Origin of the sequence: Variovorax sp. LjRoot84 (assembly GCF_964254305.1) — a bacterium.
Taxonomy (GTDB): domain Bacteria; phylum Pseudomonadota; class Gammaproteobacteria; order Burkholderiales; family Burkholderiaceae_C; genus Variovorax.
In genome coordinates, this window is the sequence record NZ_CAXUTE020000001.1 from 3,515,239 (window position 1) to 3,572,346 (window position 57,108).

The 57,108-nt window shown below is 64.1% G+C and carries 49 protein-coding genes and 2 pseudogenes (2 of these 51 cut by a window edge); 18 read left to right on the forward strand and 33 right to left on the reverse strand.

Annotated elements, in window-relative coordinates:
- Positions 1–1,342, forward strand: partial view of an AMP-binding protein gene (locus ACSQ9I_RS17545; protein ID WP_436292829.1) — the 3' portion only. 299 nt of this gene lie to the left of the window's left edge; the window shows 1,342 of its 1,641 coding nt (coding positions 300–1,641); the start codon falls outside the window, past its left edge; its stop codon occupies positions 1,340–1,342.
- A gap of 16 nt (positions 1,343–1,358) precedes the next feature.
- On the opposite strand, the gene ACSQ9I_RS17550 is transcribed toward ACSQ9I_RS17545, so the two are convergent.
- Positions 1,359–2,069 carry a gamma-glutamylcyclotransferase gene (locus ACSQ9I_RS17550; protein WP_436313912.1) on the reverse strand — a complete coding sequence of 237 codons (711 nt, stop codon included), beginning with the start codon at positions 2,067–2,069 and terminating at the stop codon, positions 1,359–1,361.
- 235 nt (positions 2,070–2,304) lie between these two features.
- Between ACSQ9I_RS17550 and ACSQ9I_RS17555 the strand changes: the two genes are divergently transcribed.
- Positions 2,305–3,933, forward strand: a complete 1,629-nt coding sequence (locus tag ACSQ9I_RS17555) for a carboxylesterase/lipase family protein (RefSeq protein ID WP_436313913.1) — start codon at positions 2,305–2,307, stop codon at positions 3,931–3,933.
- A gap of 956 nt (positions 3,934–4,889) precedes the next feature.
- Positions 4,890–5,078: a hypothetical protein gene (locus tag ACSQ9I_RS17560; RefSeq protein WP_436313914.1), complete on the forward strand. Its 189-nt coding sequence runs from the start codon at positions 4,890–4,892 to the stop codon at positions 5,076–5,078.
- A gap of 33 nt (positions 5,079–5,111) precedes the next feature.
- Here the strand turns inward: ACSQ9I_RS17560 and ACSQ9I_RS17565 are convergent, their stop codons facing one another.
- The 13 genes from ACSQ9I_RS17565 to ACSQ9I_RS17625 form a co-directional block, all read right to left on the reverse strand.
- On the reverse strand, positions 5,112–5,600 hold the full coding sequence (locus ACSQ9I_RS17565) for a single-stranded DNA-binding protein (protein ID WP_436309196.1): 489 nt from the start codon (positions 5,598–5,600) through the stop codon (positions 5,112–5,114).
- 27 nt (positions 5,601–5,627) lie between these two features.
- Complete coding sequence (gene virB11, locus ACSQ9I_RS17570; RefSeq protein ID WP_436313915.1) at positions 5,628–6,698, reverse strand: P-type DNA transfer ATPase VirB11; 1,071 nt, start codon at positions 6,696–6,698, stop codon at positions 5,628–5,630.
- Positions 6,699–6,709: 11 nt separating this feature from the next.
- Positions 6,710–7,945, reverse strand: a complete 1,236-nt coding sequence (locus tag ACSQ9I_RS17575; protein ID WP_436313916.1) for a TrbI/VirB10 family protein — start codon at positions 7,943–7,945, stop codon at positions 6,710–6,712.
- 2 nt (positions 7,946–7,947) lie between these two features.
- Positions 7,948–8,766, reverse strand: a complete 819-nt coding sequence (locus ACSQ9I_RS17580) for a TrbG/VirB9 family P-type conjugative transfer protein (RefSeq protein WP_436313917.1) — start codon at positions 8,764–8,766, stop codon at positions 7,948–7,950.
- The gene (locus ACSQ9I_RS17585) at positions 8,763–9,566 is read right to left on the reverse strand and encodes a virB8 family protein (RefSeq protein ID WP_436313918.1); all 804 of its coding nucleotides are present in this window, start codon (positions 9,564–9,566) and stop codon (positions 8,763–8,765) included. Before ACSQ9I_RS17585 ends, ACSQ9I_RS17580 begins: the two co-directional genes overlap by 4 nt.
- The gene (locus ACSQ9I_RS17590) at positions 9,563–9,700 is read right to left on the reverse strand and encodes a hypothetical protein (RefSeq protein WP_436313919.1); all 138 of its coding nucleotides are present in this window, start codon (positions 9,698–9,700) and stop codon (positions 9,563–9,565) included. The genes ACSQ9I_RS17585 and ACSQ9I_RS17590 overlap by 4 nt, the downstream gene beginning before the upstream one ends.
- A 10-nt stretch (positions 9,701–9,710) precedes the next feature.
- A complete protein-coding gene (locus tag ACSQ9I_RS17595; protein ID WP_436313920.1) occupies positions 9,711–10,664 on the reverse strand; it encodes a type IV secretion system protein in 954 nt (317 codons plus the stop codon).
- Positions 10,665–10,677: 13 nt separating this feature from the next.
- The gene (locus ACSQ9I_RS17600; protein WP_436309203.1) at positions 10,678–10,941 is read right to left on the reverse strand and encodes a hypothetical protein; all 264 of its coding nucleotides are present in this window, start codon (positions 10,939–10,941) and stop codon (positions 10,678–10,680) included.
- 4 nt (positions 10,942–10,945) lie between these two features.
- Complete coding sequence (gene virB5, locus ACSQ9I_RS17605) at positions 10,946–11,668, reverse strand: P-type DNA transfer protein VirB5 (RefSeq protein ID WP_436313921.1); 723 nt, start codon at positions 11,666–11,668, stop codon at positions 10,946–10,948.
- On the reverse strand, positions 11,668–14,187 hold the full coding sequence (locus tag ACSQ9I_RS17610) for a conjugal transfer protein TrbE (RefSeq protein WP_436313922.1): 2,520 nt from the start codon (positions 14,185–14,187) through the stop codon (positions 11,668–11,670). The genes virB5 and ACSQ9I_RS17610 overlap by 1 nt, the downstream gene beginning before the upstream one ends.
- A complete protein-coding gene (locus tag ACSQ9I_RS17615; RefSeq protein ID WP_436309204.1) occupies positions 14,187–14,522 on the reverse strand; it encodes a hypothetical protein in 336 nt (111 codons plus the stop codon). The genes ACSQ9I_RS17610 and ACSQ9I_RS17615 overlap by 1 nt, the downstream gene beginning before the upstream one ends.
- A 5-nt stretch (positions 14,523–14,527) precedes the next feature.
- A complete protein-coding gene (locus ACSQ9I_RS17620; protein WP_436313923.1) occupies positions 14,528–14,782 on the reverse strand; it encodes a hypothetical protein in 255 nt (84 codons plus the stop codon).
- 170 nt (positions 14,783–14,952) lie between these two features.
- Positions 14,953–15,582 carry a lytic transglycosylase domain-containing protein gene (locus ACSQ9I_RS17625; protein WP_436313924.1) on the reverse strand — a complete coding sequence of 210 codons (630 nt, stop codon included), beginning with the start codon at positions 15,580–15,582 and terminating at the stop codon, positions 14,953–14,955.
- A gap of 240 nt (positions 15,583–15,822) precedes the next feature.
- Between ACSQ9I_RS17625 and ACSQ9I_RS17630 the strand changes: the two genes are divergently transcribed.
- Positions 15,823–16,680, forward strand: coding sequence for a helix-turn-helix domain-containing protein (locus ACSQ9I_RS17630; RefSeq protein ID WP_436313925.1), 858 nt, complete (start codon positions 15,823–15,825; stop codon positions 16,678–16,680).
- An 83-nt stretch (positions 16,681–16,763) separates the two neighbouring features.
- Here ACSQ9I_RS17630 and mobF read toward each other — a convergent pair whose 3' ends face one another.
- The 4 genes from mobF to ACSQ9I_RS17650 all read right to left on the reverse strand — a co-directional run bounded on the left by mobF (position 16,764) and on the right by ACSQ9I_RS17650 (position 22,807).
- On the reverse strand, positions 16,764–19,754 hold the full coding sequence (gene mobF / locus ACSQ9I_RS17635) for a MobF family relaxase (RefSeq protein WP_436313926.1): 2,991 nt from the start codon (positions 19,752–19,754) through the stop codon (positions 16,764–16,766).
- 17 nt (positions 19,755–19,771) lie between these two features.
- On the reverse strand, positions 19,772–21,403 hold the full coding sequence (locus ACSQ9I_RS17640) for a type IV secretion system DNA-binding domain-containing protein (RefSeq protein ID WP_436313927.1): 1,632 nt from the start codon (positions 21,401–21,403) through the stop codon (positions 19,772–19,774).
- On the reverse strand, positions 21,403–21,756 hold the full coding sequence (locus ACSQ9I_RS17645) for a hypothetical protein (protein ID WP_436313928.1): 354 nt from the start codon (positions 21,754–21,756) through the stop codon (positions 21,403–21,405). The genes ACSQ9I_RS17640 and ACSQ9I_RS17645 overlap by 1 nt, the downstream gene beginning before the upstream one ends.
- Positions 21,757–22,258: 502 nt before the next feature.
- On the reverse strand, positions 22,259–22,807 hold the full coding sequence (locus ACSQ9I_RS17650) for a helix-turn-helix domain-containing protein (protein ID WP_436315769.1): 549 nt from the start codon (positions 22,805–22,807) through the stop codon (positions 22,259–22,261).
- Positions 22,808–23,138: 331 nt separating this feature from the next.
- On the opposite strand from ACSQ9I_RS17650, the gene ACSQ9I_RS17655 reads away from it, so the two are divergent.
- Both ACSQ9I_RS17655 and ACSQ9I_RS17660 read left to right on the forward strand, forming a co-directional pair.
- Positions 23,139–23,414: a helix-turn-helix domain-containing protein gene (locus ACSQ9I_RS17655; protein ID WP_436292809.1), complete on the forward strand. Its 276-nt coding sequence runs from the start codon at positions 23,139–23,141 to the stop codon at positions 23,412–23,414.
- 73 nt (positions 23,415–23,487) lie between these two features.
- Positions 23,488–23,640, forward strand: a complete 153-nt coding sequence (locus ACSQ9I_RS17660; protein ID WP_436313929.1) for a hypothetical protein — start codon at positions 23,488–23,490, stop codon at positions 23,638–23,640.
- A 166-nt stretch (positions 23,641–23,806) separates the two neighbouring features.
- On the opposite strand, the gene ACSQ9I_RS17665 is transcribed toward ACSQ9I_RS17660, so the two are convergent.
- Positions 23,807–24,595, reverse strand: coding sequence for a HipA domain-containing protein (locus tag ACSQ9I_RS17665; RefSeq protein WP_436313930.1), 789 nt, complete (start codon positions 24,593–24,595; stop codon positions 23,807–23,809).
- Positions 24,596–25,736: 1,141 nt separating this feature from the next.
- On the opposite strand from ACSQ9I_RS17665, the gene pabB reads away from it, so the two are divergent.
- Both pabB and ACSQ9I_RS17675 read left to right on the forward strand, forming a co-directional pair.
- On the forward strand, positions 25,737–27,869 hold the full coding sequence (gene pabB, locus ACSQ9I_RS17670; protein WP_436313931.1) for an aminodeoxychorismate synthase component I: 2,133 nt from the start codon (positions 25,737–25,739) through the stop codon (positions 27,867–27,869).
- The gene (locus ACSQ9I_RS17675; RefSeq protein WP_244503934.1) at positions 27,862–28,731 is read left to right on the forward strand and encodes a DMT family transporter; all 870 of its coding nucleotides are present in this window, start codon (positions 27,862–27,864) and stop codon (positions 28,729–28,731) included. The genes pabB and ACSQ9I_RS17675 overlap by 8 nt, the downstream gene beginning before the upstream one ends.
- Before the next feature lie 424 nt (positions 28,732–29,155).
- On the opposite strand, the gene ACSQ9I_RS17680 is transcribed toward ACSQ9I_RS17675, so the two are convergent.
- The 5 genes from ACSQ9I_RS17680 to ACSQ9I_RS17700 all read right to left on the reverse strand — a co-directional run bounded on the left by ACSQ9I_RS17680 (position 29,156) and on the right by ACSQ9I_RS17700 (position 33,857).
- Positions 29,156–30,550 (reverse strand): NAD(P)-binding protein, encoded by a 1,395-nt coding sequence (locus tag ACSQ9I_RS17680; protein WP_436313932.1) that lies wholly within the window; start codon positions 30,548–30,550, stop codon positions 29,156–29,158.
- A 575-nt stretch (positions 30,551–31,125) separates the two neighbouring features.
- Positions 31,126–31,731 carry a hypothetical protein gene (locus tag ACSQ9I_RS17685; RefSeq protein WP_436313933.1) on the reverse strand — a complete coding sequence of 202 codons (606 nt, stop codon included), beginning with the start codon at positions 31,729–31,731 and terminating at the stop codon, positions 31,126–31,128.
- Positions 31,732–31,756: 25 nt separating this feature from the next.
- On the reverse strand, positions 31,757–32,305 hold the full coding sequence (locus ACSQ9I_RS17690) for a helix-turn-helix domain-containing protein (protein ID WP_436315770.1): 549 nt from the start codon (positions 32,303–32,305) through the stop codon (positions 31,757–31,759).
- A gap of 233 nt (positions 32,306–32,538) precedes the next feature.
- A complete protein-coding gene (locus ACSQ9I_RS17695) occupies positions 32,539–32,913 on the reverse strand; it encodes a chorismate mutase (protein WP_436313934.1) in 375 nt (124 codons plus the stop codon).
- Positions 32,910–33,857, reverse strand: coding sequence for a Bug family tripartite tricarboxylate transporter substrate binding protein (locus ACSQ9I_RS17700; protein WP_436313935.1), 948 nt, complete (start codon positions 33,855–33,857; stop codon positions 32,910–32,912). The genes ACSQ9I_RS17695 and ACSQ9I_RS17700 overlap by 4 nt, the downstream gene beginning before the upstream one ends.
- A gap of 307 nt (positions 33,858–34,164) precedes the next feature.
- On the opposite strand from ACSQ9I_RS17700, the gene ACSQ9I_RS17705 reads away from it, so the two are divergent.
- Complete coding sequence (locus ACSQ9I_RS17705; protein ID WP_436313936.1) at positions 34,165–34,788, forward strand: acyl-homoserine-lactone synthase; 624 nt, start codon at positions 34,165–34,167, stop codon at positions 34,786–34,788.
- Positions 34,789–34,794: 6 nt separating this feature from the next.
- On the opposite strand, the gene ACSQ9I_RS17710 is transcribed toward ACSQ9I_RS17705, so the two are convergent.
- The 5 genes and pseudogenes from ACSQ9I_RS17710 to ACSQ9I_RS17730 all read right to left on the reverse strand — a co-directional run bounded on the left by ACSQ9I_RS17710 (position 34,795) and on the right by ACSQ9I_RS17730 (position 40,061).
- Positions 34,795–35,502 (reverse strand): autoinducer binding domain-containing protein, encoded by a 708-nt coding sequence (locus ACSQ9I_RS17710; protein WP_436292803.1) that lies wholly within the window; start codon positions 35,500–35,502, stop codon positions 34,795–34,797.
- Positions 35,503–35,558: 56 nt separating this feature from the next.
- Positions 35,559–35,756 (reverse strand): annotated as a pseudogene (locus ACSQ9I_RS17715) (hypothetical protein); the annotation flags it as partial.
- A gap of 297 nt (positions 35,757–36,053) precedes the next feature.
- Positions 36,054–36,794, reverse strand: a complete 741-nt coding sequence (locus ACSQ9I_RS17720; protein ID WP_436292850.1) for a GntR family transcriptional regulator — start codon at positions 36,792–36,794, stop codon at positions 36,054–36,056.
- A gap of 19 nt (positions 36,795–36,813) precedes the next feature.
- Positions 36,814–38,577, reverse strand: a complete 1,764-nt coding sequence (locus tag ACSQ9I_RS17725) for a glycerol-3-phosphate dehydrogenase/oxidase (RefSeq protein ID WP_436313937.1) — start codon at positions 38,575–38,577, stop codon at positions 36,814–36,816.
- Entirely contained in the window at positions 38,574–40,061 is a 1,488-nt protein-coding gene (locus ACSQ9I_RS17730) for an FGGY family carbohydrate kinase (RefSeq protein ID WP_436313938.1), read from the reverse strand. The genes ACSQ9I_RS17725 and ACSQ9I_RS17730 overlap by 4 nt, the downstream gene beginning before the upstream one ends.
- 449 nt (positions 40,062–40,510) lie before the next feature.
- On the opposite strand from ACSQ9I_RS17730, the gene ACSQ9I_RS17735 reads away from it, so the two are divergent.
- On the forward strand, positions 40,511–42,157 hold the full coding sequence (locus ACSQ9I_RS17735; protein WP_436315771.1) for a GMC family oxidoreductase: 1,647 nt from the start codon (positions 40,511–40,513) through the stop codon (positions 42,155–42,157).
- A gap of 84 nt (positions 42,158–42,241) precedes the next feature.
- On the opposite strand, the pseudogene ACSQ9I_RS17740 reads toward ACSQ9I_RS17735, so the two are convergent.
- From ACSQ9I_RS17740 to ACSQ9I_RS17750, 3 genes and pseudogenes are all read right to left on the reverse strand, one after another.
- Positions 42,242–42,394, reverse strand: a pseudogene (locus ACSQ9I_RS17740) (UTRA domain-containing protein); the annotation flags it as partial.
- Between the two features lie 67 nt (positions 42,395–42,461).
- Entirely contained in the window at positions 42,462–42,746 is a 285-nt protein-coding gene (locus ACSQ9I_RS17745; RefSeq protein WP_436313939.1) for a GntR family transcriptional regulator, read from the reverse strand.
- Positions 42,747–42,846: 100 nt separating this feature from the next.
- Complete coding sequence (locus ACSQ9I_RS17750; protein WP_436313940.1) at positions 42,847–44,613, reverse strand: glycerol-3-phosphate dehydrogenase/oxidase; 1,767 nt, start codon at positions 44,611–44,613, stop codon at positions 42,847–42,849.
- Positions 44,614–45,099: 486 nt separating this feature from the next.
- Between ACSQ9I_RS17750 and ACSQ9I_RS17755 the strand changes: the two genes are divergently transcribed.
- The 8 genes from ACSQ9I_RS17755 (at position 45,100) to ACSQ9I_RS17790 (ending at position 56,772) form a co-directional block, all read left to right on the forward strand.
- Positions 45,100–46,146 carry a substrate-binding domain-containing protein gene (locus ACSQ9I_RS17755; protein WP_436313941.1) on the forward strand — a complete coding sequence of 349 codons (1,047 nt, stop codon included), beginning with the start codon at positions 45,100–45,102 and terminating at the stop codon, positions 46,144–46,146.
- A complete protein-coding gene (locus ACSQ9I_RS17760) occupies positions 46,143–47,669 on the forward strand; it encodes a sugar ABC transporter ATP-binding protein (protein ID WP_436313942.1) in 1,527 nt (508 codons plus the stop codon). Before ACSQ9I_RS17755 ends, ACSQ9I_RS17760 begins: the two co-directional genes overlap by 4 nt.
- A complete protein-coding gene (locus tag ACSQ9I_RS17765) occupies positions 47,666–48,697 on the forward strand; it encodes an ABC transporter permease (protein ID WP_436313943.1) in 1,032 nt (343 codons plus the stop codon). Before ACSQ9I_RS17760 ends, ACSQ9I_RS17765 begins: the two co-directional genes overlap by 4 nt.
- Entirely contained in the window at positions 48,694–49,674 is a 981-nt protein-coding gene (locus tag ACSQ9I_RS17770; protein ID WP_436313944.1) for an aldo/keto reductase, read from the forward strand. Before ACSQ9I_RS17765 ends, ACSQ9I_RS17770 begins: the two co-directional genes overlap by 4 nt.
- A 43-nt stretch (positions 49,675–49,717) precedes the next feature.
- Positions 49,718–50,575 (forward strand): class I fructose-bisphosphate aldolase, encoded by an 858-nt coding sequence (locus tag ACSQ9I_RS17775; protein WP_436313945.1) that lies wholly within the window; start codon positions 49,718–49,720, stop codon positions 50,573–50,575.
- Between the two features lie 148 nt (positions 50,576–50,723).
- Positions 50,724–55,133, forward strand: a complete 4,410-nt coding sequence (locus tag ACSQ9I_RS17780; RefSeq protein WP_436313946.1) for a LamG-like jellyroll fold domain-containing protein — start codon at positions 50,724–50,726, stop codon at positions 55,131–55,133.
- A gap of 431 nt (positions 55,134–55,564) precedes the next feature.
- A complete protein-coding gene (locus ACSQ9I_RS17785) occupies positions 55,565–56,233 on the forward strand; it encodes a GMC family oxidoreductase N-terminal domain-containing protein (RefSeq protein WP_436292793.1) in 669 nt (222 codons plus the stop codon).
- Between the two features lie 161 nt (positions 56,234–56,394).
- Positions 56,395–56,772 carry a PH domain-containing protein gene (locus ACSQ9I_RS17790; RefSeq protein ID WP_436292792.1) on the forward strand — a complete coding sequence of 126 codons (378 nt, stop codon included), beginning with the start codon at positions 56,395–56,397 and terminating at the stop codon, positions 56,770–56,772.
- Between the two features lie 35 nt (positions 56,773–56,807).
- Here the strand turns inward: ACSQ9I_RS17790 and ACSQ9I_RS17795 are convergent, their stop codons facing one another.
- On the reverse strand, positions 56,808–57,108 hold the 3' portion of the coding sequence (locus ACSQ9I_RS17795) for a hypothetical protein (RefSeq protein ID WP_436292791.1). The gene runs 35 nt beyond the window's last position; the window shows 301 of its 336 coding nt (coding positions 36–336); its start codon lies off the right edge, out of view; its stop codon occupies positions 56,808–56,810.

The window sequence follows — 57,108 nt, forward strand, 5'->3', positions numbered from 1 at the left end:
GGGTGTGGCGATGAATCCGCTCTACACGGCCCGCGAGTTGCAGTACCAGTTGGCCGATTCGGGGGCGTCCGCGCTGTTGGCTGGCGAGCCGTTCATCGGCCTTGTCTCCGAGGTTCTCGACCAGACGCAACTTCGGCATGTCATGACCGTGCCGATGCAAGGCGTGAAACAGGCCCTGTTCGCGACTGCCGGAGAGACGGGGGTCAAGCCTGAGCACGCCGACCCTCGCATCGTCAGCTTGCGCGACGCCACGTCCACGCTGGCAGACGCCGACTTTGCAGGCGAGGATGTCCTTCCCTCCGATCTTGCCTTCCTGCAGTACACCGGCGGCACCACGGGCGTTTCCAAAGGCGCATGCCTGACGCACCGCAGCGTGCTTGCCAGCTCGCTGCAGATGCAGTCCTGGTTGCGACTGACCCTCGAAATCCAGAACTTCGAGCTGGTCACGCCGCTGCCCCTGTACCACATCTTCCCGCTCGGCATGGCGCTGATGGCTCTGGTGAGCGGCGGACACAACCGGCTTGTCATGAATCCGCGTGACATCCAGGCCTTGTGCGCCGAGTTGCGCCGGATGCCCTTCGATGTGGTGATCGGCGTCAACACCATGTTCAACGGCATGGTGAACATGCCCGAACTGTCATCGGTCGACTTCTCGCGTTGTGGCATGGTCATCGGGGCCGGCGCCTCGATCCAGGCGGCGGTCGCGCGCAAGTGGGAGGCAGCGGGCGGGCCACCGATCACCGAAGCCTATGGCCTGACGGAGACGTCGCCCAGCGCGACCTTTAATGCGCCAGGCTGCAACGGCACCATCGGCGTGCCGGTGCCCTCCACCGACGTGCTGATCGTGGACGACGCGGGCGACCCGGTTCCGCACGGCACGCCCGGTGAGTTGCTTATCAAGGGGCCGCAGGTGTTCGCAGGCTACTGGAAACGCGAAGAAGAAACGCGCAAGGCGTTTACCAGCGATGGCTGGTTTCGCACGGGCGATGTCGTCACGATGGATGCGCAGGGACTGATGACCATCGTCGACCGCAAGAAGGACATGATCCTGGTGTCCGGGTTCAACGTGTATCCGAACGAGATCGAGGGCGTGGTCGCGCTGCATCCGGATGTGCTGGAGTGCGCGTGCGTAGGCGTGCCCGACGAGCGCTCCGGCGAAGTCCCTCACCTGTTCGTCGTGCGTCGCTCGCCGGGCCTGCAGGAGGACCACGTCGAATCACACTGCCGCAAGCTCCTGGCACCCTATAAGGTGCCTCGCCACATCACCTTTCTTGAGGCCCTGCCGAAATCGACCGTGGGCAAGATCCTCCGCAAGGAACTGCGGGCGCCAGCGGCGGCCTGATGGCGGGGATGGGGCCTCAGCCTGCAGCGCAGCGCAGGCGCTCCATCCCGACATCGCGTATGCCGAGCGTCTCGAGCTTTTGAATCGTGGCGTCGAAGTACTCGCGGCAGGTGCCGAGGCTGCCCGCTCCTGTGTTGATCATCCGGGCCATCTCATGCAGGGAGAGCGTCTTCGTGTAGCGCGGATGCGATCGGTTGACCGTAAAGGTGATCGCGCGCACGGCCCGGCCGTCCACATCAGCAGTCACCCATCGCGGTTGGTAAACCTCGGTCAGCATCTCCCTTCGCCAGAGCACCCGCAGCTCATCACGCACCTTGCGCGGCTCGATCTGCAAAAGCACTCCCTGACACGCGCCACCCCGGTCAAGGGCGAGCATCAGCCCGGGGCACTCTTGCGACCCCCGCCCGATGACCGAGAGCAGGCAGAAGGCGCGGTGCCAGCCGTGAACTTTCGCCGGACGCGCGCCAGTGTGCTCCACCGCGGGATTCCACATCAGCGATCCATATCCAAACACATGAACAGCTGTATCGCCATCATGCCGCGACAGGATGCCTTCGATCGACGCTTCCAGTTCCTCGGCCGTGCGCAGCCGCGCTCCCTCCGGAAGCTGCGCATAGACGTACGCCATGAAGCCGTCGTCGAGGAGCCCTTCGCGAGTGACTCGCGCGGGCTCGACCACCGCCCTCGATCCAGCTCGGTCGTCCTCGCGCGGGCTGAGATAACGCATGAGCGAGCCTCTCGGGAAATCGTGTTGACAGGGCGCGAACTTTAACATTGAATTCGTTTACTAAACGATAGTTAAATACACTGACTTCCATGATCCAAGTGCAGCGTCGCGGACTGACGAAGGTCTGGCCGCGCGATCTGATTGCGAGACTGATTCACTTTTCGGCGCAATGGAATGCCGCTGGCCCCGAGATAGATGGAAGCGTGGCCGCTAATGCACGAACCAGGAGTTTTCCATGACCCATCGTTCATTCTCACTAGCCTTCTGGATTGCCATGAGCGCCGCGGCCCTTGCACAGGTTGGCTGTGTGTATAAGGCCGGGGTTGCAGTCGATGCAGGCCGCTCGACGGCAACGATCGAGAACGGCAGCGTCAAAGGCCTTGCAAAAGGAGACGCGGAGGTGTTCCTCGGACTGCCTTTCGCGGCGCCGCCAATGGGAAGCCTGCGTTGGGCTCCCCCCGAGAGAGCCGCTTCCTGGCAGGGCGTACGAGACGGGACGGTCGCTGGACCTAGTTGCCCGCAGATGGGTGGTTCCCCGGTCATCGGTCGAACGGAGAACGAAGACTGCCTCTATCTCAACCTCTATCGTCCCGCAGGCACTGCTTCGGGCACATCGCTCCCGGTACTTGTGTATGTTCACGGCGGGGCCAATACGGTCGGCGGCGCCGTCCAGATCGACGGCGCTCGCATGGCGGCAGAGAACCGGGTTGTGGTCGTTGCCATCAATCACCGCCTCGGATCACTCGGTTTCTTGAATCATCCCGCCCTCGCCCAGCAGGCCAAGGATCGCCTGGCGGGAAACTATGCATTGCTCGACATCAAAGCAGCGCTGGAATGGGTTCAACGCAACATCGGTGCATTCGGCGGCAATCCCACCAAGGTTACGTTGGGAGGAACCTCGTCAGGAGGAACCAATGTTTGCGCGCTCCTTGTCAACCCTGGTACCGCTGGGCTTCTTCATGCGGCGATTATTTCCAGTGATGATTGCTTGCGGGACGTTGACACGGTCGCGCAATCGGAGGCGCGCGCGGCAGCCTTTGCAACCAAGCTTGGATGCGCGAACCCGGAGAATGTCGTGACCTGCTTGCGCTCCAAGAGCGCCGGCGAGTTGGTGACTGCCGGAGGCGCCTGGAATCCACATATCGATCCCAAAGGCTTCCACCGCAAGCCTGCGATCGAGTTGATGGCAGCAGGCGAATGGAGGGCGGTGCCTGTATTGCTGGGCAGCACGCGCGAAGAAGGTCGTAGTTCCGGCGCGGCTTTCGCCAACTTCACGGCCCAGGCGTACGCGGCCTGGGTAACCCGGCTCGTCGGGGCTGACCGTGCCCCAGCGTTGCTGGCAGCGTATCCAGCGGACAAATACTCGGGCCAGTACGCGCTGCCCAATGTCATCGGCGACTTCATTACCGACAGCGGAATGCGCGGTCTCGGCGGTTGCACCAACCTGGCGCTGGCGAGATATCTCGCGCGGCAAACGCCGACTTACTATTATCAGTTCGAGGATCCAAACCCACCGGCGCCCTCGACGCCGCCCGGCTATGAGTTTCGCGCGTCACATGGTCTCGATACTCCGTTCACGTGGCCCGATTCACCTCACATGGCGCAGTTCTCCTCCACACGGTTTACCGAAGCGCAGTGGCAGTTGTCGAAGGAGATGACCCGCTACTGGGCCGCGTTCGCCAGAAACTTCAACCCGGAGGTTCCCGGCCAGGCGGCGTGGCCCCGATTGATCGCGGACGGATCGTTGATGTCGCTGCGGCCGGGCGGACGGAGCCAAGCCTCGCCTGTCGCACAGTTTGCAGAGTTCCACAAGTGCTCACTGTGGGAAAAGATGCCCTGGGTGCTCGATCGCGGCGAACGCTGATCTGCTGCGATGCGGAACGGAGATGACTCCCTCGTCATCGCACGAACCGCAGGGATTGGGCGAGCCGAGACGCCTGCCTGACCCGCGAAGCCGGTGCGCATCATCGTGCCGTCCACCGCGGGCAGCCCTTGGGATCCGATGGCCCACCCACAATCTCGCCGATCGCCAGGGGCAGGCTTTCGAACAGCCGTTCGTCGTCGAGAACAAGTCGGGCGCGACCAGAACGATCGGCAAGGATCAGGTCGCGAAATCTCCGGCAGCGCGCTGGGCGTGATGTTCATGCCTCACACGCTGGTGCCGGGACTGTTCCCGGAGATGCCCTACGACACGCGGAACGACCTGGTCCCGTGAAGTGATGATGGCGGAAATGATCGTGTAGCCGGCCCCGTAGGCTTCTCCCTGCGCGAGTCGATCACTTTGCACTGTGACATGGAGCGGAGTCAGCAGACCCCAGGAAGCTTCATGTTGTGCTCGTACAAATGAATCCGCATCCCCGCTTTGGGGGGGTGACATTCCCTGGAGGCGTCTGCCTTTCCGTACACCCAGCATCCAGCGGTGTCCAGTCGCGTCGCACAGCCCGCACCGCGATACGGTGCCTCATCGGGGAAGAACGACAGGCGCCCTCTTCCAAGACGCGACACGAATTGCCGGAAATGTGCGAAACAGTGACACGTCATGCCGGAAATTAGGTTCTGTCGAAGCGGCGAACCTGAAAAGCAGCGCCGTCCATTGCCGAAATCAGCGCCAAACGTTCTCGAAATTCACATCAGTCTCCGAACCCGCATCTCTTCGAGGGAAAGCGGGTTTTTCTTTGCCTCAAGCCAATCCGCGGCATAGCATGCCATGTCGGTACTTTGTCGGTACTTTGTCGGTACTTTGTCGGTATTTTTGCAGGTACCTGCGCTGGTCCCGACATCAGGTACCGACACGCCGTACCGACAAGCCAAGGAGCGGCGATGCTGACAGACACGTTCGTGAGGCAGGTGAAGCACAAGGGTGCCGCGATCGGCGAGCGTTACGCCGACGGCGGCGGCATGTACCTGCGCGTTCGACCGGAATGCCCGGTCACGATGGCCCGGAACGGGCGGTCACGATGCGCCGGAATACCCATCCAGGTCATGTTGCGCTGTCCACGCTCGGTATGACTTTAGACGCCTGGGGCAGGCCAAGCGTGTCGGTCACAAACGCGCGCCCGCTGCCTCTTGCTCAAGAGACTCGCGCACACTTCCGAGCATCCCCGACAAGTCGGCGAGGGACACATCGCGCCTCCTGCCGCTGGCGCGATCCCTGAGCAGCTTCTCAATCGACGACAAGCCCTTCGCTGCCAGTACCACGCGATCTCTTCGCGGCGCACCACTGATCACCTTCAACTCGTCCACCAGAATTTCAAAGCCGCGTCGCTGGCTGCCATCGCGCCCGGTCCAGCGTGTTGATCGCAGCCGGCCCTCCACAAACACCTCGGCCCCCTTTCCCAGCGTGGACAGAGCCCACTGGGCCAGCCGGCCTTTGCAGACCAGCCGATGCCACTCGGTGTGCTCGACGTCCTGGCCGGCCTTGTCCGTCCAGCGCTCGTTGGTCGCCAGGTTAAGAATCGCAAGGACATCCTCGGCCGAGCCGGCCCGCTCCGCATCCCGGCCAAGACGTCCGATCAGTTGCACATGATTCATGTCCATCTCCTACTGTTGCCGGATCATCTAGCCCACGACGGATAGCGCATGCATCGGGTCGTAGTAGACGGCCGGGACGTGCCGCCCTAGCTCGCGATCGAACACCAACTGCACGACGACATGCACCAGCGTGTGCAGCAGCCGCATGATCTCCTGAAGCGCCAGGCTGCGGCCCTCGTCGGACGCCTTGATCAACAGCGCGATCCGAACGAACGCCTCCTGTGGCGAGTTTGCATGAACGGTCGTGACGCCGCCCGGGTGCCCCGAGTTGAGAACGTTCTGCACGTAGTAGAAGGTCTCGTCACCGCGCAGTTCGGCGAGCAGCACGCGGTTGGGCGTCTTGCGCATCACGGCCTGCAGCACCTGTTTGGCCGTGGCACCCACCACACGCTCGCCGGCATGCGAATCCCGCCGATAAAAGAGCGCCTGCGAGTTCGGATGATTGCGCAGCGGCATCTCCGGCGTGTCCTCGACGGTGATGAGTCGCTCCCAGGCCGGGATCAACTCGATGAGGGCACGGATAAAGGAGGTCTTGCCGCTGCCGGTGGCACCGGAAACGATCAGGTTCTGATGTTCTCTCACCGCCCGTGCGAAGAATGCCGGCCAGTCACCCGCCTTGGCCAGATCCCATAGCTCGACCTGTGCCGGCTCGAGATGAACGAGCAGTCGCGCACGCTCGTCATCCGACAGAGATGCCGAGTGCACATGCCGCGTGCGCTGGAAGTAGCGCTGCTCGACAAACTGGCCCAGCTCGAAGGACTGGCTCGTGTGCTTGCGCAGGTTGAGGTAGATCATCCCGCGCGCCGCGGTCGGCGGCATCGTCATCTCGATGCGCTCGCCACCTGGCAGGTAGGCAGACAAGATCGGGTCGCCCTCGTCGAAGGGCTTCTGGGAGATGTTCGCCAGGAAGTTGCCCAGCGCCTGAAGGTACTCGAAGCTGATCGCGGGCGCCTCGACCTGCTCCCACACGCCGCGCTTCCACAGCTGCACGACTCCCGGCGCGTTCACCGCTACCTCGTTGACACTCGGATCGGCCAGCCAGCCTTCGAATGCACGCAGGTGCGCCAGGATCGAAACGTACTTGTCGGGTGCGCCCATGACCGCGCTGCTCAGTTCACCGATGCGGCCGGACGCAACTCGTAGACCGTCGAGAAGTCGACGTCCCGCGCCACGAAGATCTTGATGACCTCGCCCTGGTTCTTGTACAGGCTCGGCCGCAGCTGGCTGCCCTGTTTGAGCATCTCCTCGACGATCGACTTGGTCGTGCTGCCCGTGTTGTTCAGCTGCGAGAGCGAACCCTGCGTGCCGATGTTGTATGTATCGCCGTAGGTAGCGCCCGCTGATCGCGAGGCGCGCGCGTCGTCCCGAGCGATGTAGCTCTGCTTGGCATCCTCGAACAGCGAAAAGAACACCGCGCCGGCAAAGCGCTCGAACCACTTGTTGTCGACATAGCCGGAGGTGCCTGCGCGGCCCAGCGCATCGGTACCGGGCGAATTGAGCTGGACCGAGACGAAGTTCGGCGTCACAGCGCGGGACCAGAGGGTAAAGATCGTCTTCTGGCCGGCCTGCAGGCCCTGCGCGTACTCGCCCTCCATAGTGGTGCCGGCTTCCATCAGCACCACCTTGCCGTCCATCGACATCACCGGCGCGCTCAGGATGCACTTGAGGAAGCCTGGCTGGTCGGTCAGGATCGCCGTCAGCAAGGTGCAATCCGGCAGCGTGCCCTTGGCCAGGGTCATCGACGGATTGCGGTTGATGGTCGCGCTGGCGCCCGGCGTGATCGTGGCGGACAGTGCGCTCGCCAGGGCATTCGTGCCGCCTTGCGGCGTCGAGGCGCCGGGCAGGCCAGACGCCGTCGTCACTACAGCACCCAGCTGCGCCGCAGCAGCCGACACCGGCTGCGTCGCGGCAAGGTTGATCGCGCTCTTGCGGCGGCGCTCGCGGACACGATCCTCCTCCGTCATGCCGCCCTGGGCGGCGGGCTGGCCGGTGTCGGGTTTCTTTTCGAGCTCGGGGCAGTTCAGGCCGATCGGAAGACGCAGGCCGCCGGGGCACTCCACGTACGTCGGCGGACCGGCCACCGGACCGAGCGCCAGCGGGACCTTGACCTCGGGCGCGGCGAGCGGCCGGGCATCGGTCTTGGGGTCATTCTTCGATGCTGCCTGCGCCCCGAAGAGGCCGAAGTAGTTGTTCTTGCTGGCGATCCCGAAGAGGATCAGCAGCGCCGCCACGGTCGACGTCGCCACCAGGATCAGCTTCTGCCCGGGCGCGACGGCGCGCTTGCGCTCGACCAGGCCCTCGCGCTCTTCCTCGGCAACCGGTGCTTCCCTTTTCTGCTCGAACATCGCTAGCCTCCCGGTTCCCGGATTGCGCGCTGGACCCTGCCGCTGGCGGTGCCGGTCGGCGATGACTGGATCGGCAGGCTCGGCGAGCGGTTGACGATGCCCGCCACCAGCGCGCCGCGGCGCAGGATGACGCGCTGCACCACGCGGTGCAGCACCATGGTGTCCTCCTCGACGTGGTAGTCGACCAGGCTCTCGGTCCCGTCGGGTTCGATCACGAACGCCGCGGGCAGCGGGTTGGCAGCAGAAAACAGCATGAAGGTCTGTCGGCCGTTGTCGTGCATGGACAGGGGCTGCAGCTCCTGCGGCCCCACGATCCAGTAGTCGTAGTTGGGCGTTCCTTCCCGCGAAGACTCCTTGAGGTCCGAATTCATCTGCCTGCGCTCGGCCTCCTGTTTCGCCAGCGCGATGGCCTCAGGTGTGCTGGCGTCCTGCTCGGGGTACTGCAGGCGCACCCAGTACGCGACGCTGCGCGACGTGCGGCTGGTGGTCTTGAGTTGGAACAGGTACGAGCGCCGATTCGTGAAGATGGTCAGATTGGTGTCCGCCTTGACGTCCTTGGGCTTGAGCACGAACAGGTTGCCGTTGATGGCCGCATGCCAGGCATCGCGGTCACCCATCGCGAAGTCCTTGATCTCCTCCTTCTTGCTGAGCTCGATCGTGGTGACCACCCCTTCGGCAGCGGCGATGCGGATGATGTTGTCGCCGGTGAACTTCACGGTCTGGATGCGCGCATCGCCCGCCGACGGCACGGTGCCGATCTCGGCGCGGACGAATCCGGCCGAGAGCAGCAGCGTAAGGAGCGCACACGCACAGTGGTTCATCTGGTTGCGGCCTGCGGCATGCCGACATTGGCCGGCGTGATCGCGGATGTCGACGAGACAGGAGCGGGCCCCACCGACCCGGGCGCTGCCGGCGCGCCGAGCACCTGCGGCACGCCCTCCTGGTCACGCCGGTAGTTCACCGCGCAGAAGCCGAAGGCGTTGACATGCAGGTCCCGGATCTGAGAAGGTATGTTGGCCTTCTCGTACCGCACCGTGAGGGTCGAGATGTAGCGCGTGCGCACAGGCGGGGCGACGCCGCGCGTCACGGTTTTGTCGAAGCGCACCTGCGCCACGCGCAGATCGTCCTGGTCGGTCGGCAGGAACGTGATGCTCTGAATCTCTGCGCGCTCGGCATCGGTCGGCGTCATCGTCTTGACCGGCGACTGGGCGTTGATCTCGGGATTGAAGTAGTTCTCCCAATCGGTGCGCACCGGTCCGCAGGACATCAGGTAGGCCGTCTTGTAGTTGGCTTCTGCTTCGCCGCGCGTGAAGCCCTCCCGCGCAAGCACATAGCGAGCGACATCCGATTGAACGATCTTCTGATCGCGGTCGCGGCCCACTGTCACTGTCTCACCGGGCGCCTGGACGTCGTAGGCACCGGTGGCGTTGTCGACGCGGATGATGGCGGGGACGAACTGCTTGAGTGGAAGCAGGACGCTGATGCTGAGCACACTCAAGGCGCACAAGATGCCGCAGGCCCAGGCGATCCTGGCGTTGCGTGAGGCGCGACGCTCCAGATCGAGGCGCTGCTGGGTATCCCAGTCCAGCGCCTGCGAGAAGTAGGTCTGCTTGTCGGTCACTTGGCTGCCTTCGTGCTCTGCGACGCATTGATGGGCCGCTCCTCGCCTGTCGGCCAGCCCGGCGGCTTGGGAGCGCCGCAGCCAACGAGGCTGATGACCACGGCGAACAAGAACAGCTTGAGCAGGTGCTTCATGTCAGCAGCCTCACTTGGAGCTTGAGCGGCCCAGCAGCGACCGTCCGTGAATCAAGTTCGTGAGTCCTGCACCGAACGAGCCACCACTTCCGCCTGTGAGCGATGCGCACATGACCGGGATCTGCAGGAACATGAAGAACATGGCAAGCGATATGAGCAGAATGGGTATGGTCAGTGCGGCGACATTCAGCCCGTCTCCTTTTGCTCCCACCAGCCGCGCAACCATCGAAAGCACGCCACCGCCTCCCGAAACGCCGCCCAAAGTCATATTCAGCTTGCCAACGTAGCTGTTGACGATTCCGATGAACATGAAGATGAATAGCGCAGTAAACACGTGATAGAAGACGAAGTACAAAGCCGTGTTCAGCCACGAGTAGAAGTAGTTCCTCGTCTGCGGGAGGATAAGCGCGAGCAAGAAGAATGGCCCGACAGCGAGCACCATGCTCAAGCCGAGTTTCGAGAAGATGATTGAAAACATAGCGGCAGCTAGCAGCAGGTACGTAGCCACGATCACCAGGACGCCCATCAGGAACAGGGCGATCGCTGGACCAATCGCCAATTCTTTCACTAAGTTCGTGCCAGCAGTGAACATCGCTGAGACGAGATCTACGATTTTCTCGTTCACTTGACCCAATAAATCGGGTGCACTGGAAGATGTTGCGCTCAGCGCGTTCGTAAGTTCAGATGGAAGGTTGAAGATGGGTCGCGCGACCCACGACAGATACCCGTTGCCCATTGCGTAGAGGACGATCATGAAGCCGACGAACTTCAACAACCAGTCAGTGATCGGCACCGCAACCTTGCCCTCAATTACGAGATAGCACCAGATCAGCATGCAGATGCCCAGAAGCACCCAAGCGACGGGAATGACATAACCCGAGATGCCCGCAGCGGCCGTTTCGTAGAACGATCCCAACGCCCGTTCAAAGTTGTTGTAGATGTCACCGATGATGTTGTCGGCCATGACGTGCGTCGCATCAGAACCTGACGGTGAGTGGCTTAGTGAGCTTTCCGACCTCGTCTTGCACCTTGCAAACCGCCATCCGCTTGCCGTTCTTTTCGACCTCTTCGGTGCAGGCCTTGTTCAGCTCCGTTAGCGGAGCGAGGTTGCCCTTGTCTGTCTCTGCCGCGATGGCTTTGGCGTCGAACCTTGGCAACTGGCTTATTTCTTCTTTCTTGCCGCATCCGGCGAGGGATGCCACAAGCACACCCAGAGCGACAAAGAGGTTTGATGTTTTCATAGCGTCAAAACCTGATGCCGCCAGCCGCCCCACGGGTCATGCCAGCATTGAAGTTGTCGATCGCCGACTGCTGCTGGAGCCGGCGGTCCGCCTCTTCCATCGCCTGGATGGTCGAAAGTTTGATCTGCTCGTTCTGCATCCGCACGGTTTCCACCTGGATGCGCGCCTGCACTTCGTTGATCGCCTTCACGTCCGTCGACGCGTTGATCGAACCGACAAAGGTCTGCAGGTTGCGGATGTTCTCGGCAGCCTTGCGGTAACCCATGTCGCCGATCTGCTTCTGTAGTGCGAGTTGCTGCCACTGCTGGTTGCAGGAAGAACGCATGGTGGGGTCGCTGTTGAGCTCCGTGCACGATCGCAGCTGGTTGGCTCGCATGATGTCGTTCAGCGACCCCGAGATGCCGGCGAACGACCCGCTGCCGTTCTTGAGCGACCGCACCGCGCCAACGTAGTCCTGTGGAAGGTACTGCGTCAGCAGGTCGTTGTTCATGAGGCTGCCCAGGTTGCGCATTCCCTGCAGCGTCCCGTAGACCTGCTTCATCTGGTCGAGCTGGTCGCTCATCGAGCGCAGCTGCTCGGTCCACTTCATGATCGTCTCGATCTGGTTCATCGTCGCCGGGATGTCGCTCGTGACCGTCACCGGGATCTGGGCGTTGGCGCCGCTGGCCAGGCCAGCGCTCGCCACGAGTCCGAGAAAGAAGCGCCTAGCGCACATGAACCGCTTCATCACACTCTCCTTTTCAGAAACAGGGGCAGCCAGGCGGCCGGCTCGGGACCCCCCTCGGCGATCGCTGCGTGCATGACCTCGACGTTGTCGAGGCTCGCGGACAGCACGGCCAGCATGTCGTCCATGCCGCTCAGGTCCATCCTCACCAGCATCGACTCGGCCCCCTTCTTGAGCAGGAACTGCCCTGAGTTCTCCTCGGTGTGCTTGATCAGGTGGAACTCGCGCGGCGTAAGCTTCAGGCCGTCGATGTAGTCGGCCTGCTCGGCCTCGCCGTTGGGAAGGAGCAGCTGGGTCGGGAACTGCGACAGCAGCGTGCTGCCGAGCGGCGAGCGGCTGATGTCGCTGGGCTCCTGCGTGTCCAGTCCGATCACGCCGTCTTCCTTGCGGATCGTCTTGCCCTTGTTCTCGATGAAGCTCTGCATCAGCGGATCCTTCAGCGCCCGCCAAGCCTCGGCGATGTCGATGATGTGCGGCGCGCCGGACGCCTGCTGCGCGATCTTGTGCGTCAGGTATCGAAGGATCGGCGTTCTCGCCTCCTCGATGTCGAGGAAGTTGGTCATGTCGAAGCCGAAGCTGTCGGCGCCGCTCAGATCGAACCGGTCGGTCTCGTTGTCCAGGACCCACGAAAAGGCACCGCCGTCGCACCAGCGACCCAGCGCGTTGTAGAGGCTGCTCTCGCGATGGGTAGGCAGGGAATCGCGCACTCGGGCGTAGCGGCGATGCTTCGGCTCGAGTTCGTAGACCTGCCGGATGCTGCGCAGCAGATCCTCTTCGTCCTTGTGCGTCATGACGTACTTGCCGTCGAACTGCGCGTTCCAGCTCATGATGCTCAGGATCACGGAGATGTTCTCCGGGGTCGGGGGCATGGAGAACGGGTTCATGCCTGTCGGCTCGCCGCCGGTGATCCGGAAGTACCGCCCTCCCATCGCGCGAATGCAGATCTCCTCGCCATAGTCCTTGTCGAAGCTGAAGATCTTCAGTGGCCGGCCGCTCGCCATCTCTTGCTTCCTTGCGAGCAGGCGCAGCGCGAGTTTCAACACCGTCTTGCCGCCGCCCGAACGCCCAATGATCTTGTAGTTGCCCAGCTCCTTGCGGTGCGCCCGGGCTCGCGCGTCACCGGCGGCGTCGTTGGCCGCCCCGCCCTGCTCTTCCTCCGAGCCGCGCCGCGCCGCCGGCTCGTCGTCGTAGTCGAGCCGGATGCCCTGCTCCAGCAGCCGGTTGCGGCTCACGTGGTAGTTGAAGAAGTAAGGCCCACCCGCGGCGGTCTTCAGCAGCGCAATCGGCGCACCCCACTGGCTGCCCTGCGCGTTGCCCCTGGGATGGTTGTGCATCGGGAAAAACTTGGAGAAGTTCTTGCTGCTGATCGGCATCGCGCGGATGCGTCCGTAATTGAAGTTGCCCGGCAGCGTGCTGAAGTAGGTGCAGATCAGCGCCCCGCCCCGCTCGCGCGAGGTGCTCATGCTCTTCTGGTCGAGCAGGGTCACGGCGGCATTGACGTTCTGGTTGAGCTCCTTGATGGTGTCGCCATAGACCACCAGGATCAGCTCGTGCTCGAACATCGAGAACTTGCCGGCCTGCAGCTGCGTGCGCGCCGCAGCGACCTCCTTGAGCTGCTCCTCGTTGTCGCTGGTGGACTTGATCTTGTTGTACTGGGTCTTGAGCAGGGCATCGGCCTTGTCGAAGGCCATCACCGTCACCGACTGACTGAGAACGAACTCGAAGGACGAGGACAGCAGGCCTTCGAAGACCTTGGCATCGAGATGCTCGGCCCGGTACGGGGCCACCAGCGTGAGGATGGCGGCAAACCGGGAGCCGGCCGCGCCCTCGATCTCCACCGTCTCGGCGCCGAAGTTCAGCGCCGCGGCCTGCAGGCTCTGGCTCAACGCGTACGCCCCGAGCCCGATGTTCCGGTCGGTGTTGTTCAGCAGCCGGCCATAGAACCCGGCGGTGCGCGAGCACAGCTGCCCGTCCAGGTCGTAGGTCCCGAGCTGCCGCGGGTGGTAGCGCTTCAGGCTCGCCATCAGTTGCGCGGACAGCTTGGACAGCTCGTCGCGCGCCCGCAATCGCAGCTCGGTCATGGCCTCGCTCGAACGCGTCGACAACCGGATGCTGGTGCGGTCCGCCCGGTTGCCGGCAAGGCGATACACCGGCGAGACGAACAGCTGGTTGGTGAAGTGCTGCTCGCCCTCGAACTTGCGCGCGTACTGCCGGGCGAACTCCGCGGAAAGGCTGTTGTCGTAGCGGATGTCAGAGAAGTCGTAGCGCACGCGCCGGCGCTCCAGATGCGTCCACAGCGCCACGTTCGGGCTGCGCGCGATGTTGTTGATCGCGGAGAACCATTGCTGATTGAGGTTGTCCAGCTCCCTGTGGCCGAGGGTCTCGAACGACAGGCCCTGCACCGAAATCGTCTGCGTGAGGTCGCCCTCGTAGGTGATGACGGTGTGGTCGTCGATCTGCTGCGAGTACGGCAGGCAGCTGGCGACACTGCGCTCGGCCTTGGTGCTGGGCACGGCAGACATCACTGCACCTCGCTCCGATTCAGGTGCGGGCTGAAGCTGACGACGCCGCGGCCGTGGCTGTTCTTGTTCAGGGCGAACCAGCGGTGCCGGTAGCTCGCCACCAGGTCCCGTACCCAGAACGGGTTGTCGTTGGTCTTGAGAACCAGGACCAGATGCAGCGGCAGCAGCAGGAGGGTCCAGAACCCGAACAGGCGCGTGCACAGCAGCAGGAGCATGCATTCGGCGCCGAACACGGGCAGCGGCACGTAGGCCTGCAGCACCGGTGCCTGCGGCCCGCGGTAGATCACGGCGCGCTCGAGCGCCGGCTCCTCGTGGCGTTGACCGGCCTCCATCATGGCGCTCAAAGATTCGAGATGCCCGAGGCCGATCCGCCCACCATGTCCTTGACGAACTGGATGATCGCCACGATACCGAAGGCCAGCGCCGTTCCCAGCAGCGCCTGGAAGAAGATCTTCTTCGGATCGTCGCGGCCGAGCCAGTTGCCGGTCACCCAATTCAGCAGCATGAGCAGGCAGGCGATGGCGCCGATCACTCCGACAACGCCGTAGATGGCGTTGAAGATGTTGACGCCGGCCTGCTTCAGGCTTTGGGCCATGACGGGATCGCCAGCTGCTGCGAGCGCGCCCGCAACGCATGACATGCGCGCCCAACCGGCCACGCGGCGAGCCTTGGCGAGATCAATCCTGTGGAGCGGCATGGTGAACTGGGCAAGCATGGAATCCTCCCGAGGTGAAGTGGTCGGTGTTTGACTGCGCAGGTAGAGGGTCAGAAGCCCGGGCGGCTGCCGGCCTTTTCGAAGATGTCGAGCGACTCGCCGGCAAGGGTCTGCTTGCTCTTGGTTTCGTCCGCCGGCAGCGCAGCGACGTTCACCGCCGCGCGCGGGGCCGAGACTGCGGGCCGGGCGGCCAGGGCACCGGCGCCGAAATGCACCGAGGGCGGCGCACTGCTCATGTACGCGAAGATCCGGCTGCAGTACGCATCGCTGATCGCCCGGTCCACGCCGCCGGAGTTGTAGCCGCGCAGCGCCGCCCATATCGCTGCCATGCCGGAATAGCCGGAGGCCACGGCACGGTGGTAAGAGTTCCAGAGGATCTTCTGGCCCACAGCGAGGTTCTGGCACGGATCGAAGGCCTGCTGCCAGGTCAGCCTGTACAGCGACACGTTGCTCGCGTGAATCTGCGCCAGTCCGACCGAGAACTTGCGGCCAGCGGCAACCAGGGCCTTGGCCGTTGCGACGGCCTCCTCCAAGGTCGCCGGCTGCTTCACCGAACCGTGCGCCTTGTCCATGCCGATCGCCAGGGGCTGCCAGGCCGACTCGGCACGCACGAGCGCCTGCATCAGCACCGGCGAGACCTGCGGAGCACATTGATCGAGCAACGCAGCGATCGCTACCATTGCGCCGCTCCTGCATTGCCACGCGTACCGCTCGCAAGGAAGGGCGCAAGCCGTAGACCATCGCACAACGTCGCGGTGGAGTGGCTTTGCATGGTCGTAGCGAGCATTTTTTGATCGTCAACGGATGGAAAACTAGTCAATGCCGTCTGGCGCGTGGCGTATTATGTATCGTCTGACGATACAAAAGGTGATTTATAGTTGCGCGTGACGCAAACTTACATTTTGATAAGGCCAGAGTAGATGCCATCCAGTCCGCCCCCCGACGAAGACGAACCACCGTCGCAAGCCGCTCAGGCCGTTCGCGCCCTGCTCGACCGCCACGGCATCCCCAAGCACAGGCAATCCACATTCGTCGGCGAGTTCTTCAATCTCTCGCGCGCTGCTGCGCACCGCCGCGTTCACAGCACGGCTGCCTGGACCATCGACGAGTTGCAGACCCTCGCGGAAAAGTTCGGGGAGTCGCTTCCGGAGATGCTCGGCGGCGGACGTGCCAAGGGAGGGACGAGAGCGACGTTGCAGGTGGGAGAGGTCCGGGCCCCGTGCCGCGTCTGGTTTGCCGATGGCGAAGAGCTCGGCAACGCCACCTTTGTGGCCGTGGAAAGCGCCGGCGCCTACAAGGTCGTTCCTGCAGACTCGGCGCCCAAATCCTCCAGGACCCGGCAGATCGCCCGCTTCGAAATCGACCAGACGATCGGCCTGCCTGCCCGCATCGCGGTACTGGACGACGACAAGGAAGTCACGCAGACGATCTGCGCCGCGCTGCGTGAGAAAGGCTACGAGCCGGTGGGTTTCAGCGCCGCGAATGCGTTGATCGCAGAGATCCAGCGCTCGCCGTTCGACGGCTACATCCTCGACTGGAAAGTGCGCGGCGGCAATGCCTTGCCGGTCGTGGCAAAGATCCGCGAGCAGGCTGTTCACGGCGCCATCGCCCTGCTCAGCGGGCGCCTACGCGACGGCAGCATCAACACGGCGGAGGTCGCCGCGGCGTCGAGCCAGTACAACTTCAGGGTGTTCGAAAAGCCCGCGCAGATCGAGTTCATCATTGCGGCGCTCGAGAGCGATGGCCTGGAATCCCCTCGAGCCCCGGATTCCCGATAGGGCTTTTCCGTCGCGCGGTCGAACGGGCAGGGCACGAGGGTCCCGCCGGGACCGACACCGCGTGGCGACCAGCTACGGCCGCCTCACCTCTGGTGAGCGACCCCGAGCGCCGCCGCTGCCGGCCTTGCAGGCGGCGGGCCCATCCTGACCTGAGCGGCAAGCTTGAGCCTGGCAGCACGGTCTATCTTGGTTTTCAGGACCATCTGCTCGTTGCGCACATCGCGCAATTCCAGTGCCGCGAACTTCTTCGGCTCCCGGCTCATTGCCGCGGCGAGCTTCGACGCGTCGTCGGTGAACAGCGTGATGTCGTTGCGCGGCCGCGAGATGGCCACGTAGAACACCGCCCGGTTGCTGGTCAGGCTTTTCGTGTTGGCGTCGACCAGGACCCGGTTCCTGGTGAGCCCCTGCGCAGAGTGGATCGTGCTGGCATAGCCGTGCTGCAGGTGCATGGGCCGCCGGCGATCGATCCTGATGCCCAGGCGACCGCCTTTGAGCGTCACATGCGTCGCATCGACGGCCGCCACCTGGTAGCGCTCGCCATTGCAGACACCCAGGACCTTGTCGTTCGCGCTCACACGCACCCAGTCGCCCGGCGCCAGATCCACGTTCTCCATCTCGTACAAGCGCAACATGGACTGCCGACCGGGGTTGAAGTCGAAGCGCCGGCCCCCTTCCCTGTCCACCGTGAGCAGGTTGCGCCGGATGTCGTGGCTCACGACGGTCAGCTGCTCGCCCTTGACGAGATCGCTGCCGTAGCTGCGCTGCGGCACGACGATCTGGCCGGCTTCGTAGCTCTGCGCCGACCTGAGTTCGGCGCGCGTCATGTCGACGTTGTTAAGTACTTTCACCTTTTCACCGTTCGGAAGTGACAGCCCCTCGCGCACCAGCGCATTGATCGCCCGGCGTGCCTCGTTGGTGCCGGCGACGATCAAGGTTTCGAGTCGCTCGGATGCCAGGAGCTGGACATAGGCCTGCGCAATGCGCACGTAGCGCCGGGCGTCCTGCTTCACCTCCACTACCGTATGTTGGAGCACCGACACGGCGGCGGGAACCTCGCTGTTCGCCGCGTGGACCACCGCCGCACGGATCGCCTCGTTCCTCTGGCGCTTGATCTCGGTCAGGTAGGCCCTCGTCATGCCGGCGTCCTGCAGCTGCTCGAAAGGTTTGCCGGCCTCCACCGCGTGGGTCTGCTTGCGATCGCCCGCCAGGATCAGCCGCGCATCGTGCTTCTCGACGATGGCCATGAGCTTTTCGAGCTGGTGCGCGGGCACGACGCCAGCTTCGTCCAGCAGCACGATCGAATGGCGATCGAGCGCTCGATGCTGGCTGGTTCGGGCAAGGAAGGAGGCGAGCGTCTGCGACTCCATACCCAGCGCAGCCAGCGCCTCGTTCTGCGACGCGTAGGGCGCCAGCCCGATCACCCGGTAGCCGAGCTTGCCCGACAGCTTGCCAGTCTCGGCCTTGATCCCTTCGACGGCCTTGCGCAGCATGTGGCTCTTGCCGGTCCCTGCCAGGCCCTGGATGCCGACGAACCGATCGCGCGCGGTCAGCACCATCGACACCGCATCACGCTGGCCGGCATTCAGGTCGCTCGCTGCCAGCATGCCGGCCGCCGCCTCGGCAGATGCCACGGCGGGCACGGCGCCGCGCCCGGCTTTCTCGATGGCCAGGATGCGGATCTCGCTGCGGCGGGCTTCGGGCGTCGTGAAGCGCGGCTCGGCCGAGACGAGCGCACCGCGCCGGATGGCCGCGTCGACGCTGGCCTGCGCCTGCTGCTGGGCCTGGCCGCGCGCCGCCATCGTCAGGGCGATCCATGAAGAGCGGGTCAGCTTCTCCGAGTCGTCATGTCCCTTGAAGCGGCCCGCGCGAGGATCCCTCAGCAGCTCCGAGGCGCTGATGTTCAGCGAGCGGGCCGTCTGGTACAGCGGCAGCTCGGACAGCAGACGGCCATCCGATTTCGCCGAGTTCAGCGCCGCTTCGACCGCAGTGGTGCTGGTGCGCGTTGCAGCGCGGCCATAGGCCACCTCGAGCAGTTCGCCCCGGGTGAAGATACCCTGCCGCTCCGCCAGGTGCGCGATCGCGAAGTCGATCGCGTCATTGGCTGCTGTCGCGCTGCCCCCCTTGCCGGTCAGCTTCTCGACGATGGCGTCGCCCAGCTTGCCGACTCTTCGCTGGATCGTCTGCCCGAGCCCACTCTGGACATCCAGCTCGATGCCGGCCTCGCGTGCGGTCTGCAGCCAGTGCGCGCGCAGCCAGGCACGGTCGCTCTCGGTCTTCTTGCGGCGCGTGGCCAGCGTGATGATCTGTTTCTGGGCGGTGGTGGCGCTTTCCCGATCCTGACCGCGTGCCGCGAGCAGCCGCTCGATCTCCTGGCTACGCTGACTGAAAAGCCGGATAGCCGGATCGGAAATGTGCGCCAGCTCCCAGCCGCCCTTTCGGGTCTCGCGCAACTCGAAACCCAGCGCCCTCAGCTCGGCCGCCAGCGTCGCACGGTAGAAGGCGCCCACCACCTTCACGTTCCTGAGCATGTCCTCGTTCGAGAGGGCCCGCCATTCGCCATCCGAACGGCGTGTCAGGTTCATGACGATGGCATGCGTGTGCAGTTGCGGATCCTGCGCGCGCGACAGCTCATGGCGGAACGTCGCCGTCACGAGCTTGCCGGTGCGCTCCCGAAACGACAGGCCGGCTTGCTTTTTGCGGGTGGCAGCGAACTCCTGCAGCAGGTCGAGACTCTTTTTCACGGCCGCGTCGTGCGCGTCGATGATCCGCGGGTCACCCTTCACGAGCGCCTGGATGCTGACCGATTTGGGCGCACTGAAGGTGAAGTCGATGCCCTTGCGGTCCTTGCTGCCCTTGGTCTGGCTGAGTCGGACGCGCTTCCCGTTGGGCAACTGGCCGTCGAGCAGGTTCTGGAAGGTCTCGCGATCGACGGCGTGGATGCCGTCCAGCCCGAGATCGATCACCCCCTGACCGATCCAGTCGCCGCGATGGCCCTCCTTGCCGCAGTAGTCGTCGGAGGTTTCGAAGTAGTGGGCTGCGCCGGAGGCGCTGGTCACGAACTTGAAGGACAGCATCCGCCGGCGCTCCAGCGTCAGGCACTGGCCGCGGCGGCCACTGCTGCGGGCGTGGCGGGCGCAGCATCGGCCGCGGCTGAGAACAGCAGGTTTTCTTCCTGTGGCCGATCATGAAAGCCGTCCGCCATGACCATCGGCGCCGCAACCACCGGGCGTGGCTTGTACCTCATGGTCACGCGTGCGATGGGATAGTTGCCCGCCAGCTTCAGGTAGCCCGTGAGATTGGGGAGCAGGTGGAACTCGGCCGGCGACACCAGGCGCTCGGTGTCCTGGCGATGCGAAAGGGTGCCCTTCCCGCCTGCACTGCCGACCGACACGCTGGGCGCCCGGCGCAGCACGGTATGTTCGCCCAGCCCGCGAGAGAACTCCTCGGCGGTGTAGGTGTCGAGTTCGCCGATGCCGCACAGGAAGGCGCTGCGAAAGCAGTTGCGCAACGTCAGCGCGTCGTCCCTGCCGTAGATGTCGTTGAGTTGCGCCAGCGACTGCACCCCCGGCATGATGCGCAGGCCCTTCTTCCGTCCCTTGGTCGCGGCGTCGATGATGTAGTTCAGCTTCTCCAGTGAGTCGAGTTCGTCGCAGACCAGGTGCATGCGCCGGTCCGGATCCTCCGGCATCGACAGCACGCTGGCGCAGGTCACGTCCACCCAGCAGGAGATCAATGGCTTCAACGCCTGCAGCATGTCCTCACGCCAGGTGATCCACAGGCTTCCCCGACCCGCGTCGAGCCAATCCCGGAACGAGAAGTCGCCCGAGGGCAGGTACTTGTGCGGCGTGATGTACTGGGTCAGCACGGTCCGGATGCTGGCCAGGGTGTCCGGCGCTCCGTGGAAGCAGCCGGCGGCCGGCGTTCCCGCCAGCAGCGCCTTGAGGTCGTCATTGCTGGCCGTCGTGAGCCAGTAGACCAGCCGCTCCGTGGTGCCCGCTCCCTGCCGCAGCAACACCGTCAGGGTCTCGCTCACGATCGTGCGGCCCATGCTGTTCCACGTCTCCTGCTCCGTGGACGGGCTGCGCGGGATCAGGCTGATCGCGTACTGCTCGCAGTCGAAGCTGGTCCGGATCTCGTTGAAGATGCTCCAGCCCTGGCTGCGCTTGTCGAACGGATTCAGGATCGCGTCGCCAGCGGCGTAGAAGTAGCGCATGGATGCGCCGTCGGGATCGACACAGATGATGCGGTCCTGACGCGCCACCGCGCTTTCGATGTAGTCGCTGATGCACACACTCTTGCCCGTGCCGGTCGAACCGCCCACGAAGAACTGGGTGTTCTCCACTTCCGCAGGAATGGGAATCCCGGCAAAACGCAGTTGCCCCCTGCCCTTCCTGGTCTGCGCGGCGAGCAGCGTCTGGCTCACCATCCTGGGCCCCCTCAGTCTCGTCACGAAGGCCGCGCCGCCGAAGTGATTGACGTAGCGATTCGCACAGACGGCGAAGACCAGCACGCCGAGAATCAGGCCCGCGATCGGCCCGATCCAGAGCGCTGGAATGCCGGGCGTCTCCTTGGCCGCATACCAGAGACCCCGTGCAAACATCGATGCGGGTAGCCGGTAGTAGAGCGCGACGCCAGCGACCCAGCCCGCCAGGATGGCGGCGAACACACCGAGCGCGAGCAAGGATCGCAGGGCGTTGTCGGGGCTGCGATGGCTGACGAGCATCACCTGCCCTTCAGGAAGCCTTCGATCGCCGTGACGTCCAGCACCTGGTCAGCCTGGGCACGGATGCTTTCACTGACCGACTTGCGAACCATGACGTACAGGCCGCAGAGGATGCCCAGCAGCAAGTCCGGATCGGTCTTTCCACCATCGCTATCGCGCAGCCGCTCGACCCCGGCGCCGATGCGTTCGAGCTCGGATCGAATCTCCTGGAGCACGCCGACGTTGAGCGTGAGGGCGTCGAAGTAGACCTGCTTGATGTGCGAGCTCAGGCCGGCGATGCCCGAGGCCGCATGGGCACGCTGCAGCACCTCGGCCTCTTCAGCGTTGAACTTGATGGACACGATGCTCGGCATGGTCCTACCCCTTCAAGCAGCATTCATGCGGTTTTCGGACCCCGAGGTCATACCTCGGAGAGTCCAGGCCGTACCCAGTTCAACCCCTTGGCGACGGAAGTGAAATGGCGCAAATGGCGAAGGTCGATCATCTGCGTCTCCCCCGTGGGTCTTTTCATGTTGACTTGCGCCTCGACTGATCATTCATTGGACGTCTTGCTCCTGCCGTCGCGTACCAACGCAACATATTGATCGCCCCTCGAAGAGCCTATCCGAGCGCGTGCCTTCGCTCACCCACCAGTTCTGGGAGTTGACTGTCCCGCGGCCCCCGTGCCGCTCTGTCCGTGGTCGCGCCGTTCCGGCCCGCAATCATGGTTTAGGCGCTGCTGCTCGAACGCCGCAATGCCGGTTTCATAGTTCTTCTGCAAGCGTCACTTGCCCATCGCCATGACCGCCGCCGCTGGCTGAGGGCTGGAGGGCTGGAGGACTGAGACTGGGGTTATGGCTGGGACTGCGTTGCGGTCTAGTCGCGCAACGAAAAGACGATCGCCAGATAGCTCACCGGCGCTTCGATGATCGCCTCGACCCCGTGCAGCGCGCTCGCGTCAAACAGCAGCGCGTCGCCACGGCCGAGCTTGAGCAGCTTGCCGCCGTAGCGGTAGCTCACGCTCCCGGACATCAGGTACAGGAACTTCAGGCCCGGATGCTGGAAGCTGGTGTAAGGCCGCGCCTGAGGCTGCAGCGTGACCAGATAGGGCTCCACGAACAAGTTGCCCGACAGCAGGTGGCCCAACAGCTCGTAGCGGTAGTCCGCCACGGCGCCGATGCGCTCGACCATGATCCCGTGGCCTGCCGGCACGAAGGACAGGTCCGTGCGGCTTCTCTGGTCGGAGAAGAAGCGGGAAAGCGGAACATCGAGCCCCTGGGCGATGCGGTTGAGCGTCTCCACCGATGGGGACACCAGGCCGCGCTCGACACGCGAGAGCAGCGAGCTGGAGATGCCGCAGCGGCGGGCGAGTTCGCCGCCAGAGGCGCCGCAGGCGACGCGCAGGGCCTTGATCTGCTCGCCCAGGCGCGAGGTGGACTCGCTGCGGGCAGGCGTTGCGGGACGGCCGCGCGGGTGCGACAGTGCAACGGGTATCTTGGGTTTTCTTGCCGTTGGGAACGGCGAAGCAGTGAGCAGTTTTCTCATGGCATGTCTTTCTGACCGAGATGCGGAGCGTCCTCATCCCTGCCCTCGTGCACCTCTGCTGATCCGCATTCCGCGCTCATGGCATCGACAATCCCTCTTCATGTGAATTCCTTTCCGGCTGGAGGGCGCGAATGTTGTTCTCGAATGGTAACTATATCCCGTCCAATCTTATACCGTGGAGCTTAATGCCATTTAAATTGACCATCCATGAATGGTCAAACCCACCTCAACCGGCAAGCAGAAAGTGCCCGAGCTGCTGCTTTTTGGGGAGGCTGTTCGTCGCCGCCGGAAGAAGCTTGGCTATTCGCAAGAGGCGTTCGGTGACGCATGCGGGATCGACCGCAGCTATATGGGCGGCATCGAACGTGGCGAACACAACCTCGCCCTGATCAACATACTGAAAATCGTCACTGCGCTCGGCATTCAGCCATCGGAATTTTTCAAGGACCTAGATCAGCACAGGAAGAGAACAGGCAAGGCACCGTAGTGGGCTGAAGTCGCTGGGCCGGGGGCTCAGCTGAAGAGGTCAAGACCGGGCCGCGGCCCCGCCAGCGCTTTGGTTGACCGTGGAAAGACTGGCCGCAGTGCTCGACGTGCCGGTGGCCTACTTCTACGCGGTTGATGACGACACGGCCGCCATGCTACTTGCCTTTCACGCGCTCACGCCCGAAAGGCGCATCAAGGCGTTGGAGATCATCACCCGGATGCAGTGAGCCAGGTCACCGCCTTGACTCCTTCTCAAGTTGTGGAGTAAGCCTCGCAAGGTGGTCAGCGGCTATGGACAAATTTGGTGCTTGCCTGCTTCGGCGCGCCACGGACGTGACGCTCCGCCGCAGGGCAGACGGAGACGACGTCTTCAGCAGCAGTGATCGCCGTCAGTCAGTCGAAGGACTCCACGCGGCCTCGGCACAGTTCAAAGACCTTCGCCACGGCCGCTTCGGCATGCGGACCGTAGAGGCACTGCGCGGGAAAGACGAGACCCTCGATCGCGCCTTTGAGTGCTTGCAGAAGCTGATCGATCGCCTCGTTCGCGTCGCCCGCGCGCAAGCCTGCAAGGGTCGCGACGGCGACAAAGTCCGATCGGCGCAGCCGCTCATCCTTGCCATTGAGCTTCAGGGCCATGCGATCGTGCTCAAGGCGAGGAAACACGCGGGTCGTCAGCGTGTCGTAGACAGGGGCGACGCGAACCGAACGAAACGCCTGTTCGCCCGGATACGCGATCTTGAGGATTGCCATGTTCTTGAGGTGCATCTCTCCATCCGCGATCAGCCAGGCGAAGAGCGCACGCTGCAGCAGGAGGCGCAAGTCGTCCTCGGGAGCGGTCGATAGCGGCCGAATCGCGCGCGCCACGCGTTCGATCGTGCCGGTGTACTTGTCCTTAGGTTCCAGATCGAGGACCGAACACATGTCTTCCATCGCCAGCATGAGCGTGTCCTGCGGGCCGGTCCGGATGTCGAAGCGCTCAACGAGCAAGGCTGGTGGCAGGCCATCGGGCATGGCGACAAGGGCGTTGTCCGGCACCTCTAGCCCGGATCCGCGCGCAAGAGCAAGGCCGATCCATTCGACCAGCGGCAGGGATTCGAATCCGCTCGTTCCGGCGGGCTTGAGGATGTGGGTGAAGGGTAGACCGGTGGCCGGCTGGAGGACGCCGTTTTCGCCCAGGAACATCGGCGCCTTGATCTGGACGCCCGAAAGCCGGGGCGTTTCTGCGCTTTCGAAGAGTTTGGCGAGTCTTGCTCGAAGTCCTGGTCGGTGGCACTGCGCCCCGGACCGGCATAGGTCCCAGTAAAGACCCCCTCGGACATGAAGACGGAAAGCCGCGTTGAGAGAAGGTCTGACGGCAAGGCGGCGAGCTCCGCGCTCTTCTCTGCGATCGTGATGTTGGACATGTACCGCTTGCCCTCGCGCAGCAGCACGCGCTCGTCAGGATCCTTGAAAACTGACGCGAACCAGCCCTCAGGCAGCAGCGAGACGATGAAGGGTGGCAGTCGGCCTGGCGTGGTCTGCCGGATCAGCGGCGGCAGGACGGTACCGTCCTCGGCCGGGGTCCAACGCCATTCAAAACCGTCGTGAGACAGTTCACCGAGCGGCACGCCGTGCCACGCGACCGTCAGAGCGAAGGCGGCTTCGTTGCGGGTCGCGACAGAGGACGTTCGCCGAAGCAGATACTTCTCCGCGCCCTCCCCTTCACGATACCAGTCGTTTTCGCGGGCCAGCGCCCAGACCGCGTCAGCGGCGCCTTTGGCATCACCGTACTCCTGGATCAGGCGCACGGCGATCGCCGCGCGCATCGTCGCGTCGATCGACGCCGCATGTTCGCTGCGCAGGCGGAACGCCTCCAGGAAGCGCTGCCGCAGCGCCGAGACCGTGACCGGGAACTCGCCCATCAGTGAGCAACAAGAATTGACCTTTGCGTATTTCAGATACGCGAAAGTTAGATCCGGGCCACGGTTCCCCACCCCAACATACGCAGAGACTGGCAAACCGTCGGTTCCTGAGCCGTAGCTCCCGCAGCGCCTGAGGAGGGGCGCACGGTCTATCGCGTGCATCGCGTGCGCTGCGGCTCGTCTTCGAACTGACCGGCGCCAAGTACGCCCCATGGTTGGAAGCTCTCCGGACAGAGAAGCGGACCTTCGCCCCGACATTCACAGAGTCATCCGGACAAGAATCCTATGGGCAGGAGCGATCTGCGCGCCCAAGTGGTACCAGGTGCTCAACCTTCAAGCATGCCTACCTGTTCTGGTAGTTGGCACAACTCTGCGCGTCGTCAACGATGGATCCGCACGCCTAAAGTGCAAAGGGATCCACGATGCGCACACTGCTGATCGACAACTACGACTCGTTCACCCACAACCTCTACCAGTACCTCGCCGCGACCAACGCGCAGCCGCCGCGCGTCATCACGAACGATGAAATGTCGTGGCCCCAGATCGCCGAACTCGAGTTCGACAACATCGTCATCTCGCCGGGGCCCGGAAGACCGCAACGCCCTTCGGACCTGGGGGTCTCGGCCGACGTGCTCCGGCACGCCAGGGTACCGGTACTGGGTGTCTGCCTCGGGCACCAGGCCATGGCCCACTTCTGCGGTGCGAACGTGGCCCGCGCCGTACGGCCGATGCATGGACGCCTCGACCGCGTCCGCCACTCCGGAAGCGGCTTGTTCCGGGGAATCCCGGAACAGTTCGATGCAGTCCGATACCACTCGCTGGCAGTGACCGGGCTGCCCGAGCAGCTCGAGCCGCTGGCGTGGACCTTCGACGGCACCCTGATGGCCCTGCGGCATACGTCGAAACCCTGGTGGGGCGTGCAGTTCCATCCGGAATCGATCTGCACCGAGTACGGGGCGCGCCTGCTGCGCAACTTCAGGGAACTCACCGAGCAGTGGCAAGCCCGCGCAGTTGCCGTCCACGGCCCCTCGGCATCGCCCAGGTGGCCGCAACTTGGACACGGCATGCCGCTGCAGCAGGACGACACGCTGATCATTCGCGCGCGATGCCTTGAAAGCTATCCAGACGCCGAAGCGCTTTTCCGCCACCGCTTCGCCGGCAACGCGGCCGCCTTCTGGCTGGACAGCAGCGACGCGGACGGCCAGAACTCGCGCTATTCGTACATGGGCGATGCGGGCGGACCGGACGCGCAGGTGATCACCTACCGGTCGCGAGACAGGCAGATCGATATCCACCACGAAGCGCACATCGAAACGCGCATCCAGAGCATCTTCGATTTCCTCAAGCAGGAAACCAACGTTGTGCCGCCTGGCGGAGCGTCATTGCCCTTCGACTTTGCCGGCGGCTACGTGGGCTATTTCGGCTACGAGCTCAAGGGCGAACTGGGCGGCAACCACGCCCACGACGCGTCCACGCCGGACGCGCTGTGGATGCGGGTTCGTCGCTTTGTCGCTATCGATCACGGCGAGCAACAGACCTGGATCGTCTGCGTCGATCGCGAACCGCATTCCCTGGCCAGCGAGGCCTGGATGAATGAAATGCAAAGGACCCTCTCCAATCCGGTGCCATCGGACGCTGCACCACCTGACGGCGCTTCCCGAATTGCGGACGCGCTCGCATGGCGCATCGATCTGCCCGACTACCGACGCCGCATCGCGAGATGCCAGGAGAACATCCTCGATGGCGAGACCTACGAAGTCTGCCTGACCAACCAGCTGGAGGGCGCCGGCCAGATCGACGCCCTGGACGTCTATTGCACGCTGCGCAAGCGCAATCCTGCGCCTTACGCCGCCTTCCTGAAAACGCCCGGCCTGGCGGTCCTGTGCGCCTCGCCCGAACTGTTCCTGAACATCGAGCCGGACGGCACGGTCGAGTCCAGGCCGATCAAAGGCACCGCGCGCCGCGGCGCGACGCCGCAGGAGGACGCCGCCATCGCGGCAACCCTCGCCAGCGACGAAAAAAGCCGCGCCGAGAACCTCATGATCGTCGACCTCCTGCGCAATGATCTCAACCGGGTCTGCAAGGTTGGCAGCGTGCACGTGCCGCGCCTGTTCCAGATCGAGACCTTCGCGACGGTCCACCAGCTGGTCAGCACCATCCGGGGCCAGTTGCGGTACGACGTGAGTGCGATCGACTGCGTCCACGCCGCCTTCCCCGGCGGCTCCATGACCGGGGCGCCCAAGATCCGGACGATGAGGATCCTCGACGAGATCGAAGGGTCGCCACGGGGCATCTATTCCGGCAGCATCGGCTTTCTGTCGCTGAACGGCAGCGCCAAGCTCAACATCGTGATCCGCACCATCGTGAGTGCGAACGGCCGCGTCTCGATCGGCTCCGGCGGCGCCATCATCGCAATGTCCGATCCGGACGCCGAAGTCGAGGAGATCGTCCTGAAGGCGCGGGCCCAGCAGGATGTGCTGCAAGAGGCCGGCGCGCCGGGCACGCGCGCTTCTCGCAGTGCCGGGGATCCAACGCCGCACGACAGCGATGGCTGACCCTTCCGCCAATCGCCGCGGCGTCTTCCTGATGCTCGGGGCGATGGCGTGCTACGTGCTCAACGACGCCTGCCTGAAATTCACGCTGGCGCACCACCCGCATGGGCAGGTGCTGGCCGTCCGCGGCCTGTTTGCCACGGCGATGGTCCTGGTGCTCGCCCGTCGCGCCGGCATGCTGCCGCGATGGCGGCAACTGCTGCAGCCGATGGTCGCCGTCCGATCGGTGCTGGAGGTGGCGACCGCCATGGCCTCCGTCGCCGCTCTCTCGCTGACTCCGCTATCCATCGTCACGGCCATCATGATGGTGTCGCCCTTGCTGATTGCCGTGTGCGCGATGGCGCTCGGATGGGAGGCGCCGCAAGCCGGTCGCATCTTCGCGACAGTGACCGGTTTGGCCGGCGTGCTGCTGATCGCCAGACCCTTCTCGCAGGCGAGCGTGGCGAACTGGGGCATCGTGTTCTCTCTCGCCTGCGCTGCCGGCCTGGCGGCAAGGGACCTGGCCACGCGCGCCATGCCCCCGGGTGTTCCTTCGGTCCTCATCACCCTCGCGGCGACGGTGGCCTCGTGCGCTGGCGGTTTCGCGCTCGGCCTGCGGGAGACCTGGCAACCGCTGCAGCCCGCGCAAACGCTGGGTCTCGCGCTGGCCGCCCTGTGCGCGGCGCTGGGTAACTACGCGCTGATCGCCGCCTGCCGCGACGTCGATCTCTCGGTCGTCGCGCCATTTCGCTACAGCATCCTGCTCTGGGCGCTTCTGATGGGCTACCTCGGGTGGGACGAGACGCCCGATGCGGCGTCGGGCATCGGCATCGTGCTGATCAGTGCCGGCGGCCTCCTGGCGCTACGCGGCAGTCGTTCCCGCTGAGTGGCCCGCCTCCGCCTTTCGGCCGCGTTGACACGGTCCTGGTGCTCGTGAGTGATGATGGCCACGTCGATATGACAGCCAGTTGCTTCGCGGATGTCGGTGGTTATCTCAAGGGCCGTGGGCCTCGGTGAACTTCGGCGATCTGGGCTTGTGGGGCCGTCAGAGCCAGCTTCAACGAGCGCTCTAGACTGGCTGCTGCCGTTTGGCTCTGGGCCACCGAGACGCCGGTCGCATAAAGCGGTCCCTGGCAATTTTCTGATCCACTGACAGATCCACTTTGGGAGCGGTCGTTTGGCGAGCGCAGCGCGCGCATCAGACTCCAGCGCGGCGATCGCTTGCCGTATCTGCTTCTCCGAACTAGCAGGGCAACACTGCTCCGAACGACTGCGTTTGCGGGGCGCGGGGGCCGCGTCTTCGGGCGCGTCTACGCTGCAGTCTGCCCAACGATCGCTGCAAGCCGCTTGAGGCCGGGCCCAACGTTGGCGGCGAATCTCTGTGATGCCCGCTGCACCCGTTCTTCGTCAGCATGAGCGCGCAGTCCGCGCATCGGGTTCAGTCGCGAGCGTTCGAGCCAGGCCTGGAGGTCGGGCTCCTTTGACCAGGCGCGATCGGCTCCCATCTGGACCAGCGTTCCGCGAGCCCAGTCGAGCGGCGTGTTCGCAAATGGGTTGGTAGGGCACAGACGATTTTTCTCCGCGTCGTCGTCGCGGCGTGCCTCGACGAACCCCACCAGCGCTGCGTTGAAGGGAATGAGGCCCATGCGCACCGGCTGCAATGTGATGCAGTCCGCCGCAAAGATCGGCAACGCAGGCGGATACCGCACGCCCTGCGCCGCGCAGTGCACGTGCAGGTGCCGGGGACTGGTCGCGACGCTGCCCCGCTCCAGCAGGATGCGGTCGCGTTCGATGCTGCAGACGTGGCCGAGGCGGATGACATCCTCGATGCGCCGGAGCAGGTCGATCTCCCAGTCGCCGATCGTCGCGCCCTTGTACATCGTCGGTCGCACGCTGCGGTCGACTCGCCGCATCTGTGCAGCCGCTTCCAGCCGGTCGATGAGATCGTCGATCGAGGTTGCCTGGGCGGCAGCTTCCATCTGCAACGAGATGCCTTCGAGCAAAGTGCCAACGAGCTCGCCGGGCTGCGTGTAGCTGCGGTTCTGCAGCCACGTTTCGCGTGGCTTCACCCATTGGATGTCGCCCGGCTCGACACCGTTCCTAAGGAGCCAGACGCAGGCGTCGAGGGCGGTTTTGCCGGCACCGACGATGACGTAGCGGTCAGGCTTGTCGACGACATCGACGAGGCGGTGGACTGGAATCACGGACACGCCGTCGCCAACGCCGAACGGCGCGGGAGTGAGCGCGGGAATCGATGGCGAGAGATAGTTGGCGTCGACCAGCTTTCTGCGCACTTTGACGTCGAACGTAGCGCCCGACAGGCGCGACACGAAGCGCTGCTTGCCGACGTATTCGCAATTCGGGAAGAAGCGGACCCGGCCTGAAGCGATCAATCGCTTTTCCATGACACGAGCGTAGTACGCGCGAATCTCGGAGCCCCTCGTTCGCTCGTATTGGCCCGCCTCGGGCCCGCGCAGTTCGATGGCGTCGCTGCCGAGCGGTGTTGAGTTCACGCCATAGTAGAGCGACGGCTGATGCAGGCGAACGAAAGGGTAGGTGTCGTTCCAGTGTCCCCCGGGCGCCGAGCGGCGGTCCACCATCACGATCTGGGCGTCGGTTTCGCTGACGAGCGAGTCGGTGAACGCCATACCGGCTGCGCCGCTGCCGACCACCAGGTAGTCAGTCTCCAAAGCCTGAGGAGCCATATGCCGCCTCCTTCCATTTGCTTCCGGGGGATAGAGCCGCCGGAAAACCTCGATTCGACTGCGAGCACAACTGGTCGTCAATGCTTGTACATGCGAGGACCTTCGCATTCCAGCGCCGCATCCCCCTTTCATTGCTTGTTCGTCGTTTTCGTTCCGATCGGCGCGGTAGTGGACGACCGCAGGGGATGAGTCCGTGAGTTCCGGTGGCGGACAGGAAAGACCGCAACCGCTGGCAGTGCGGACGTTCTGGCAGACGAACTCCTAAAAAAACCCCCACTTCCAGAGGGAGCGTGTTCCATCGCAGCGCAGGTCGGTCTATGCTGAGTTGTTACCGACTGCGGGCTCGTCGAGCCGCCCTCGGCTCTCAGCGCGCCCGGACGCGCAGCCGAAGCCGCAGGCCAACCGGCTCCATTGTCAGCGCGAGTCGCTCCCGCACCGGTTCGCCATCGACGGTCGCGACGTCGGTGATCAATCTGGCTTTGTTGCAGCACGGTTTTGTGAAGGCGGTCGATGCCATCAAGATGGTCGACCAAATGCTGGGGAGAGTTGGTCCGGGGCAACGCGCGCCCGGTACGCTAGGCCGCGTCGCGATACAGACGCGCCACCGGGCTGTCCGTCCACACTACAGCTTTGCCCTTATCCACGGGCGCTGTCCCGAACACCACCCACGCATCGCAGATGGCACCGACGTCCTCCAGGACCTGGAATCTCCCTGGGTACTCTTCGAGCAGCGAAGAGAACGCAATGCCGGCCTCGTACTTCTTCGCCAGCAGGCCCTCGCCCACGGCCGTGACCGTAGGTTCAAGCACGGCCTCCGACCACCGGGACAGGTCGGCATATTCTCGCGTGGCGGGCTGTAGCCCTACGCGGCGCGGCAACTGCCCAGCGTCGTGATCCTGCGCCATTAGCAGCGACATGGGCCTGCTGCGCGAGATGAACGCGTCGACCACGAACACCTGCCGCCGGAAAGCCCCGGTGATCTCAGCCGTCGACGGGTGCACGGCGCACTGCAACATGAAGTCCGCGCGACCATCGATCAACATCCGGGCACCTTGGTGGAAGTCATCGACAAGCTCGATGCGAACGCGCTCAAGGTCCAGCAGGCCGTGCGCCCTCAGATAGCGCCGCAGCACGAAATCATGGTTGCTGTTCGGCGGACCCAGGGTGACGAAGGTGGACATGAATTTGAAGCGGTGCTGCGGCAGTCTAGTCACGAAGGGTCAGGACGATCGCCAGGTAGCATGCCGGTGCCTCGATGATTGCGTCGACGCCATGGAGCGCGCTCGCCTCGAAGAGCAAGGCGTCGCCCTGGCCAAGTTCGAGCAGCCTGGTGCCGTACCGGTAGCGCACGCGCCCGGACATCATGTACAGGAACTTCAAGCCAGCGTGTTGAGTACCGGCGTGCGGCTGCGCGTCCGGCAGCAGCGTGACGAAATGAGGCTCCACGAACAGATTGCCTGACAGCACGTGACCCAGCAACGCGTGGCGGCAGTCCGTCCCGGCGCCGAGGCGCTCGACGACGATGCCCTGGCCGGCCGGCACGAACGACATGTCCGAGCGGCTCCCCGCCTCGCAGAAGAAGCGCGAGAGCGGAACGTCCAGCCCGTGGGCGATGCGATCCAGCGTTTCGACAGATGGAGACACCAGGCCACGCTCAACGCGCGAGAGCATCGAGCGGGAGATACCGCAGTTTCGCGCGAGCTCTCCCCCCGAGGCACCGGAGGCAACGCGCAACGCCCTGATCTGCTCGCCCAGTCGCGAGGCAGACCTGCTGCGGGCGGGAGCGGGGATGCCGTGTTGGGGTGACAGCGCAATCGGGATGCTTGTTCTTCTCGTCGTCGGGAGCGGCGACGCCGGGGACTTTCTTCTCATGGCATCCGCCTCCACTGCAGCGTGGCCCTCACCTGGCGCCGGCCAAGACACACGACACCTGCCACTCGAATGGTCGAACCCGAGTCCGGAGACAAGAAGTTGGCGCTCAACCCGCCTCAGCTTTGCTTCACGGCTACAACGATGCGTTGGTCCAGATCGCTGCCGTCGGACTGAATGATGGCGTCTTCGAGCCGGCATGCCTCCTCGATGATGAGTTCGTAGAGCTGCCGCAAGAACTCCCCGTTGAGTCCGTGTTGCTGGGCGAACAACGATGCACGCTGCTGGACGACTCCAATTCGGCCAGCCTGCATCATGGGTATTCCATTGCGCTTCTTGTGAAGACCGATCTGGCGGCAACACGCGAGGCGGTCGCGGATGGCCGCCAGCAATGCCTTGTCGATCACGTCGAGTTCGTCACGCAGCCTTTCGAGGTCCTCATGGGGATTACCGGCGGGTTGGCAAGGTGTTGTGGGTAGAGGCGAGGTGCTCATTCCGCCCTCACACCCTGCGCCACGATGATGCCGCGCAAAAGGTCCGTGTCCGATTTGATTCGGCTGGCCAAGCCTTCGGCTGTCGTGCCAACCGCCTGGTAGCCCTGCTGGAACAGCTTCTGCCTCACCTCGGGAGAGCGCGTGATCTCGCTGAGCAGCGCCGACAGCCGGGCAATGATGGGTTTGGGCAGCGTGGCCGGCGCGGCGGCGGCGGTCCAGATCTCGATCTGGAACCCGTGGATGCCCGCCTCTTCGAGGCTCGGAAATTCCGGCACCAGCGCACTGCGGGTCGCCGAGGTCACGCCGATGGCGCGCAGCTTGCCGGCATGAACCTGAGCCGCGCCCAGGCCAGGCGGAAGCAGTGCGAGCTGGATGTCGCGTCCGATCAGTCCGTTGATGACCTGCGGGTTGCCCTGGTAGGGCACGTGGATCGGTGCGATGCCCGAACGGGTCTTGAGCAATTCCATGGCCAGATGACCCACCGTGCCGATGCCTGGCGTGCCGTAGCTCCAGCGGTTGCCTGCAGTGCGCGCAGCGGCGAAGAAGTCGCGCGCGTCCCGCCCCGGCGCATCGACGGGCGCCGTCAGCAGCAGCGGCGCGGTGCAGATCAGGCTGATGGGGGCGAGGTCCGTGAGCGGATCGTAGGGAGTGGAAGGCGTCACCAGCTTGGCAATCGTCATGTTGCCGTTGATCAGCATGCCGATCGTGTGCTGATCAGCGGCCTTGGCCACCAGGTTGGCGGCGATGTTCCCGCTCGCGCCAGGATGGTTCTCCACAATCACGGGCTGCCCCAGCGCTCGGGACAGCGGCTCGGCCAGCGTTCGGGCGACCAGGTCCGGCGAAGACCCGCCGCCAAAGCCCACGATGATGCGCAGGGGCTTGGTCGGCCACTTGTCGGCAGGCTCGGGCTTGGCGGCAGTTTGCGCGCCGGAGCCGCTGGCCATCGCAACAAGAACAAGCGCACCCAGAAAGCTGCGCAGGAAGCGGAGGAGAGAAGGAGTCGGTCGCAAGGAAGGTCACCTGAGTTCGATTCGGTGCGCCGATCATTTCCCACGTTGAGTGCGCTTTCAACGCTTGCATGCGACGCAAGGGTGGGCCGCCGTACGTCCCTCCCGGGAGCCTTGCATCCCGCGCAAATCGCGTGTGGTACAGGTCAAACCCGCCGCCGGTTGGCAACCTGCCAGATCATGTAGTTTCCGACGTCGGCGCGCTCCGCTGGAATGGCCTCATGACATTCAACGGGATCAGAAAGTGGAAATTCTGGCGGGCACGCCCATCAGCTTAGGCGCCGAACTGATGGCCCGGATGGCGCGCTACCGGCACAAAGTCTTTGTCGAGCGCCTGGGCTGGCCGCTACCTTCGCCCGAAGGAATGGAATACGACCAGTTCGATCGGCCCGACACCCTTTATCTGGTAGCGCTGCGCGACGCTATCACGCTGGTTGGCACGGCACGGCTGCTGCCGACCGAACGGCCGTACCTGCTCGGCGAGGTCTTTCCCGAGCTGATGGGGGACGCGGAAGTCCCGCGATCTCCGGACATCTGGGAGTTGTCGAGATTCGCTGCGGTGGATCTCGATTCGATCGATCCGCACGCAGATAGTCGATACTCGTCGCCATTGGCGGTGGCTTTGCTGCGGGCCGCAATGTCGGCGGCCGCCAGCGCCGGGGTGGGCCGACTCATCACGGTTTCTCCACTCGGGATCGAACGTCTTCTGCGGCGATATCGCATCAGTGCAAGCCGCGCGGCAGCGCCGCGGTTCGTCGGCGAACAGCAGGTCTTTGCCTGCTGGATATACACCGACATCCCGGGCAGCGGGAGGCGCCCGTTGCACTCTCAACAGTCGGACGCCAGTTCGACCAAGAGGGACGCATAGGTGAATTCAGTGAAACAAGCGCACGGCCAGGCGTGCAACAGCGGCGGTCTTGTTCGCGGTCCCGAGCTTCACGAGCACGTTATTGACGTGGAAGTTGACCGTGTCGACCGAGATGCCAAGGATGTCCCCGACCTCGAGGGAAGTCTTTCCGTCTGCCGTCCACTGCATGACCTCCCTCTCGCGCCGGGTCAAGCGAGGAGGCTCGCCAGACGCGATGGCCGTGAGCGCGGAAGAAAGCGCTATCTGCGCGACGTTAACCAGCCAACGCAGAGGCATGTCCTTCGCGCGGAGCTCCTTCTCCGTCAGCCGTTCGTGTGATCTCGACAAGGACAGCAACCCCACCGAACCGTCCGCGTCGAAGCACGATTGCGCCCAGCCGACGCACAGGCCGAAGGATCTCGCTTCGGCCCATAGCGCCGGCGTCTCGCAGAAGAGCGCATCGGACCACACGATTGGCGTCAGGCTCCTGGTTGCGTGAAGCACCGTGGGATCGACCGCAAGGTAGCCGGCCTCCTCGTAGCGACGACGCCAACGCGGGTCATAGTCGTTCAGCAGGAATATTCTTGGCCGCGTAAAAGGCGAGGGCCGTCGCAAGCCGTATGCGCAGCGCTCAAAGCCAAGACTCCTGGCGCTTTTGCAGATTTGGGCGAACAGGTCGTCCACGCCATGCGCGCGACTGATGCCCGTAACAAGATCTTCCGTCCATGCCTTCATGACAGCCCTCGCCATGTCCAGGATCTGCGGCGAATGCAGCGGCCGCGCGCCAATAGTTATGACTTGAAACTATCAGACAAAGTCGTTGCGCGCCGCCTCGGGCGCCGCAAAAGCGTCTTGACCGGTTCCTGCACGGCCGTGAAAAGGTCGGCAACCAGGCCGCAATCGGCCACGCTGACGATCGACGCCTCTTAGTCCTTGTTGGTTGCCACGATCACCTTGGAGTCCTTCATGCCTGCCATCCCTCTTGACGCACATCCCAACGTTGTAGTCGACGAGCCGTTTGACAGAAGCGCGGATCCTCATGATGTCTCCTTCCTGAATTCGAGGTTGCTGACTCGGCGGAACCTTCGCCGCCTTTGCGGCGTCTTTCCAGAAACGCAGTTCCGCTTCAAAGAACTTGCCCATGTCGGCTGGTGTGCCGCCTAGCGGGGCGATGGTCTGCTTCTCAAGCCGCTCGATGACATCGGGCGAGTTCAGGATTTCATTTGTGCCTGAACCTGTCGACGAGAAAGACGCGCAAGCGCGAGTTTCTCGATGCCGTGGCCATGTCAGGCCGTCGTCTGCACGTGCAGGCGGCTCGTCTTGCAGCGGTGCAGCGCGCGGTAGTGCTCCAGCGGCCGGCCGTTCGCACCGTAGGCAATCGACTCGATGCGCAGCAGCGGCTCGGGCTGCGGCAGCGCGAGCAGTTCGCAGGTCGCCGCATCGGGCAGCACCGCATCGATCCAGCGTTCGGCACGCACCAGGCGCAGGCCGTACTGCCGGCGCAACACGTCGTAGAGCGAGCGATCGTCCAGCCGCGTGCGGTGCAGCCCCGGTGCCAGGTCCGCCGGCACCACCGTCTCGACCAGCAGGCGCAGCTCGCCATCGACACTGCGCAAGCGCTTGAGCGCAACGACCTGAGCGTCGTCTCCGGTGAGGCCCAGAGCGGTGGCCTCCTGCTCGGTGGGCGCGCGCAGCTCCTGCGTGAGGATCTGCGTGCGCACCGAGCGGCCCTTGCGTTCCATTTCGTCGGAGAAGCCCAGCACGGTCGAGACGAAATCCTCGTCCCGTTCGCGCGCCGACACGAAGGCGCCGCGGCCCTTGATCTTGTAGATCAGGTTGTTGCGCACCAGGTCGGCCAGGGCTTCGCGCACCACGATGCGCGAAATACCGAACTGGTCGCCGAGCTCCGCCTCGGAAGGCAGCTTGGCGCCTATGGGCAGGACGCCCTGCAGGATCTGCAGGCGGATCGCGTCGCGGAACTGCGCCCACAGTGGTGATTCGGATGTGCGGTCGAGCACGCTCGACATGTCGTTGGAACTGTTCACTTTAAGATTGGCCGAAGGCTGAGCTGATCATCAATGATGCATCGAAGGAGGGTTCCGCGTCGGGAGCCACCGCCTGGAGTCGAACGCCATGGCGCTCCCGCAGAGCGGTCGCGCAGGCACACAGTTCGTTGTGCGCGCGCACTGTATCCCAGCCCAGCGCTTCCGCCGCGACGCCGGCGATCTCGGCGAGCGCGGCATCGGTGACAAGGCCTCGGATGGCCAGCAGCGTGCGGCGAATCACGAGGTCGTCGAGATGCACCACACCGGTTTCGAGACACAGGTAGGACAGTTCAGCGGCCGAGTAATCGGGCGCGTGTCGCAGCGGCACGTCACCCGACGCCGCAAGGCGCTGTGCCAGCGGAAGCGCCTTCGAGCCATAGCGGCTCAGCAGATTCAGCGCGCGCGTGCGGCCCATGCCGCAGGCGGCCATCATCCGTTCGATGAAGCGTTCGGTTGCCGGCGCATCGGCGGGCAGACCCGCGCCGCCACCGATGGGCAGCAGCTCGGTCGAGGCCGTGCGCGAGCGACCCAGCTGCTGCAGCACTTCGGTGGTCGCTTCTTCGGCTAGCGAACGGAAAGTGGTCCACTTGCCGCCGACGAGACCGACGATGGGAATGTCGCGTGTCGCGTTCGGCAGGTCGACGACCACCGAATGGTCGCGCGAGACCTGCCCTGGCTTGTCGGCATCCGAACGCGCGAGCGGCCGCACGCCGACAAATGTGTAGACCACGTCGTCGCGCCCGAAGGCCATGTTCGGAAAAACCTCGCGCAGCACATCGATCAGATAGTCGACTTCGGCGGGCTCGGTGACGATCTGGTCCGGGTCTTCGATCGGGATGTCGGTGGAGCCCACGAGCACGCGATCGAAGAACGGGTAGACGACGCACACCCGCCCGTCCACCGCCTCGAAGTAGGCCATGCGGCCGTCGAGCGCATCGCGCAGCGCCGGATGGTCGAGCACGAGGTGCGAGCCCTTCGTGCCCATCACGCGCGGGCCAGCACCACCGAGCACCGCCGCACTGCGGTCGAGCCAGGCACCCGTGGCGTTCACGACGGTGTCGGCGGTGACGCGCACGTGCGCGCCGGTGATCTCGTCGCGCAGCGTGAGGATGTTGCCCGCGCAGCCCACCACGCGGCAGTAGTTCGCGGCCGCGGAGCGCGGCTGGTCGCGGCAGGCATCGGCGATCAACTCGAGGATGAGCCATTCGGGGTGGCTGATCCACGCATCGAAGAAGGTCGCGGTCCAGCGTATCGCCGCGCGGAACAGGCTGCGGTCCGCCGAGGCCACGCGGCTGATCCGGTGCCCCGGCATCACGCGCTGGCGGCGCCCCAGCAGGTCATAGAGCCGCAGGCCCAGCGCCACGGCCAGCAGGCCGCGTGTGCGCTGCGGCGGCGTGCGACCGAAGAACTTGAGCGCGCTGCTCATCAGGCCGCCGAAGAAGTTGGCGAGCGGCACGACGGTCTTGAGCGGGCGCACCAGGTGCGGCGCATTGCGCAGCAGCAGGTTGCGCTCGCGGGTGGCTTCGGCCACGAGCGAGAAGCTGCCGTTCTCCAGGTAGCGCAGGCCACCATGGATCATGCGCGAGGGCGCGCTGCTGGCGCCGGCGCCGAAGTCGCCCTTGTCGACGATCAGGCAGTCTACGCGCTGCAGCGAGAGGTCTCGGAATACGCCGACGCCGTTGATGCCGGCGCCGACGATCACCGTCGAGAAATGGCGGCCCGACAAGGAGGCCGGGCGCACGAAGGGCAGTTGCCATGCGCTCATTGCGCACCGCCCGCGATGTGGGTGAAGACAGGTGACATGCTGTCGATCAGTTCGTTGAAATCGGCGTTGAAATCCGCATGGGCGCGTGCGTCCCTTGCATCGGGTTCGATGACGTCGCAGGGCGCGAGCAAGGCACTGCCGTGCGCTGCGTCGTCGAGGCCCTGCGACATGGCGGCATAGAGCGCGGCGCCGCGTGCGCCGGTCTCGTCGTCGGCGCAGCGCTCGAGCGGTCGCCCCAGAAAGGCGGCGAGCAGGCGCACGAGGCGCGCATCGCTCGCCCCGCCGCCCAGCACCGTCGATGCCGAAACGGCGAGGCCGCCCGCCGCGAGGCGCGCCGTGTGCCGCGCATGCTGCGCCGTCACGGCATCGACCACGGCGCGTGCCATGTCCGAGCGCGTGTGATGGCTCTTGAGGCCCACGAAGCCCGCTGTCACGCCCCCGCCGCCATTGATGAAAGGCAGGAAGCGCAGACCGTTGGCGCCCAGCGGCACCGTCATGGCAAGGTCGACGACCGCGCGCGCATCGGGCAGCGCGAGCACGCCGGCCAGCCAGGCGATGTTGGCCATCGATGAGGGGCTGTTCTCCATGTAGAGCCGCTCGTTCTTGCGGCCGAAGTTCACGATGGCAGCGACAGCGGGCTTGGGCTCGATCACCGGCCCGATGACCGCGTTCACGCACCATGTGCCGAAGACCGACACCGCGCGGCCGCGGCCTTCCGCGCAGATCGCGGTCATCGAGGCGAGCAGGTCGATGGCGCCCATCGCGACGGGAATGCCCGCAGGCAATCCGCACAGCGCAGCCTCGCAGGGCAATAGCTTTCCGATCACGGTGCCGCTCGGCACGATGGGGCCGAAGGTGCGCGGCCCGAGGTCCGCAAGGCCCGAGGCATCGAAGGCCGCCTGCGACCAGCCGCCGGTGGCCAGCGACACCAGGCCGGCGGTGCTCGCATCGCTGGCATCGGTGGCGATCTCGCCGGTCAGCAGGAAGCCGAGGTAGTCCTTGGCGAACAGCAGGCGGCGCAGGTCGCCGCGCCGCACGGCATCGGCGCCCAGCAGCTCGGCGGCGATCACCGTCGGCTGCCCGGGCCACGGGCCGCAGCCCACGTCCTCGAACAGCCGCGCACCGCGGCTCGCCGACAGGGCGCGCGCACGGGCATCGGCGCGCTGGTCGGTCGATGCGACGGCTCGGCCACCCACGAGTTCGTTGCTGGCATCGAGCGCATAGAGGCCGGCGCCGTGGCCGGTGCATGCCATGGCGCGAACCTCGGCCGTGCGCGGGCCGAGCTGGTGGGCAACATCGCGCAGCACGTGGGTCAGCGCGGCGCGGATCGCTGCGGCGCCCACCTCGCAACCGCCTCCGGGCAGCCGGTCGTGCGGCAAGGGCATTCGGGACAAGGCGACCGTTCGGCCGCTTCCGGCTTCGAGGGCCAGCGCTTTCAGGCTGCTCGAGCCCATGTCGATGCCGATCAGTATGTTTGGCTTCATGTCATAACAGCTTCGCGGAATAAAAGCGCGCTGCCAGTAGCGTTTGCCCTAGTTATCGAGACAAACGGGCCGAGCGTACATTCTATCCTGTCATAACATCGACAGTGACTCCGAAGTCCCAAGGATCTGCTTGAAAAGCAGGTCGCAAGCTCTTCCAGCCAACGTAAGGAGACAAGAATGAGGCGTAATTTCCCGAGGTCCGCAGCCGCCTCCGGTATCGGCCTGGCCGGCGCCAGCGCATTCGCGCAACAGCAATCCGCAGCCCCCGCGGCGGGCGCCGGCCTGCGCGGCAATGCCAGCGACGTACGTGATGAACGTCATGGTGTCGGGCGTCGAGTGAGTCTTCCTTCACCGGCCTAGCGAGACTGAAAATTTAAGGCCAGTGATGCGCGGCAAGGTTTTGCGCACGCGCGAAGTCTGGCCGGAGACAGCCTACTGTGAGCAACGAGATCAAGAGTTCCTCATTCGATTGCATCGTCATCGGCGCCGGCACCGCCGGCGCGCTGATGGCCAATCGCCTCTCAGCCGACAAGCAATGCCGCGTGCTTCTGATCGAGGCTGGCCGCAAGGACGACTACCACTGGATCCACATTCCGGTGGGCTACCTGTACTGCATCGGCAACCCGCGCACCGACTGGCTCTACACCACCGAGCCCGATGTCGGTCTCAACGGCCGCACGCTGCGTTACCCGCGTGGCAAGACGCTGGGCGGCTGCTCCAGCATCAACGGCATAATCTACATGCGTGGCCAGGCGCGCGACTACGACCAATGGGCTGCGCTCACAGGCGACGACGAATGGCGCTGGCAGAACGTGCTGCCGGCCTTCAAGCAGCACGAGGACTACTACCTCGGCGCCGATGAACTCCACGGCGCGGGCGGCGAATGGCGGGTCGAGAAGCAGCGGCTGCGCTGGGACATCCTCGACGCCTTCGCGCTTGCTGCGCAGGAAGCAGGCATCCCCCACTCCAGCGACTTCAACCGCGGCAGCAACGAAGGCGTGGGCTACTTCCAGGTCAACCAGAATGACGGCTGGCGCTGGAACACGGCCAAGGCCTTCCTGCGGCCCACCTGCTACGGCCGGCCCAACTTCGAGATGTGGGTCAATGCCCATATGACGAAGCTCATCGTCGAAACACAGATTGATGGCAGCCAGCGCTGCACCGGCGTGCAGGTGTGGGACGGCCACGAGATGGTCACTGTGCAGGCCACGCAGGAAGTGGTGCTTTGCGGCGGCAGCATCGGCTCGCCGCAAGTCTTGCAACTCTCGGGCATCGGCCCGGCCGACCTGCTGCTGCAGCATGGCATCCCGGTGCTGGCCGACCTGCCGGGCGTGGGCGCCAACCTGCAGGACCATTTGCAGATCCGCGCCGTGTTCAAAATCAATGGCGCACCGACGCTCAACGTGCTGGCCTCGTCGATGCTCGGCAAGGCAAGGATCGGCCTGGAGTACCTGACGAAGCGCAGCGGCCCCATGAGCATGGCGCCGTCGCAGCTGGGCGCGTTCACGCGCAGCTCGCCCGCGCATGAGCACTCGAACCTTGAGTTCCACGTGCAGCCGCTCTCGCTCGACGCCTTCGGCGAGCCGCTGCACAGCTTTCCGGCCTTCACCGCGAGCGTGTGCAACCTCAACCCCACCAGCCGGGGCACGGTGCGCATCAAGAGCAATCGCTACCAGGATGCGCCGGCCATCGCCCCGAACTACCTGAGCACCGACGAAGACCGCAAGGTGGCGGCCGACTCGCTTCGCGTGACGCGCCGGATTGCGGCCCAGCCTGCACTCGCAAAGTATCAGCCCGAGGAATGGAAGCCCGGCACGCAGTACCAGAGCGATGAAGAGCTGGCGCGGCTGGCCGGCGACATCGCGACCACGATCTTCCATCCCGTCGGCACCACCAAGATGGGCGCTGACAGCGATCCGATGGCGGTGCTGGATTCGCGGCTGCGCGTGCGCGACGGACGCGGTGGCGTGATCGCCGGATTGCGCGTTGTCGACGCCGGCGCGATGCCGACCATCACCAGCGGCAACACCAACAGCCCGACTTTGATGATGGCAGAAAAGGCGGCCGGGTGGGTTCGGGCGGATGCGCGTGAGTGAAGCGTTCTCCCGCGACGATGTGCAAAGGGCTATGGTGCGAGTGCGCAGCAGGGCCTCGGGTTCGGGCAGATTCAAAAGGGCGCAGGTTGATGCGTCAGGCACCGCGGCATCGATCCACCGTTCGGCCCGAACAATGCGAAGCCCGTACTGCCGTCGCGGCACGTCGTAGAGGGATCGAGCTTCCAACCGGATGCGGTGCAGGCTGGGCGCCTGGCCCGCAGGCACGACCGTTTCCACAAGCAATCACAGCTCGCCATCGACACTGCGCAGGCACTATGCAACCCCTGCATCCCTTCGGTCAGTCTCAGTGACGCGCTTCGTCTTCGTGCGGCAAACGCAGTTCTTGGCTTAACACCTGAGTGCGCACCGAGCGCCCCTTGCGCTCCACATCTCGTCGGCGAAACCGAGAACGGTCGACACGAATCCTCGTCGCGCTCGCGGGCCGATTTACAAGGACCCCACGGCCTTTGATCTTGTACATCGAGCCGCTTCGGACCAGAGCAGCCAGCGCCTCTCTCGCGACGATGCGCGAGATGCCATATTGCTCGCCGAGCTCGGCCTCGGACGGGAGTTTGGCACCGATCTCCAATTCGCCGCCCAGAATCTGGACGCGAACGGCATCCCTGAACTGGGTCCGCAGCGGGGATGGGGAGTTGCGATCGCGTGCGGCAAACAGCCAGTCGGGTTGTTCATGGCAGATTTCGGCGAATGCTGGTGCGCGGGTCCAGGGTGCTTCGTCCGTCGATTCGGGATGGAGAGTGTTCTGCGGCCAGCCGAACGCCGTGCCGATCTCGCAAGGTGGTACCGCAGGTCCGCAGTTCTTCGTTTCGACGGATCGCGTCCCAATCCAGGGCTTGGGCGGCGAGATCGGCGATCTCGGCGAGCATGCCATCGGTGACTTCCCCGCGTATGGCCAGCAGCGTTCTGCGGATCACCAGATCGGACAGGTGGACCACGCCCGTTTCAAGGCAAAGGTAGCGGATCTCAGAGGCCGAGTAGTGGGGCGCGTGTCGCAGCGGCAGATCGCCATTCGCGGCGAAGCGCTCAGCCAGCACAAGCGCCTTTGAGCCATAGCGGGTCGTGAGCTCCGAAGCCCGCCGGCGGCTCACACCGGAAACCGCCATCGTCCATTCGACAAAGCGATCTGCTTGCAGCGGATCGGTAGGCCATTCGGCCCCGCCGCCGATGGGCAATTCCTCGGTCGACCCGATCCGGGGGCGCCCGAGCAGCCGCAGGAGCTCGTCCGTCGCCTCTTGTGCAAGTAACCTGAACGTCGTCCACTTTCCGCCGACGAGGCGAACCATGGGGATCGCGCGCGTCGCACTTGACGGATCGACGAGCACCGAGTGTTCGCGCGAGATCTGCCCGGGCTTGTCGGCGCCGGAGCGAGCCAGGGGGCGCACGCCGACAAAGGTGTACACCACATCATCGTGATCGAAGCTCAAGCGCGGAAAACGTTCGCGCAGAACGCCAAGCAGATGGTCGATGTCCGGTTCGGTGACGACCTGATCCGGGTCATCCACCGGTATGTCGATGGACCCCACAAGCACCCGGTCGAGAAAGGGATAGACGATGCATACCCTGCCATCCGCCGCCTCCAAATAGGCCATTCGGCCGTCGAGTGCATCGCGCAGCACGGGATGTTTGAGTACCAGGTGAGAGCCTTTGGTGCCCGTCACGCGCGAGCCCGCGCCGCCCAGCGCGGCCGCGCTATGGTCGTGCCAGGCTCCCGCGGCGTTGACCACCGTATCGGCGCTGACCCGTACCCGTTCGCCGGTCAGCTCGTCGCACAGCGTCAAGGACTTTCCCTCGCAGCCCACGAGCCGACAGTAGTTCGTAGCTCTGGACTGAGGTTGGTCGCGGTGGCTATCTGCGATCAATTCAAGAATGAGCCACTCGGGATGTCTAATCCAGGCATCGAAGTAGGTCGCAAGCCATCGCACGGTCGAGCGGAACAAGGTGCGATCCTGGGGCTGCACATGGTCGATCCGGTGTCCCGGCATGACGCGCTGCCGTCGCCCCAGCAAGTCGTACAGACGCAAACTGAACGCGACAGCAAACAGGCCTCGCGTGCGCGGCGCCTGCTTCATGCCGGCAAATCTGAGCGCGCTGCTCAACAAGCCGCCAAACCGGCTCGCCAGGGGCACGACCGTCTTAAGCGGTTGAACCAGATGAGGTGCGTTGCGCAACAACAGGTTGCGCTCGCGGGTGGATTCCGCCACCAGCGCCAAGTCGCCGCTCTCCAGATAGCGCAAACCGCCGTGGATCATGCGGGACGGTGCACCGCTTGCGCCGGCGCCGAAGTCTCCTTTGTCCACGATCAGGCAGGTTACGCCCTGGAGAGACAAGTCGCGGAACACGCCCACGCCGTTGATGCCCGCGCCGACTATCACTGTCGAGAAATGCCGGCCAGACAGAGACGCCGGGCGCTCGAAGGGCAGATCGGAATGCTTCATTGGATTTCGCCAGATAGGTAGGTGAACGTGGGCGACATGCGGTCGACCAGTTCGTTGAGGGCAAGATAAAAATCCGTGTGCGCCGCCGCGTTGGCCGCGTCCGGCGCGATCTGGTCACACGGCGCGAGCAAAGGGCCGACCGGACGGCGTGGATCGCTTGCGCACCCACCTCGCATTCGCCGGCGGGGCCAACGCGAACGCGGCACTGCGAGGCCGGATGTCGCCAGCGTGCGGCCACTGCCAGCCTCCGGTGCCAGCGCCTTCAGCGCTGCGCGAGCCCATGTCAATGATCAGTATGTTTGTCTTCATGTCATAACAGCTTTGCGGAACAAAACTCATCTCCAGTAGCGTTTCCCCTAGTTATCGAGATAAACGGGCCAAGTGTACATTCTTGCCTGTCATAACAGCTATTGTGACACCGAGATCCCAAAGATCTGCTTGAACAGCAGGTCGCAAGCTCTTCCAGCCAACGTAAGGAGACAAAGAATGAGGCGTAATTTCCTGAGGTCCGCAGCTGCCGCCGGCATCGGCCTGACCGGCGCCAGCGCATTCGCGCAACAGCAATCCGCAGCCCCCGCGGCGGGCGCCGGCCTGCGCGGCAATGCCAGCGACGTCTACGTGATGAACGTGATGGTGTCGGGCGTCGAGTACTGGTTTCCGGTCTACGAAATGATGAAACAGCTCGGCCGCACGCTGGGCGTTCGCACCCGCTACACCGGCACGCCGGAGTACGACGTCAACAAGCAGCTGGCATCGTTCGAGCAGGAGCTGGCACGCAAGCCCGCGGGCATCCTGCTGCACCCGATGAACCCCGATCCGTTCATCGAGCCGATCAACCGCGCCGCGGCGATGGGCATCCCAGTCGTCACCTTCGCGGCCGACTCGCCGAACTCGAAGCGCACGTCCTTCGTCACCTCGGACAACGACCGCGAGGGCACGCAGGCGGCCGACGCCATCGCGACCTCGCTCAACGGCAAGGGCGAATACGCAGTGCTGGAGAACCCGGGCCAGGACAACCACGACCGCCGCATCGCGGCCTTCGTGAACCGCATGACGACCAAGCACCCGGGCATGAAGCTGGTCGGCCGCGCCGCCAGCAACCAGGACCCGAACAAGGCCTACCAGGCGGTGCTGAGCCTGGCGCAGGCCAATCCGAACCTGGGTGCGCTGTTCATGCCCGAAGCCAACTCGGCACTCGGCGCGGCGCAGGCCAAGGTCGAGACCAAGAAGAACATCAAGGTGATGTGCTGCGACGTCAACGCCAAGATCCTCGACATGATCAAGTCGGGCGACGTGTTCGGCTCCATCAACCCGAACCAGGGCATGCAGGGCTACATGGGGATGATGATGTTGTTCCTGGCGAAGAACCCGTCGCTCATCGATCCGATGAATGACGCCAAGCGCAACGGCGCCAACCCGATGTCGGTGCCCTTCCTGGACAACGGCCTCGCCGTGGTCAGCAAGGCGAACGCGGACGACTTCTACTGGGGCAAGTACCTCGCGCGCCGCGGCACCAAGGGAATCGGCGAGTGAGCGCTGCGGGCTCTTCTTCGCTGCTCGAACTTCGCGGCATCAGCAAGCGCTTCGGCGCCTCGCGCGCGCTCTCGGGCGTGGACTTCTCGCTGCAGGCCGGCGAGATCCACGCCCTGTGCGGCGAGAACGGCGCGGGCAAGTCGACGTTGATGAACATCATCGACGGCATCCACCGCCCCGACGAAGGCGACATCGTCCTGAACGGCGAGAAGGTCGTGATCGACGGCCCGGCGCATGCGATGCGCCTGGGCATCGGCCTGGTGCACCAGGAGATCGCCCTGTGCGCCGACGCGACCGTGGCCGAGAACATCTTCATGCCGGAGATCAACGCCGGCAAGCAGGCGTGGATGAACTACGCCAGCTTCAACGAGCGGGCCGGCAAGGCGCTGCGGCGGCTGGGGCAGGACATCGACCCCGGCGCACTGGTGCGCGACCTGAGCATCTCGAGCCAGCAACTGGTGGAGATCGCCAAGGCGCTCACGCTGGACTGCAAGGTGCTGATCCTCGACGAGCCCACGGCCGCGCTGACCGACAACGAGTCGGCTGCGCTCTTCCGCGTGCTGCACGACCTCAAGGCGCAGGGCATCGGCATCATCTACATCAGCCATCGCATGGCCGAGATCCTCACGCACGGCGACCGCGTCACCGTGCTGCGCGACGGGCGCAACGTGCACTGCGGCCCGCTGGCCGGCATGACGCCGGACGAACTGGTCCGCCGCATGGTCGGGCGCGACCTCGGCAACTACTACCCGCCCAAGCAGACCGCCACCGGGTCCTCCGAGCCCGTGCTCGAAGTGACCGACATCGCCGACGACGAGCGTGTGCACGGCGTCTCCTTCGCGCTGAAGCGCGGCGAGATCCTCGGCATCGCCGGGCTGATGGGCGCCGGACGCAGCGAGCTGGCCGAAACCGTGTGCGGCCTGCGCCTCGCGAAACGCGGCACGGTGCGCCTGTGCGGCAAGGCGCTCACGATCCGCAAGTACAGCGACGCGCTGTGCGAAGGCATCGCCTACCTGAGCGAAGACCGCAAGGAAGCCGGCGTGTTCCTCGACCTTCCGATCGCACAGAACGTGTCGTCGATGGCGCTGCGGCGCGTCAGCTCCGGCTGGGGGCTGCTGCAGCGCTCGGCCGAACACCGGCTGGCCCGCGAGCTCGGCGCGAAGCTGAACCTCAAATCGGACGGCGTCGCCATCGAGGTGTCGAGCCTCTCGGGCGGCAACCAGCAGAAGGTGGCAATCGCAAAGCTGCTCGCCACCAAGCCGGTGGTGCTGCTGATGGACGAGCCGACACGCGGCGTCGATGTCGGCGCCAAGTCCGAGATCCACCACATCCTGCGCGAGCTCGCGAACCAGGGCGTGGGCGTCATCGTGATCTCTTCGGAGCTGCCCGAGATCATCGGGTTGTGCGACCGGGCCCTGGTGATCCGCGACGGCAAGCTGGCGGGCGAATTGGACCCGAACGAAATGACGGAGGAAGCCCTGCTGCGGCTCGCCTCCGGACTCTGCGAACAGGAGATGGCATGAACTTTCCATCGAGACTCGGCGCGGGGGGCACGGCATTGGCCGGCATCCAACCCCGTCGAACAGGAGACCCGGTGAAGCTACCGAACAAACTGACGAGCATGCGCGAAGCAGGGCTTCTTCTGATCATCGCGGTGCTGTGCGTGGCGATGAGCTTCGCATCGCCCTACTTCCTCACCTGGGACAACGTGCGCGCGATGCTGCTGTCCTTCTCCATCGAAGGCATCGTGGTGGTCGGCATGACGATCCTGCTGATTGTCGGCGGGATCGACCTCTCGGTCGGCTCGGTGGTTTGCTTCGCGATGGTGGTGACGGGCAAGCTCTTCCTGATGGGCGTCGACCCGTGGGTCGCGAGCCTGGTGGCCATCGGCGCGAGCGGGCTGATCGGCGCCATGATCGGCGGCTGCGTGACGCGCATCGGGCTCAATCACTTCATCGCCTCGCTGGCCTTCATGGTGATCGTGCGCGGGCTGTGCCTCGCGCTCACGCAGGGCACGCCGCAATCGCTGTTCTCGCTGCCGGGCGAGTTCAAGTTCATCGGGCAGGGCACGCTCTTCGGCATTCCGGCGGTAATCCTGATCTTCCTCTTGATCGTGGTGGTGAGCGACTTCGTGCTGCGCCGCTCGACGCTGCTGCGCCGGGTGTTCTACACGGGCAGCAACGAGAAGGCCGCGCTGTACTCGGGCATCCGCGTCGGACGCGTGAAGTTCTGGGTCACGGTGCTGTGCTCGGCATCGGCAGGCCTGGCCGGCGTGATCTACACGGCCCGCTTCGGCGCCGCCACGCCGACCTTCGGCATGGGCATGGAGCTCAACGTGATCGCCGCCGCGGTGATCGGCGGCGCCAGTCTCAAGGGCGGCTCCGGCACGGTGCTGGGCGCGGTGCTCGGCCTCGCACTGCTGTCGGTGGTGACCAGCTCGCTGATCCTACTCGACGTGTCGCCCTACTGGCAGGACGTCATCAAGGGCCTGATCCTGCTCGCCGCCGTGACCATCGACCACCTCCTGAACACGAGAAAGACAACGCGATGAAGAAGACAACGCTGGGTCCTTCCGGCATCGAATGCTCGGCCATCGGACTGGGCACCTGGGCCATGGGCGGATGGATGTGGGGCGGCGGCGACAACGCGGCCGCCGTCAATGCGATCCAGGCTTCGCTGGACGCGGGCGTGAACCTGATCGACGCCGCGCCGGCCTACGGCCTCGGCCGCTCCGAAAGCGTCGTTGGCACCGCGCTCAAGGGGCGCCGCCACGGGGCCGTGATCGCGACCAAGTGCGGCCTGGTCTGGCACACCCAGAAGGGAACGCACTTCTTCGAGGAAGACGGCCACCCGGTGTACCGCTACCTCGGCCGCGAATCGATCTCCCATGAAGCCGAAGAAAGTCTGAAGCGGCTGCAGACCGACTACATCGACCTCTACATCACGCACTGGCAGGACAGCACCACGCCCGTGGCCGAAACCATGGACGCGCTTCTCGAGCTCAAGAAGCAGGGAAAGATCCGCGCCATCGGCGTCAGCAACGTGAGCCCCGAAACGCTCGCCGAGTACCTGCGCTACGGCCCGGTCGATGCGGCGCAGGAGCGCTACAGCCTGATCGACCGCGAGATCGAGACCACGCTGGCACCGCTGTGCAGCGAGCACAACGTTGCGGTGCTGGGCTACTCGTCGCTGGCGCTTGGTTTGCTCGCCGGCCCCATCGATCCCGAACGCGAGTTCAAGGGCGACGACCAGCGCGCGACCAACCCGCGCTTCAACGAGGCCAACCGCTCCAAGCTCAAGGCCTTCTTCGAGCAGCTCGACCCGCTGCGCGCGCGGCTCGGCTGCTCGTTCGGCCAGCTGATGATCGCCTGGACCATCGCGCGCGGCACCGTCTCGGTGGCCCTGTGCGGCGCGCGCGTGCGCCAGCAGGCGATTGAAAACGCCGGCGCCGGCTCGGTCGAACTGGGCGACGACGCCCTGCGCCTGATCGACGCCGCGGCGAAGCGCCACCTGGTCGCGCTCGCCTGACACCCTCCTCACTTCATTTCTGCCAACAAGGAGTTCTTTCCACATGTCGAAGGACAAAGACGCGCGGCTCAACCGGCTGCTGAACAACGGCCGCTGCCTGGACATCGCACTCGACCACGGGGTGTGCAACGAGCCCTCGTTCCTCAACGGCCTGCAGGACATGCCCCAGGTCATGGACAAGCTCGTGGCCGCCGCGCCCGATGCGATCCAGCTCAACTACGGCCAGTCCGACCTGCTGCAGGACCGCCCGGGAAGCAACAAACCCGCGCTCGTGATGCGGCTGGACATGGGCAACCCCTACAACGCCACCGCGCACCGCGTGATGTGGGCCGTGCTGCAGAACGAGAAAGACCCGGTGCTGCCAGCCATCCAGCGCGACGCGGCCTGCGTGGTCGTCAACCTGTTCATGCTGCCGAACGAGCCCGAACTGTTCCGCCAGTGCGTACAGAACATTGCGCGCGTGCGCGCCGACTGCGACCGCTACGGCATGCCGCTGATGATCGAGCCGCTGGTGATGCGCCCGCACAGCGACCAGGGCGGCTACATGGTCGACGGCGACGCCGAGAAGATCGTCGCGCTGGTGCGCCTCGCGCGCGAGATGGGCGCCGACATCGTCAAGGCCGACCCGACCAGCGACCCCCCGGATTTCCACCGCGTGGTGCAGGCCGCGCGCTGCCCCGTGCTCGTGCGCGGCGGCGGGCGCGAAGACCTGCGGCAGGTGTTCGCGCGTTCGCGCGTGCTGATGGACCAGGGCGCCGTCGGCATGGTCTATGGACGCAACGTATACCAGCACGCCAATCCGTCAGCGGTGGTCAGTGCGCTGATGGCCATGATCCACCGCGGCGCGAGCGCCGAGGCGGCCTGGGACATCTACGAATCCGGCGGCGTATCCCAAGAGTGAACCTGAAAGCAAAGTAGCGCTGGCCGCTTTGCGCAGAGGCGAAAAGCCGGCTCGAGAAGGCAATGATCATTCTCGACAGCGCGCAGTTGATCGAGACGAAGTTGATTGAAGAACGGGTGTCAACGGCGCAAGAAGAAATGGGGCAAGAATGAAGATCCGACAGTTGACCTCGGTGATCCTGCTGGTGTTTGTAAGCCTGCTGACCCATGCCGGCATCACCGGCACGAATCCGGTGACGACGGTCGCCAACATGGCGTCTGGCGCACTGACAGCCTTCACTGATCTCGCCAATCAGCTCGACCGGGCCTCTCCCCAGATCCCCCAGGGGCCTGGTCTTGGCAACCCTTCCTTCAAGAAGGAGGAGCTGTTCAAGCCGCTTTACATGGTCCGGGATGGTGAAGGCGGAGATGTGCCCAACAAGTACAAGACGGCAAAGCGTTTTGGCACCAACGTGGGCCTGATGCTCAATGGCTACTTCGTCACCATGTTCACGCCTGACAGCGGGGGTGGGCCAGGGGGATTTCTGGTGTATGACGTCTCGGACCCGCAGAAGATCAAGCTGAAGAAGAAGATCTATGAACCGGAGGGTAAGACCAGCCAGTTCCGGGAGTCGCACGCGATCGGCACGTCGACCATCAAGGGCAAGGTGTACGTCGTCGTCCCGAGCATCAAGGGCATCGAGTTCTGGGATTTCACGGACATCGAAGATATCAAGCCGACCAAGCGCCTCGAACTCAAGGGCGTGAATGCCGGGGACTACTTCGATGTGAGCTGGCAACTCTGGTGGCAGGCACCCTATGTGTATGTCGCGTCATCGGACGATGGGATCCACATCATCGATGCGAGTGATCCGGCCAATCCCAAGTACGCCGATCGAGGCCAAGGCCGTCCCAATCCTGTGCCTACGAGCGAACTGGGAAGCTTCAATGTGGGGCCGATCTTCACCATGGGCAATCACATGGTGATCACTTCCATGGAGGCGACCGACAAGGGCATATCCAGCCTGGACATCTCCGACCCGCTGAATCCCCGGCTGCTCGCTACGAAAGGGGCGCTGCCCTTCTACTATGCGACCTGCTTCGATGGCGTCAAGGTCCATGGCTCCATGCGCAACGATGGCGCCAAGATGCACACCCTTGATATCAGTGATCGCAACAACATCGTTCTCGAGAACAGCGCGCTGGTCATCAATCAGCAGTTGTATTGCGCTACGCAGGACGACTACGTGATGCAGGGAGCGCAACACTATATTCACAAGGTCGATGTCCGCGACCCCAAGAACTACAAGGAGGTTGGTTCTGGAAGCCTGTTCGAGGACAAGACGGAGCGAGACCACTCAGACCATGGCCAGGTGACTTTCCTGGGGAACCTGGTGTATGTCGGCAACGACCATGGCAACGGTAGCGGCTTCATGCCGCATGCGACCGGCCCCGATACGACAGCGCCAAAGGTACGTCAGATCTCGCCACGTGCCGACGAGAAGAACACAGCGCTGACTACGCGTATCGGCATCGCGCTGACTGACAACATCCGGCCCGAGACCGTAAACGCTCAAAACTTCATTGTCCGTGTCAAACCAGCCAATCCCTCTGTCGGGAATAGCCCGGCGATAGAAGGCTTCTACAGTGCCCAGCTCGGCATCATCAACTTCTCGCCCAAGGAGCCGCTCAAGCTGGAAACGACCTACGAGGTGGTACTCAGGAAAGGCGGGTTGAAGGACTATGCCGGGAACGCCTTGGTGGAAGACTACACCTTCAGTTTTACGACCCGCAGTGCGGTCGATGCAGGGATGGTCAACCACTGGCCGCTCAATGGGAGCTTGGACGACACCATCGGGAAGAACAACGGCATCCCCACGAGTGGTGAGGATGTCTATGGACGCATTGGTATGGATTTCAGTTCGCGCGCCGGCGGCATCCCGCTGCAAAGCGACTCTGCGGCCACAACCCTTGGTGGAACCGCCTCGGTGAGCTTTTACATGAAGACCTCGCAGACAGGAGTCGACAGCCAATGGCTGGCGCCGGGCATCTTCGGGCGCGACCAGGCGGCTGCCGACAATGATGTTTTCTGGGGCTGGATCGACGGCAAGGGCGACCTGAGGCTGACGGTGGGTAACCACTCGCAGACCAATCCGGGTGTCAAGTCGGGTTCACCGATCAATGACGGCAAGTGGCATCACGTGATCATGACACGCGATTCCAGCTCCGGCGCGATGACCATGTTTGTCGACGGTACCAAGTTCACCGGAAGTGGGGTCAAGGGTGCGATGGGGCTGCAGAACAAGTTCAAGTTTCTAGGTCAACTTCAAGACAGTCCGGACTGGTTCAAGGGTGAGCTCGCTGATGTGCGTGTCTACGACCGGGTGCTGACCGACGACGAGGTCAAGAAGATGAACGAGCAGGTCGTGATCGGACAATTGGGGATGAAACCCGTGCTCTATGGCAATGAAGTGGCGTTCGATCCTCCGTTGATGGGGGGCAAGGGTGCGCAGTACAGCTGGCGCTTCGACGATGGGCAAAGTACGCCGTTCTCCAGCGATCCGAAGTACACGCGCTTGTTCAATCGGCCCGGACACTACAGCGTGATCTTGACCGTTAAACAGAGTGATGGGGTGGAAGTTCGGTACAGTTTCGTGTTGGCCGTGACTGCTCCTTTGACTGCCAATGCACCCGTGCACAGCACGAACATCACGGGCCGTGGAGCCTACATCTACAGCGTCAATTCCGACAGCGGAACAGTAGCGGCGGTGGATGCGCGAGATCCCCGGAAACTCGTCAAGAAGTGGGAGACCCGCGTCGGGGAGGAGCCGCGTACTGTGGCTGTGGGGCCGAATGGACGCGTCTGGGTGGCGGTTCAGGGCGAAGACAAGCTGGTCGCACTGGATGCGGTGACCGGTGCAGTTTCAACTACCGTCGCGTTGGACTACGGCAGCGGGCCGCATAGCGTGGTATTCGCGCCGGGCGGCGTAATGGGGTTGCTGACATTGGAGAGCAAGTCCAAGCTCATCAGCTTTGATCCGACAACAGGTGAGAGGCGCAGCTCCCTCGATCTACCACCCGGCGGCGGCCGCGGCATCGCTGTGACGGGGGACGCCAGAACGGCCTATGTCACGCGCTTCAAGTCAAAACGCAGCGGGGGTGAGCTGTACGAGGTCGATCTGGCCGGGATGAATACTCGACGCACGATTGTGCTCCGGGTCGATACCACCACCGTTGATACCGAAGCAGGTGCGCGCGGTGTTCCCAACTACCTGCATCAGGTCGTGATCTCGCCAGATGGCTTGCGCGCGGTCTTGCCTTCTAAGAAAGACAATATTCTGCGCGGCCAGTGCCGAGACGGCCGGAAGCTGGATCACGATAAAACGGTGCGCTCCGTGCTCAATCAGGTGGACCTTGCCAAGGGTGAAGACCTCCCCGCCAGTCAGATCGACTTCGACAATCAGCCGCCGTCGAGAGCGGCAGTCTTCTCGCCATTGGGCGACTTCGTTTTCGTTGCCCAGATGGAGGGAAATACGGTAACGGTCGCCGATGCCTACAGCGGTAGTCGGGGGGCTCAGATCACTCGGATGCGGAGTACGCCGCATGGCTTGTACATCGATGCTGAGCGCAAGTTGTTGTTCACCAACAATTTCCTCGATCGTTCGGTATCTGCGTATGACGTGAGCACGATTCACTCCGGTAAGAACGCTGACGCTCCGTTGCTTCACTACGTTTCAACAGTCGCGACCGAGCCGTTGAAGGCATCCGTGCTGCGCGGCAAGAAGCTCTTCTACAACGCCAGCGACACCCGCATGTCCAACGAAAGCTACATCTCATGCGCGAGTTGTCATGTGGATGGCGGAGATGACGGGATGGTATGGGACTTCACTCAGCGCGGTGAAGGCATGCGCCGCACCATTTCTCTGCTAGGGCGTGCCGGACTGGGCCATGGCAATCTGCATTGGAGTGCCAACTTCGATGAAGTCCAGGACTTCGAGAACGACATTCGTCGGGAGTTCGGGGGGACTGGCTTCATGACTCAAGCGGACTTCGGGGTCACGGCCGACCCGTTGGGAGCGCGGAAGGCCGGCAAGAGCCCCGAGCTGGACGATTTGGCTGCATACCTTGCTTCGCTCGACAAGTACATGCGCAGTCCGGTACGCAACGCCGATGGAGCTTTGAGCGTGACGGCCCTGCAAGGTAAGAAACTATTCGGCGACCTGCAGTGCATCACTTGCCATTCCGGTCTCGCTATGCGTGATGGACAACGGCACGATGTAGGGACTATTCAACCCAGCTCGGGCAAAGGCAGTGGCAAGAAACTCGCCGGTGCAGGGTTCGACACGCCAACTTTGCATGGGATCTGGAGCAATGCGTCCAGTTTCCACAATGGCCAGAAGGCAACGACAAAGGATCTGATCGTCTCCGGTCATGGAAATAGCAATGCACCGAACTTGTCGCCTGCAGATTCGGATGCGCTGGTCGAATATCTTCGGTCCCTGGATGGACCTAAAGATGATGCGAGTGTTGGCTCGACTGCGCCACCTTCTTCGTCGCCGACCAGCACTGCTGCGCAGTGAACAGGGTTGGCAATCGACATTGAATAGATGAGAGGTATTCAGATGGTCTGTTCACCCATTGTGAAAGAGGTCGAAACGATGATCTTTCGAAAGAACTGGTTGCAGACCGTCATGTTATGTGTCGCTATTTTCACAAGTGGATGTGGAGGTGGCGGAGGTGGGGAAAGCTCCTCCCCTGTCAAATCCATTCCTCAGTCCTCGGCGGGTGCTCCTTCCTCATCGACGACAGGCACAGCGGCTGCACGGACATCAGGGAAAACAGCGGCGGGCTCTGACGTGCAACCAGTTGATGTTTCTAACATCAGCGATTGTGTTGCGTCTTCCGATCTTGAGGATCGCTGACTAGAGCCTTCCTTGGCCTGTCGAGCGACCAAGCCGGTCGCTGCCTGAAAGGACGCGCACCAAGGCAACGCTGGACCCGGCCGCACACGATGATCTTCAACCGCGGCAATCCGCTCGACTACGACGGCTGGGCCCAGAACGGGCTCTCCGATTGGAGTTGGAGCGACTGCCTGCCGTACTTCAAGAAGATGGAGACCTTCTCGGAGGGCGGAAGCGAATGGCGTGGTGACCAAGGTCCGTTGCAAGTCTCCCGGTGCAAGGCCGACTTCCCGCTCTATCACCAGTTTCTCCGCGCGGGCGAGCAGGCCGGATTCCCGCTCGCCTCGGACCATAACGCGCGGAACCAGGAAGGCCTCCACATCGCCCAAGCCCACATCCACGGAGGCGTGCGCTGGAGCGCCTCCCGGGCGTACCTGAAGCCTGCAGAGCGAAGACCGAACCTTCAAATCCGATCGCGGGCGACAGTCTTGAAGGTGCTGTTCGAAGGCCAGCGCGCCATCGGCGTCGTGTTGCGCCAGGGAAGCGCGCGGGCGGTGCACGGACGAGGCATCGCCATTTCCACAGCGATCGGCTCGCTGCTTGGGCAACGGCTTCTCGGCATGAACGTCGCGGACATGGCGTTGAAGCCGACACATGAAGAGCTTCGCATTCCACGCGTTTCGCCACCTTGGCGTGGCCTTGGCAACGCGATATTACGGAATGCGCGATCGAATCGACGGCCGATTCTTGGGATGACCGCGATTCGTTGTTCTTCTTGAGTAGGATCGCGAAGCGTGCATCAGACTCGACCGTCTGCGTAGGGAGGGTGGCTCCGCGGCGGTGCGCCCCACCCACTACATTACCCACGCGCTGCGCCCCGCGCAGCTCTTAAAGACCGGCGACGGTCGCGTGTATTGAACGAGTTTGGAAGGAAGCAACCTTGGGACTACTTGATGGAATGCTTGGCAACGCAGCCAAGATCGACCCTGCAAAGATTCAGCAGGAGTTCAGCCAGATCCTGGCGAAAGGGGAAGTGGTCGAGCACGCCTACCAGCTCATCCGCGACTACTTCGTGTTCACCGACAAGCGCTTCGTCCTGGTCGACAAGCAAGGCATTACGGGAAGCAAGGTCGAATACCACTCCATTCCCTACAAGAGCATCACGCACTTCAGCGTCGAGACCGCCGGTACCTTCGATCTCGATGCCGAGCTCAAGATATGGATCTCGGGGACGGTCGCTCCGATCCAGAAGCAGTTCAACAAGAAGCTCAGCATCTACGAGGTGCAGAGCGTGCTTGCGAGCTACGTGCTCAGGTGAGCTGAGCCTCGCGAGACGGGGCGCCACGCTCCGACTCAGTCGGTGCGGCTGGCCGGCAGCACGATGGTCATCAGCAGCCTGGTGTCTTCCAGCGCATGCAAGCCGTGCGGCACGCCGCCGGCGAGGTACATCACCTGATCGGCCTCGAGCAGCTTCACGCTGCCGTCGAACTGCACCTCGACCCTTCCGCGCATGCACTGCAAGGTCATCGACGTCGAGACGGCGTGCGACGGGACCTGCTTGCCGGCCGGCAGCACCAGCCACATGATCTCGATGTCGCCGGCCTTCAGGAGTGCACAGGTCTCCGCCGCCTGCACGTCGAGCGCGCCGAGATTC

Coding starts and splice junctions, on each gene's coding strand:
- ACSQ9I_RS17785 (WP_436292793.1), top strand. CDS start 55,565: ATGATCTTCAACCGCGGCAATCCGCTCGACTACGACGGCTGGGCCCAG.
- ACSQ9I_RS17620 (WP_436313923.1), bottom strand. CDS start 14,782: ATGGCCCAAAGCCTGAAGCAGGCCGGCGTCAACATCTTCAACGCCATC.
- ACSQ9I_RS17725 (WP_436313937.1), bottom strand. CDS start 38,577: ATGAGCGCATGGCAACTGCCCTTCGTGCGCCCGGCCTCCTTGTCGGGC.
- ACSQ9I_RS17730 (WP_436313938.1), bottom strand. CDS start 40,061: ATGAAGCCAAACATACTGATCGGCATCGACATGGGCTCGAGCAGCCTG.
- ACSQ9I_RS17615 (WP_436309204.1), bottom strand. CDS start 14,522: ATGATGGAGGCCGGTCAACGCCACGAGGAGCCGGCGCTCGAGCGCGCC.
- ACSQ9I_RS17560 (WP_436313914.1), top strand. CDS start 4,890: ATGCTGACAGACACGTTCGTGAGGCAGGTGAAGCACAAGGGTGCCGCG.
- ACSQ9I_RS17720 (WP_436292850.1), bottom strand. CDS start 36,794: ATGTCGAGCGTGCTCGACCGCACATCCGAATCACCACTGTGGGCGCAG.
- ACSQ9I_RS17595 (WP_436313920.1), bottom strand. CDS start 10,664: ATGGCCGACAACATCATCGGTGACATCTACAACAACTTTGAACGGGCG.
- ACSQ9I_RS17665 (WP_436313930.1), bottom strand. CDS start 24,595: ATGTTCCTGGGCGAAAACGGCGTCCTCCAGCCGGCCACCGGTCTACCC.
- mobF (WP_436313926.1), bottom strand. CDS start 19,754: ATGCTGTCCTTCAAGTTCGTGACCAGCGCCTCCGGCGCAGCCCACTAC.
- ACSQ9I_RS17550 (WP_436313912.1), bottom strand. CDS start 2,069: ATGCGTTATCTCAGCCCGCGCGAGGACGACCGAGCTGGATCGAGGGCG.
- ACSQ9I_RS17700 (WP_436313935.1), bottom strand. CDS start 33,857: ATGGCCAGCGGCTCCGGCGCGCAAACTGCCGCCAAGCCCGAGCCTGCC.
- ACSQ9I_RS17590 (WP_436313919.1), bottom strand. CDS start 9,700: ATGAAGCACCTGCTCAAGCTGTTCTTGTTCGCCGTGGTCATCAGCCTC.
- ACSQ9I_RS17775 (WP_436313945.1), top strand. CDS start 49,718: ATGTCGAAGGACAAAGACGCGCGGCTCAACCGGCTGCTGAACAACGGC.
- ACSQ9I_RS17770 (WP_436313944.1), top strand. CDS start 48,694: ATGAAGAAGACAACGCTGGGTCCTTCCGGCATCGAATGCTCGGCCATC.
- pabB (WP_436313931.1), top strand. CDS start 25,737: ATGCGCACACTGCTGATCGACAACTACGACTCGTTCACCCACAACCTC.
- ACSQ9I_RS17695 (WP_436313934.1), bottom strand. CDS start 32,913: ATGAGCACCTCGCCTCTACCCACAACACCTTGCCAACCCGCCGGTAAT.
- ACSQ9I_RS17600 (WP_436309203.1), bottom strand. CDS start 10,941: ATGAAAACATCAAACCTCTTTGTCGCTCTGGGTGTGCTTGTGGCATCC.
- ACSQ9I_RS17675 (WP_244503934.1), top strand. CDS start 27,862: ATGGCTGACCCTTCCGCCAATCGCCGCGGCGTCTTCCTGATGCTCGGG.
- ACSQ9I_RS17575 (WP_436313916.1), bottom strand. CDS start 7,945: ATGTTCGAGCAGAAAAGGGAAGCACCGGTTGCCGAGGAAGAGCGCGAG.
- ACSQ9I_RS17765 (WP_436313943.1), top strand. CDS start 47,666: ATGAACTTTCCATCGAGACTCGGCGCGGGGGGCACGGCATTGGCCGGC.
- ACSQ9I_RS17655 (WP_436292809.1), top strand. CDS start 23,139: ATGGTCAAACCCACCTCAACCGGCAAGCAGAAAGTGCCCGAGCTGCTG.
- ACSQ9I_RS17750 (WP_436313940.1), bottom strand. CDS start 44,613: ATGAAGCATTCCGATCTGCCCTTCGAGCGCCCGGCGTCTCTGTCTGGC.
- ACSQ9I_RS17685 (WP_436313933.1), bottom strand. CDS start 31,731: ATGTCCACCTTCGTCACCCTGGGTCCGCCGAACAGCAACCATGATTTC.
- ACSQ9I_RS17680 (WP_436313932.1), bottom strand. CDS start 30,550: ATGGCTCCTCAGGCTTTGGAGACTGACTACCTGGTGGTCGGCAGCGGC.
- virB5 (WP_436313921.1), bottom strand. CDS start 11,668: ATGAAGCGGTTCATGTGCGCTAGGCGCTTCTTTCTCGGACTCGTGGCG.
- ACSQ9I_RS17625 (WP_436313924.1), bottom strand. CDS start 15,582: ATGGTAGCGATCGCTGCGTTGCTCGATCAATGTGCTCCGCAGGTCTCG.
- ACSQ9I_RS17630 (WP_436313925.1), top strand. CDS start 15,823: ATGCCATCCAGTCCGCCCCCCGACGAAGACGAACCACCGTCGCAAGCC.
- ACSQ9I_RS17565 (WP_436309196.1), bottom strand. CDS start 5,600: ATGAATCATGTGCAACTGATCGGACGTCTTGGCCGGGATGCGGAGCGG.
- ACSQ9I_RS17755 (WP_436313941.1), top strand. CDS start 45,100: ATGAGGCGTAATTTCCTGAGGTCCGCAGCTGCCGCCGGCATCGGCCTG.
- virB11 (WP_436313915.1), bottom strand. CDS start 6,698: ATGGGCGCACCCGACAAGTACGTTTCGATCCTGGCGCACCTGCGTGCA.
- ACSQ9I_RS17780 (WP_436313946.1), top strand. CDS start 50,724: ATGAAGATCCGACAGTTGACCTCGGTGATCCTGCTGGTGTTTGTAAGC.
- ACSQ9I_RS17640 (WP_436313927.1), bottom strand. CDS start 21,403: ATGCTCGTCAGCCATCGCAGCCCCGACAACGCCCTGCGATCCTTGCTC.
- ACSQ9I_RS17645 (WP_436313928.1), bottom strand. CDS start 21,756: ATGCCGAGCATCGTGTCCATCAAGTTCAACGCTGAAGAGGCCGAGGTG.
- ACSQ9I_RS17610 (WP_436313922.1), bottom strand. CDS start 14,187: ATGTCTGCCGTGCCCAGCACCAAGGCCGAGCGCAGTGTCGCCAGCTGC.
- ACSQ9I_RS17555 (WP_436313913.1), top strand. CDS start 2,305: ATGACCCATCGTTCATTCTCACTAGCCTTCTGGATTGCCATGAGCGCC.
- ACSQ9I_RS17710 (WP_436292803.1), bottom strand. CDS start 35,502: ATGAAGGCATGGACGGAAGATCTTGTTACGGGCATCAGTCGCGCGCAT.
- ACSQ9I_RS17580 (WP_436313917.1), bottom strand. CDS start 8,766: ATGAACCACTGTGCGTGTGCGCTCCTTACGCTGCTGCTCTCGGCCGGA.